Origin of the sequence: Collinsella sp. 1033st1_E11_1033SCRN_220408 (assembly GCF_039062465.1) — a bacterium.
In the GTDB taxonomy this organism is placed as follows: Bacteria; Actinomycetota; Coriobacteriia; order Coriobacteriales; family Atopobiaceae; genus Parolsenella.
On record NZ_JBCLNF010000001.1, the window covers coordinates 383460 to 441130 of the forward strand.

Here is a 57671-nt window from a genome sequence, read left to right on the forward strand (position 1 = left end):
CTAAGATCACCATCGACTGCGCAACCCTGATGAACAAGGGGCTCGAGGTCATCGAGGCGCATCATCTCTTCGATGTTCCCATTGACGACATCAATGTTCTCGTTCACAGGCAGAGTAAGGTACATTCCGCCGTCGAGTTCTCGGACGGCTCGGTTAAGGCGCAGCTTGGCCCCTCAGACATGAGAGTCGCCATTCAATATGCTTTGAGCTATCCAGAGCGCTGGGAAAGCCCGGCCACCCACGTGGATTGGCGCTCCAGCGAGCCCCTCACCTTTGCCGCGCCTGATGTCGAGTCGTTCCGCTGTCTTTCCCTCGCGCTTGAGGCGGGCCGTACGGGGGGCACGCTTCCCTGCGCGATGAACGCAGCCAATGAGGTGGCAAACGAGGCCTTTAGAAACGCCGCCTGTGGATTCTGCGACATCGATCGCGTTGTCGAGCGCGTGATGGAGATGACGGAGGTCGAGCCGCTCTCCTCATTCGAACAGATAGCCGAGGTTGACGCTCTTTCGCGCAGTCGCGCTCGTGCTCTTGTCTCGGAGCTTGTATGAGCTGGCTCTCATCTTTTGCCTCGGCAGCCATTTGGGGGATATTCCTTCTCTCGATACTCGTGTTCCTTCATGAGGGAGGGCATTTTCTTGCCGCCAGGGCTTTCGACATGCGCGTAACAGAATTCTTTCTCGGCATGCCTTGTCGCTACAAGCTTTCGTACAAGAGTAGGACGCGCGGTACGGAGATTGGCATTACTCCCATTCTCCTTGGGGGATACAACCGCATTTGCGGCATGAATGGCCCTGCAGGCACACGTGCTGCCGAGGTTCTTTCCGCCGTCGCGCGTGTCGGCCGCATCAAAATCTCTCAACTCTCCGAAGAGCTTGCCATGGATACGAATGAGCTCGTCGACGTTCTTTCCGTGCTGGTTGATTGGGCGTCTATAGAGCCGTACTACGATGAGAGCCTTGGAGAAAACCCAAGCCAAAAGACATGGCCAGAGCAAGTTCAGACCGTAGAGCGCGATGCGAACCTGCTGACTGCGTTCGATCGAGGCCACGACTTCTCGCTCCCCGGTTCTACGAAGGCGGGGGAGAGTCATGCCCTTCCTGATGGTGGAGCCGACGCGTTCCTTGCGCAGGAGCGGTCACGGACGTATCAGGGCAAAGGGTTCTTTGCTCGCGTGTTGACCCTGGTGGCAGGCCCCGCGGTCAATGTCGTTCTTGGCATTGCTCTAGTCGTTGGTTGCCTTTCGATCGGCGGAGTCCAAGTCGTTGAAAACGTGCCGGAAATCGGGTCCGTCGAGGTGGGTTCGCTTGCCGAGCGATGCGGTCTGACCGAAGGCGATCGAATCTCCTCCGTCAATGGGACGTCGGTCTCCACCTGGGTGGAGCTTTGCGACCAGCTCAACGAGTGCCTAGCGTCTGGCCAGACTTTCACCGTGGAATTCAATCGCGATGGCCAGCAACTCGAAGGTGCCGTTGACCCAGCTAACAACCCGCTTGAGTCGGGAAAGTTTGGCATCACGGCCGTCGTTACGACGTTGCACCCAAGTGTTGTCGACTCTATTAAGGCCGCCCTCAACTATGTGACGGCAACGGTGTCCTATATTGCTCAGCTGTTCCAACCCGCCCACACTGCTGAGGTTGTCTCGCAGTCTTCGTCCGTCGTTGGCATTTCCGTTATGGCGTCTCAGGCGGCCGCGTCGGGTGCGAGAGACTTTCTGTTCCTCTTGGCGGCGATTTCGCTTTCGCTCGGATTCATGAACCTCATTCCCATTCCTCCGCTTGACGGTGGAAAGTTTCTCATCGAGGTCATACAGCTGCTTATTCGCAGGGATGTCTCGATTCGCGTTCAGAATGCCCTGTCTTACCTGGGCATTATTCTCGCAATGATCTTGTTCTTCTTCGTCTTGAAGCAGGACATCGTTCGAATTGTCTTTGGAGGTTAGCATGCTCGACCTTCGACTCCCGTCCCAACAGGCCGCCCCGCTTCCTAGGGAGCTCACTCATCAGGTGCACGTGGGCAACGTTCCTGTTGGCGGGGGAGCTCCCGTGTCGGTCCAATCCATGTGCACCACCGCCACGACCGATCCCGTAGCGACGCTAGCGCAGATCCATGACCTCGTTGACCTCGGCTGTGAAATCGTTCGCGTTGCGATTCCGCACGCTGATGCTCTCGACGGCTTTGCCGAGACGTGCGCCGAGTCGCCTATCCCCGTCGTTGCTGACGTGCACTTCGACCACCGCTTTGCTATCGAGGCGGCGCGTCGTGGTGCCGCCGGCATTCGCATCAATCCCGGAAACATCGGCTCTTTCGATCGTGTGGATGCCGTCATCGACGCGGCAGGGGAGGCTGGAATCCCCATTCGCATCGGAGTGAACGCTGGCTCTCTCGACAAGGAGATCGATGCGCGCGAAGACCTGACGCAACCCGAGAAGCTTGTCCAGAGCGCCGTCTCCTTCGTGCGGCATTTCGAGGAGCGCGGCTTCAGAGACATCGTTCTCTCCGCCAAGGTCCACGACGTTCCCGCGACGATTCTCACCAATCGCGAGCTTTCCCGAGTCCTGCCTCATGTGCCACTCCATCTTGGTGTTACGGAGGCGGGCACCATTCGCCAGGGCACGGTTAAGAACGTCTCGGCGCTCTCCGTGCTGCTCTCTGAGGGTATTGGCGACACCATGCGCCTTTCCCTCACCGCTCCGCCCACCGAGGAGGTTCCCGTTGCCTGGGAGCTTCTGCAGTCCCTCGGTATGCGGCGTCGCACTCCGGAGCTCGTAAGCTGTCCCACCTGCGGCAGGTGCCAGGTCAACCTTATCGAGATCGCCAACGAGGTCGAGGAGAGACTCCAGAAGATCTCGGCCCCCATTTCCGTTGCCGTCATGGGGTGTGTCGTCAACGGCCCGGGCGAGGCGCGCGGCGCCGACATCGGCGTTGCGTGCGGACTTGGCACCGGGCTAATCATCGCTGGGGGAGAAACCCTGCGAAAAGTCCCCGAGGATCGCATCGTCGATGAGCTTTTCGCCGAAATTCACGCGCGTTTCGAATAAACAGCGGACCGCTCGCAAGCTTGGGCCTTTTGTCCGGTTCGCGTTAGAATGACTAGGCCAATTAACGAGCGCCAATAGCGCCGATTAAAGGATACAGCTATGAACCCAATGAAGATGAGCCGTCTTTACGCCCCCACCCTCAAAGAGGATCCCACCGAGGCCGAGCTCGCGAGCCATCGCCTGCTTCTTCGCGCGGGCATGATTCGTAAGGAGGCTGCTGGCCTCTACACGTATCTGCCACTGGCTTGGCGCTCCATCCGCAAGATCGAGAACATCGTTCGCGACGAGATGGACACGCATGACGCCCAGGAGCTCATGATGCCTATCATGGTCGACGCGGACCTGTGGCGCCAGAGCGGCCGCATCGATGCCTATGGCAAGGAGCTCGTCCGCTTCAACGATCGTCACGAGCGCGAGTTCGTCCTTGGCCCGACTCACGAGGAGACTATCACCGCCCTCGTTCGCAACGAGCTCAGGAGCTATAAACAGCTGCCCGTCAACCTCTACCACATCCAGGACAAGTTCCGCGACGAGTTCCGCCCTCGCTACGGCCTCATGCGCGGGCGCGAGTTCATCATGAAGGATGCCTACTCCTTCTCTGCCACTCAGGAGAGCCTGCAGGAGGAGTACGACAAGATGAAGGAGGCGTACGCAAACATTTGCGTACGCTGTGGCCTGAAGGCCCTTCCCGTCGTCGCCGATAGCGGAGAGATCGGCGGCGATACTTCCGTCGAGTTTATGGCTCTCGCGGATGCCGGCGAGGCAAGCCTCGTTTACTGCGATGATTGTGGATTCGCTGCGGACGATGAAGCGGCGAGCACGATGGTTGCCGTCAGCGAGGGTCCGGGCGACGGCACCCTCACCAAGGTAGAGACCCCGGGTCTCGGCACCATCGCCGACGTCGCCAAGTTCTTCGGCTTCCCCGAGAACGGCACGCGCAAGGCCCTCGCCATCATCGACGCCGAGGGTAACCCCGTCGTGGCCATCGTCCCCGGCGACCACGAGCTCAACGACTGCAAGGCGGAGCACGTCTTCGGTAAGGGCTATCGCCTCATGACCGACGAGGAGCTCGAGGAGCATGGCCTGTTCAAGGGCTTTATCGGCCCCGTGAACCTCCCCGAGGGCATTCGCCTCGTCTGCGACAAGAGCCTTGAGGGTTCCAAGAGCTGGACGTGCGGCGCCAACGAGGTCGACTACCACTTCACTGGCGCCTGCCCGGGTCGCGACTTCACCCCTGATGAGTGGGCTGACCTTGTGACCGTCGTCGCCGGCGATCCCTGTCCCCACTGCGGCCGTCCGCTTGCCTCTGCCCGCGGCATCGAGGTCTCCCAGGTCTTCCAACTCGGCACCAAGTATTCCGAGGCCATGGGCGCCTACTTCATGGATGAGGACGGCAAGGAGAAGCCTCTGATCATGGGCTGTTATGGTGTTGGCGTCTCTCGTACGCTCGCTGCCATCGTCGAGCAGCACAACGACGAGAACGGCATCATCTGGCCTGTCTCCGTCGCCCCGTACGAGGTTTCGATCATCCCGCTCGACGTTAACGACGATCTCGTCTGGCCCGTCGCGGAGAAGGTCAGCGCAGCTCTTGCCGAGATGGGCATCGAAGTCATTGTCGACGACCGCAAGGAGCGCCCTGGCGTCAAGTTTGCCGATAACGACCTCATGGGCTTCCCGTACCAGATCGTGTGCGGCAAGAAGGCCGTTAAGAACGGCAACGTCGAACTCAAGGACCGTGCCACCGGCGAGCGCTCCGAGGTCGCCATCGATGAGGTCGCCGAGAAGGTTGCTCAGCTCGTTCTCGCTGCCAGGGCTTAGTTCTTATGCCTGCTTGCCAGACTAATACTGACCTTGCCCGTCTCGCGACAAGTGGAATCCGCCGTTTCACCGCGCTCGCGAACCAGACTCCGGGTTGTGTCAAGCTCACTCTTGGTGAGCCCGAGTTTGACACTCCGGAGCCAATTCGCGAGGCGGTTGCGGAGTCGCTGTCGCGCGGTCTAACGCACTATCCTCCCAACAACGGACGCCTCGAGCTGCTTGCCGCCTTAAGCGCCTACATGTCTTGTCACGGGCTTTCATACGACGTGGATGAGCTCATCGTTACTTGTGGAGCCACGGAGGCGCTCTCGGCGTCAATCATGGCTCTGCTAAACCCCGGCGACGAGGTCATTGTGCCGGTTCCGGCGTTTGGCCTCTATGAGACGATCGTGCGTGCCGCTCACGGGACATACGTTCCGTTCGACACAAGCGAGCATGGATTCCAGATTTGCGAGGAAGAGCTCGAATCCGTCGTAACGTCACATACGCGAGCGATAATCATTACGTCTCCTAACAACCCAACTGGTTGCATCTACACCCCAGAGACGCTAGATGCCGTCGCCAACTGTGCCGCCCGCCATGGCTTCTGCGTCATCTGCGACGACGTCTACAACAGGCTTGTTTATGACGCCGGGTACGAGCGCTTTGCCGTTCGGCATTCAGAGCTTCGCGAGCAGACCATCGTCGTGGACTCGTTTTCCAAACCCTGGGCGATGACGGGATGGCGTCTTGGCTGGCTCGCGGCGGCGCCCTCTCTTAAGTCCCAAGTCGAGAAGATGCACCAATATCTCGTTTCAAGCGTTCCGGCGTTTCTGCAGGACGCAGCTGTCGTTGCGCTTGGGCTTGGGATTGACGAAATGGTTGCCACCTATAAAACCCGACGCGATCTCGTTTGCTCGCGACTCGATGCTATGAGTCTTTCGTTTAATTCTCCCGGTGGAGCGTTCTACGCATTCCCTCGAATTGATTCGTTTGGCATGAGTTCGGAGGAATTCTGCGAGCGAGCGATTAGGGAAGCTGGAGTTGCGCTCGTTCCAGGCTCTTGTTTTGGGGTCGAGGGATTCGCGCGCCTTTCGTATTGCGTAAGCGATAGCGACCTAGAGACAGGCCTAGAGAGGCTAGGGAAGTTCATTAGCTCTCTCGGAGGGGTTTCTTTCTAGTGCGAGTAAGTTCTTAGTGGTCTGCGTGTTCTTGCTCGAGCTAGAAAGAAATTCTAAATTCTGACTTGCGCGACTTCTAAGGTTTGGTAATATCTCTTTCGCACCAATTCGGGGAATTAGCTCAGTTGGGAGAGCGCATGACTGGCAGTCATGAGGTCAGGGGTTCGAACCCCCTATTCTCCACCATAAATGAGGGGGCGGCGGCTTAGGTCGTCGCCCTTTTTGTTAACGGGCCTATGGCGCAACGGTTAGCGCGAGGGACTCATAATCCCCAGGTTGCAGGTTCGAATCCTGCTGGGCCCACCAGAGTTAGTCGCGGGCCGTAGGGCGTATGTGCTCTGCGGCCCGCTTTCGTTAACAAGAGTCCGATGCCGCGTCCCTGGTTGAAGTCCTGGATCCAGGCGAGGATGGAGAACGGCGGGTTGTCGACCACGACGCAGCCCTCCGGGTACTCGAACGACTCGAAGTCGCGCCCGGCCAGAATGACCTCACGATGTCAGACTCCTCGAAGCCCCGGCGCCCACGCACGTAGTCGAGCACGCCGGCGTACACCTCCGGCAGCCTGTCCGAGGGACTCGCGATGCGCAGCCCATTCAGTCTGGCTATACTTGACAAACAGACGGAAGCGACACGGGAGGATTGGTAATGGGAGAGACGGATTCTAGGGGCAGAATGTCCCTGATCAGACCGCTTTCCTGCGCCTATCTTGTATGGCTGGCCATCTCTCTGCTGTGTGTCGCCGTAATTCTTGGTTATACGACTCTGGCCTATGCCGGATTAGTCTCGACCGCATCTGAGTTATATCCAACTACCCAGGTTCTGGGATTTCATATTTCGGTATGGGTGCTCCTCGTGGCTTCTTGGGTCATCTTCACCGCAGTCGCGTTTGTTGGCTCGCTTTTCGGAATACGGGCCTTTAAATTGCCGAGTAATCCGGGTATTCGCGATAGCGCAACTAAATACGGGCGCATCGTCTTTTCCCTCAGCTTCTTAGACCTCCTGTTCTCGGTATTCCAGCAGAACGCAACGAGCTCCATCTCCTCGATCGTATCCGTAGGCCTTTCTGGCTTTCTGCTGCTCGAAGTCGCGCGTTTCGCGCCTAATACCGAGGAAGTAGCCACCTCGTCATCCAAGCGCAGCGTATCTGCGATTGAGGCCATTGGCCTTGAACAGGAACTTGAGAAGTCTCTTTCTAAGGATGCGAAGGAGCTATACCGCCTCCTGAGGGGATACTCCACGATCATGCTCGTCTGGGGCCTGCTTCGTCTTCTCAGCGGCGTTTCCCAGGTTTTTGGCAGGGGCTATGTCACCGGCGACGCAGAAAGTCTCCGCAACGTTATTGCCGGCGCGGACGTCTGCCTCGTCGGTATTTATCTCCTTGTTACCGGCCGCTATGGCAAGCTCGCCCTTGCGGGTGGCCGTAACCTAAAGACTTTTTCAATTCTTAGCGGAGTCGGTCTCGTGATATCTGCCCTCACGCTCATTCCGGTCTTTCTCTGGTGGTGGCAGGGAAGGGCGCTCGCTGCGGGCGACGTCTTCTGCGTAGTTGTTGACCTCGCGCTTTATGCAGCGGGTGTGTTCTACGCTCGCAGCCTCGATCGTCTGCATGCGCTCTAGTTCGCACTTCTTATTGCGCCTTGCAAACTAGCCATGTCCACGCTTTGGCGTGTTTGTCTCACTGTCTGTTTGGCACCAATTGATACGACATTCATTTTTTCGCTTGCATACTCTCGAGTGCTTGTGATAGACTCCTTTCCGCTGCGACGGCAGCCGAAGTGGGCGATTGGCTCAGGGGTAGAGCACATCCTTCACACGGATGGGGTCGCTGGTTCGAATCCAGCATCGCCCACCACTTCGGGGAATTAGCTCAGTTGGGAGAGCGCATGACTGGCAGTCATGAGGTCAGGGGTTCGAACCCCCTATTCTCCACCATAAACGACGAGGCCGGGGCTTTTGCTCCGGCCTTTTTGTTATGCGATGATGCTGCAAGTGAGTTGAAAGCCACTTCAGCATCGTGAGATTTAGGCCTTGCGCCGGAGAGAAGGTTCGTATGTCCGAGGACACCAGCAATCCCGTCGAGGCCTTTGGTCTTCGTGTGGCTCACGTTGGAATCAACGCCGCAAGTCCTGAAGAGGCGATGGAGATTGCGTCCATCTTCGAGGCTCTCATGGGACTCGCTCCGGTCAAGACTCCCGTCTCCGTGTTCGCGGACACGCTCGTTGAGGTTATGAGTGGCTGCGGTCGCGGCAAGAAGGGGCATATCGGCTTTGGCGTCAATGACATTCCCGTTGCCGAGAAGTGGTTTGCCGCTCGCGGCTTTGAAATCAACGAGGATTCCCGCGCTCTCAACCCTGATGGCACAACGAAGCTCGTCTACTTCAAGCGCGAGATCGCCGGATTCGCCATTCATCTCTGCCAGAACTAGCCACAGATTCAAGCTCAGGAGAGTGCCTTGATTCTTCTTGCCGATAAGGTTTCCAAATCGTTTGGTGGTCGCACCCTATACGAAGGTGCGACGCTACAGCTCAATGCGGGTCAGCGCTGGGCCCTCGTTGGCCCTAACGGCGCCGGCAAGACGACGCTTCTCAAGATCGTCATGGGAACCGAGACGCCGGACGAAGGCACCGTTAGCTTTCAAAAGGGGACTACCGTCGGCTACCTCGAGCAGGAGGCTAAGCTCGCCGGGCACGACACCGCCCTCGAGGAGGTCATGGCGTCTGCGACGGAGATTCGCTCGCTCGGCGCTCGCATCTCGGAGCTCGAAGCGCAAATTGCCAACGCTGGCGATGGCGATGGCCTCGAGTCGCTCCTGGATGAATATGGCCATGCTCAGGACAGGTTCGAGAGGCTGGGCGGCTATGAGCTCGAGAGTCGGGCCCGAGCCATCCTTTGCGGTCTCGGCTTCCCCGTAGAGGACCTCGACAAGCCCGCTGAGGATTTTTCGGGCGGATGGCAGATGCGCATCTCCCTCTCCAAGCTCCTTCTCCGTCATCCAGATCTGCTGCTCCTTGACGAGCCCACGAACCACCTCGACCTCGAGAGCGTAAAGTGGCTCGAGCAGTTCCTCGCCGGCTATGACGGCGCCGTCCTTCTCGTGAGCCACGACCGCGCGTTCATGGATGCCTGCGTGTCCCACGTGGCAGCACTCGAGAACCGTCGCCTCACAACGTATACGGGCAACTACTCCAGCTACCTTCGTCAGCGCGAGGACAATCTCGAGCAGCTGCGAGCCAAGCGCGCTGCTCAGGAGCGCGAGATCGCTCACATGCAGGTCTTCGTTGATAAGTTCCGTTACAAGCCCACGAAGGCGGCTCAGGCTCAGGAGCGCATGAAGAAGATCGAGCAAATCAAGAGCGAGCTCGTCGTGCTCCCCGAGCAATCCAAGCACGTTCACTTCAGTTTCCCGGAGCCTCCCCGCACGGGAGATATGGTCATATCCATCGAGCATGTTCGCAAGGCGTTTGACGATAACCTCGTTTACGGCGACGCCAACGTGACGTTCTATCGCGGCGACCACGTCGCGCTTGTGGGCCCCAACGGCGCCGGCAAGTCGACCCTGATGAAGCTCGCCCTCGGTTTTGAGACTCCAGATGCAGGTAAGATCGAGCTCGGCCAGAACGTGACAAGCGCCTACTACGCCCAGCACCAGCTCGAGACTCTCAACGAAGGCAACACCGTCATGCGTGAGATGGACGAGGCGGCCCCCGGCTGGACGAGCTCGGAGGAGCGTCGCCTCCTTGGTGCCTTCCTCTTCCACGGCGACGACGTCGAGAAGCATGTGGGCGTTCTCTCCGGTGGCGAGCGCGCTCGTCTCGCCCTCGCGAAGATGCTCGTGGCGCCCGACCCACTCCTTTGCCTCGACGAGCCCACCAACCACCTCGACATCGACTCTGTCGACGTGCTGGAGCAGGCCCTGGTGGACTTCAAGGGAACCATTCTCCTGATCAGCCACGATGAGCATCTCGTTCGTGCCGTGGCCAACAAGGTCGTCGAGGTCCGCGATGGTCGCGTCACCGTTTACGACGGCGACTATGACTACTACCTCTTCAAGCGCGCAGAGCTTGAGGCTGCAGAGGCGGAGGACGCTAAGCCTGCTACCACCAAGGCTTCAAAGGCGGTCGAGGCAAAGGCAGCCGATGCGCCCGCTCAGACCAGCGGCAGGAACGTAAAGACCAAGGAGCAGCGTCGCGCCGAAGCCGAGGCGAGAAACGCGGCGTCCAAGGCCATGCGTTCCACCAAGAAGCGCCTTAAGGAGGTTGAGGCCGCCCTCGAGCCCGCTCACAAGCGCTACGACGAGCTTATGGAGCTCATGGCCTCTGAGGAGCTCTACGCCGACGCAAAGAAGTTTGACGAGGCGATGGCGGAGTATAACGCTCTCAAGAAGAAGATTCCGGCGCTCGAAGAGGAGTGGCTCGAGCTTTCGACCGCCCTCGAGGAAGCCCAGAGCGGAATCGGAGCATGATGTCCCCGAGCCGGCTATTTACCATCGCGATTACGGTCGTTCTGCTCATGCTGTCTGCCGTCGTGCACGAAGTCGCACACGGATGGGTGGCTCATCTCTGTGGGGACGACACGGCGAAGGAGGCAGGCAGGCTGACGCTAAACCCAGCTCGCCATCTGGACGGGTTTGGTTCGTTTGTTCTGCCGATCCTCATGGAGCTTCTGGGCGGGTTCGTTTTCGCTTACGCAAAGCCCGTTCCCTACAACCCGAATCGCCTCAAAAACCCAAGGCGCGATGAGGTTCTCGTGGCCTTCGCCGGACCCGCATCCAACATCCTCCAGGCTTGTATTGGCACGGGCCTCTTTAACCTCGTGTGGGGCGCCATCGAGCGCAATCCCGGCTTGTTTTCCGCAGGGCCCGTGGTCTTCGGCTATACCCCCATGGCTCTCATTCTGTCCCTCTTCTCTACCTACGTGTGGATCAATCTCACCCTAGCCTTTTTTAATCTAATTCCCTTTCCGCCCCTGGATGGGTCAAAGGTGCTCTGTTACTTCCTAAAGGGCGAGACGCTCAGGCGCTACTATCAAATCCAGAACTACGCCATGCCCATCCTCCTCGTATTGCTCTATGCCCTTCCCAAGCTTGGCCTTGATCCCGTTGGGGCGTATCTCGAGTTCACAGCCGGTGGTCTATACAACCTGCTCATGGGGGTGTGACGTGAGCTATCGCATTCAGACCCAAGCCTATTCAGGTCCTTTTGACCTACTCCTTCAGCTTGTGAGCAGGCAGCGCGTGGACATCGGAGCTATTTCCATCTCTGAGGTGGCGGACCAGTACCTAGCCGAGGTCGAGAGGATGGGGGAGCTCGACCTCGACGTCGCAAGCGATTTCGTCCTTGTCGCCTCCACGCTCCTGGACATAAAGGCCGCATCGCTCGTTCCCGACGACACGCCCGTTCACAAGACGGAGGACGACGAGAATGACGACCTCGAGGGCCTCACCGCAGACGAAGCGAGAGAGGTCCTCGTCGCCAGGCTTATCGCATACAAGCAGTTTAGGAATGCCGCGGCAGCTCTTGGAAGCCGCATGGAGTCTGAGGCGCGCATGCATCCGCGTGTCGCTGGCCCCGACCCAGGCTTTCTCCATGTCGTTCCCGATTACCTCGAAGGCATCACGTTAAGAGGGCTCGCTGTCATCTGCGCAGACCTAGACAGTAGGCGAGAGGGCTTCCTCCTCGAGGCGGAACACATCGCGCCAAAGAGGTTGCCAGTCGCGCTTACTGTGGCTTCCGTCGATCGCGTGACGCGCTCACGCGGACATCTTACGTTTAACGAGCTCCTCGACGGAGAACGAACGCCCGAGCAGGTTGTTGTTACGTTTCTCGCGATCCTTCAGCTCTACAAGCTTGGCTCCGTCACGCTCTCGCAGGCTGAGACCTTCGGAGAAATCGAGATCGACCGCATCGAGGGCGCGCCCGCCTACGAAATTGACGCGACGGCGCTAGCCGAGCTGGAAGGGGAGTACTAATGCAGGAGTTGGATAAGCTCGACGCCAATTCGATTCGTGGCGCGCTTGAGGCGATGCTTCTCGTGTCAAGCGACCCCGTCAGCGCGACTGACCTTGCGGCGGTGCTCGGCATTACTCCAGGCGAAGCCTCTGAGGCCCTTGCCGACTTGGCAGCTGAGTACTCAGACGCAAACCGCGGCTTCCAGCTTCGTGAGGTCGCCGGGGGCTGGAGGCTCTTCACCCATCCTGCCTTCCACGACCAGGTCGAGGCACTTGTCATGAGCTGGGACACCAGGAAGCTCTCCCAGGCGGCACTAGAGACCCTTGCAGTCATCGCGTACCACCAGCCCGTCACCCGCGAGGGCGTCAAGGCGATCCGCGGTGTCAATTCCGACGGCGTCATCGCGTCCCTCGTCGACAAGGGCCTCGTCCGAGAGGCGGGCAGGGATCCTCAGCGCGCTCAAGCCATTCGCTATGCAACGACGCAGGCGTTTCTCGAGCGCTTCGGCCTCAAGAGCCTCCGCGAGCTGCCGGATCTCGAGCAGTTCGCCCCTGACGAGGAGTCGAAGAAGTTCATCCGCGAGCGTCTGAGCGGCCGCGTCATCGAGTCGACCCTCGAAGAAGCGGAGGCTGACTTCGAGGAAGAGCGCGAGCTCCTTTCGGATGACATGACCGGTGATGCCGCGAATGAGTAAACAAGCCGACCAGGAGGAGCGCATCGTTCCGATGCGTCTCCAGAAGTTTCTTGCTCGAGCGGGCGCCGCCAGCCGCAGGGGATCCGAGAACCTTATGACGGCTGGTCGCGTTCGCGTCAACGGCGTCGTCGTGACGGAGCTCGGCAGCAAGGTCGATCCCACCGTTGACGTCGTCACCGTTGACGGCCGAGAGGTGCGTCTTGCTGATGAGGCCGTGTACATCATCCTCAATAAGCCTGCAGGTTATGTGACCACCATGAGCGACCCAGCCGGGAGGCCGTGCGTGGCGTCCCTGGTTCCCAAGGACCAGTATCCGGGGCTCTTTCCCGTGGGGAGGCTCGACCGCGACACCACGGGAATCCTCCTCTTCACAACGGATGGCGAAGCGGCGCAGAGACTTCTCCACCCCTCGTTCGAGAAGGACAAGCATTACGTCGCACTTGTCGAGGGCAGCCTTTCTCGTGCAGCGATCGACAGGCTCGAGCGTGGCATTACGTTGGATGACGGCCCCTGCGCGCCAGCGAAGGTAGGGCGCATCGAAGCTGACTCGCCTCTTGCGAGCGCCGTTTGCCCAAGAGACATTCCCAAGGGCTGCTCACTCGTTGGCCTCACCATTCATGAAGGTCGAAAGCACCAGGTCAAGCGCATGCTCTCGGAAGTGGGGCACGAAGTGATTGCACTTCACAGGGACACGTTTGGCCCGCTCGTGCTAAAGGATGTCAAACCTGGCAAATGGCGTCAGCTTACGGCCGATGAGCGCAAGAGGCTCCTCGCGCAGACGAAGGGGGAGTAGGGTATGAAGGAATATGGTCGCATCATCCTCATGAGGCACCCTCAGACTGAGTACAACATCGAGGCACGCCTTTCCGGCAGGATCGACGTCAAGCTTTCCGAGCTGGGCATCGAGCAGGCGAAGCGCGCCGCGCGCGCCATCGTTGCCTGGAAGCCCGACCGCATCATTACGTCGCCTCTATCGAGAGCCCATGCCATTGCCGACGTTGCCGCGAAGCAGCTTGGCCTTGAGGCAATCGAGGACGACCGCGTGATCGAAATGGACTTTGGCTCTATGGAGGGCAAGCGCGTCGCAGACCTGCCGGCGCTTGGGTACCCGTTCCCCTGGCGTGTGGTCGACGGCAAGTCCCTTCCGGCTCCGGGGGCGGAAAGCTACGAGGACCTGATCGAGCGCGCCCGCACCTTTGTTGAATATGCGAAGGGTCTCGAGGGTAAGACCGTCGTCGTCACGCATGGTGGTTTCACGAGGGCCTTCATGGCCGCCGTCTACGGCATTCCTGTGGAACTGTTCTGGGATCGTGTCGTGGCGAATGTTTCGTCACACGTATTTGTCTCAAATGGTGAGCGTCTCTCCCTGCAAACCTCGGGCCTTGCCCCAAGCGAGCTCGAGCGGCGCGCAAAGACGGGTTTCGTGCTTGGCAAGTCTCCCCTTGCCGACATTGAGACGGACGACCTGATTGCAAAGATGAGCTAGCATGGGCTGAAAGCCCTTAAAAGGAGGAAGACATGATCGTTGCCATTGACGGGCCGGCCGGGTCCGGCAAGTCCACGGTCGCGAGGGCCATGGCCTCTCGCGAAGGCCTTACGTACCTCGACACCGGTGCCATGTACCGCGCCGTTACCGACGCCGCCCTCACCCGCGGCATCGACGTGACCGATTCCGCCGCAGTCGCAGATCTCGCCAACCGCATCGAGATCTCTCTTGAGAACGGCCCCGAGGGTCCCGTCGTCATCGTCGACGGAGTCGATCGAACGAAGGCCATCAGAACGCCCGAAGTCGACGAGAACGTGTCTGCCGTCGCAGCAGTCCCCGAGGTCAGGGCAGCCATGGTTGAGCTTCAGCGCGCCTCTTCCAAGAACGCAGACGTTGTCGCCGAAGGAAGGGACATCGGAACGGTCGTCTTTCCCGAGGCCGAGGTCAAGATTTTCCTGACGGCAGATCCCTCTGCACGTGCGCGCCGTCGAGCCGTCCAGCGCCACGGCGGAGACACTGCCAAGGATTCAAGCGCCGTAGCGGACTCTGCAGAGGCCGCCGCCATCGAAGCCGAGCTCATCGCCCGTGACAAGGCGGACTCCACTCGCAAGACCGCTCCGCTCAAGCCCGCAGAGGACGCCGTGCACATCGACTCTACCGGCCTGACCGTTGACGAGGTTTGCGACCAGATTTCCGCCCTCATCTCTAAGGCGCGCGCATGAGCGACACCCAGACGAAAGTCAAGGCAAAGAGCACGAAGCGCAAAGGGTTCGACTACCTACGAAACAGCATCGTGAACTTCCCTGCGGGCGCGCGGGCGCTCTATGCGTTCGTTTTCTCCGTTCTTCACGCCTTCTCATCCATCGTCTATCCCACGACTTTTCGTGGAGAGGAGAACCTGACGGCCAGCGAGGACGGCAAGGGCGCGGTGCTCGTCATGAACCACGTCTCGATGGTCGAGCCCGTTGTCTTCATTGTTGGCCTCTGGCGCCGCGGAATTCGAATCAGGCCTCTCTATAAGATCGATTTCGACAAGATTGCCCCCGCTCGGTGGCTCTTCCGACGCGTCGGCGGAATCCCGGTCGATCGTGGATCCGCCGACCTCAAGGCCCTCAAGGCGTGCCGCGACGCTTTGAAGCGTGGCGAGTACGTGCTCGTCTATCCCGAGGGCACCCGCGTCAAGAATGACGAGCAGCAAGTCGAGCTTCACGGTGGCTTTGCGATGATTGCGCAGATGGCAGGAGCCAACGTTATTCCCTGCGCCGTCGTGGGCGCCGCGGACCCGTATAGGACCCGAAAGACGCGCCGTCGCATGCCCAAGATCGCCATCGGGAAGCCCATTTCCTTTGACGAGCTCGAGGCCACCGACCGTAAAGGCAGGGTCTCCGAGATGGAACGCATCGCCATGAAAGACGTCTATGCGCTCAGAGACGAGCTTCGAAACGATTACCCCGGTCTTTGGTAACCACTCACTCCTTGGAGGACCCCATGCCTGTGACCATCACCGTTGCCGAGTACGCGGGAGCGTGCTACGGAGTTCAAAGGGCGCTTGATCTCGTTCATAAGTTGGCGAGCGAGAGCGCGGGACCCGTCCGCACGCTTGGTCCACTCATCCATAACCCCCAGGTAGTTGCTGGACTTGAGGCCTCGGGAGTGACCGTTGCCAACGAGGTGCCCGATGATGCTGGCTCCACCCTCGTTCTTAGGACGCATGGGGTAGTTCCCGAAATTGAGCGCCGGGCTCGAGAGAACGGTCTTAACGTCGTCGATGCTACATGTCCATACGTCAAGCGAGTGCATCATGCGGCAGAACGTCTCCAGCGTGAGGGGTATCAGGTCCTCGTGGTAGGGGAGTCCGGTCATCCCGAAGTTGAGGCCATCCTCGGGCATGCCCCCGGAGCATTGGCCGTAGCTGACGTCGACGCTCTCGATCAGGTTGACCTATCAAAGAAGGTCGGCGTAGTGGTCCAGACTACGCAGGCAAAGGCAACGCTCGACGCGGTCGTCTGCGAGCTCATGGGGCGCGTGCAGGAGGTGTGCGTCGTGAACACCATCTGCGAGGCTACGAGCGAACGCCAAGGCGCGGCGGCTCGCCTCGCGTCCACTTCGGACGTTATGGTCGTCATCGGCGGCAGAAACTCCGCGAACACGACGCGCCTTGCAGAGATCTGCACGAGCGCCTGCCCGCGAACCCATCACATCGAATCCCCGGATGAGCTCGAGGCCAGCTGGTTCGACGGAGCCTCGTCGATCGGCGTAACCGCCGGCGCCTCAACGCCCACCGCCCATATCGAAACCCTGGTCAAGGCAATCGAGGCTCTTTGCTAAAAGCGTGGCAGACCGCTTTTCTTCAGGATGCCGGAATGGGGCATGTTAGACTTTTACACCTGAACATTCGAGCAAGGAGCACTCATGGCCAAGCCCATCGTCGCCATCGTCGGACGCCCCAACGTCGGCAAGTCCACGCTGGTTAACCGTATTGCACAGAAGAAGGAAGCCATCGTCCACGAAAGCCGTGGCGTCACCCGAGATCGCAGCTACCACGAGGCAGACTGGTGTGGTCGCGAGTTCACTCTCGTTGACACCGGTGGCATCGAGACTGGCCGCTCGGATGACGCCTTTGCCGGCCGCATCCGCGAGCAGGCAGAGGCTGCCTGCCAGGAGGCGGACGTCATCATCTTCGTTGTCGACGCCACCACTGGCGTGACCGAAGAGGACGAGACGGTTGCGCGCATCCTGCGTCGAGCCGGCAAGCCCGTCTTCCTCGTAGCTAACAAGCTTGACAATCCCGCGGACGACAAGACCATGTGGGATTTCTATGCCCTCGGCCTTGGTGAGCCCAGGCCCATTTCCGCCGTCCACGGTCATGGTACGGGAGACCTTCTCGACGAGGTCGTCGCTGCCCTTCCTGAGCCCGCAGAAGAGCCTGAGTATCCGGAGGACGCCCTCCGTGTTGCCATTATTGGCCGTCCGAACGTCGGCAAGTCCTCGATCACCAACCGCTTTGCCGGCAAGAATCGTTCCATCGTGAGTGACGTCGCCGGCACGACGCGCGACGCCCTCGACGTCATCGTCGAGCGTGGCGACAAGCGCTATCGTCTCGTTGACACCGCTGGCATGCGCAAGCGCAACCTTGTTCACGAAGACGTCGAGTACTACAGCCTCGTCAGGGGCCTTCGCGCCATCGACGAGGCGGAGGTCTGCTTGCTTGTCGTCGACGCCTCCGAGGGCGTTACCGAGCAGGATCAGAAGATTGCCGGCCTCGCCATCGAACGTGGATGCGCCCTCATCATCCTGCTCAACAAGTGGGATCTTGTGACCGACGACCACGCACGTGAGGAGGTCATGCAGTCCGTCGCCCGTCGAATGACGTTTGCTCCCTGGGCTCCCGTCATCCGCGTATCCGCGCTCACGGGACGTTCACTTGAGAAGGTCTGGGCCGTTGTTGACCGCGTGGGCGCCGCTCACTCCGGCCAGGTGTCCACGAGCGCACTCAACAACCTCCTCGCTCAGATGCGCGAGAGTGGTCACACCATCGTCAAGGGGCCGAAGCGCCTTCGCATTCAGTATGCGAACCAAACCGGCAATTGCCCGCCCGCCCTTACGTTCTTCTGTAACTTCCCCGAGCTCATCGATGATAACTTCAAGCGTTATCTCGAAAATCGCCTTCGCGAGCAGTTCAATCTCGAAGGCACTCCTCTCCGTCTGAGGTTCCGAAAGAAACAATCCGCCTAAGGCAAGCCCGAGGGCTCTCGAAGGGACGTTTGGCTCATGTCGATTAACTACCCCGTTCTCGTTGCCTATCTCGTTATCACGTTTCTAGTCTGCGGCATACCGTTTGGTAAGATCATCGCGAGGGCGAGGGGCGTTGACATTCAGAAGGTAGGCTCCGGCAACATCGGAACCACGAACGTCGCTCGCGAGATTGGCAAGGGCGCAGCCGCCCTCACGTTGCTTCTTGACGCCGGAAAAGGCGCGCTTGCCACTGGTCTCGCCCTTTGGTTCTTCCCTGCATTCATCACCGGGGGTGCCTCTGTAGCGCCTCATGGTGATGTGGCATGGCTCGAGGGGCTGGTTACCCTTGCTGCCATATGCGGCCACATCTTCTCGCCCTTCCTCCACTTCCATGGCGGCAAGGGCATCGCCGTGGGCGTGGGCACCCTCCTCGGCTTTGCTTGGCCCGTGGGCCTCATGGAGCTCGCCATCTTCCTCGTTATTGCTGTCGCGTCGAAGAGGGTATCAGCGGGCTCTGTAACCGTGGCCGCTATTCTGGGCCCGGTCTTTGCGCTCATATATGGTCCAAACCTCGGGCTCGACCTTCTTCTCGAGCTTGCGGGCCTCGTCGTTGTGTGGGCCCATCGGTCCAATATCAAGAAGCTCATCAACGGGCAAGAGAAGGAGTTCTCCTTCCACAAGCGTGGCGACAAGCCCGCGCCTGACGACGACACCATAGGAGAATCCAAATGAACGCACGCGCCGCGGTCATAGGTGCCGGTTCATGGGGGACCGCCTTCGCCGGCCTCGTAGCCCAGAACGTTGATGAAGTGCGACTCTGGTGTCACAGCGCCAAAAGTGCGGACGCAATCAACGGGACGCACCATAACCCCCGGTATATCGCAGACTATGAGCTACCGGCAAACGTTGTCGCCACCAGCTCGCTAGGAGAGGCGCTTCGTGATGCAAGCGTTGTTGTGCTCGCGCTGCCCTCCGTCCATCTTCGTCGAGTGTCTGGCGAGCTAGCGGAGTTCCTGACGCGCGACGTTCCCGTGATCACCCTCACAAAGGGTATCGAGGCCAAAACCGGAATGCTCATGACCGAGGTGGCTGCAGACGAGCTCGGTTCTCCCGAGCGCTTCTGTGCCCTTTCTGGTCCAAACCATGCCGAGGAGGTTCACCTTGGCATGTACTCCGCTGCCGTACTCGCTGGTGTTGACTCCAGCCTGACGCGTTCGCTTCTCGACATTGTGGCAACGCCGAAATTCCGCGTCTATGTATCTCCCGACGTTAGGGGGGTGGAGACCTGCGGAGCGGTTAAGAACGTCATCGCCATCGCCTGCGGCATGGCCGCTGGCAGCGGTCTCGGAGACAACACGCTCGCGGTCATCATGACGCGTGGCATCGCCGAGATTGGCCGCGTCGTTAACGCACTGGGCGGAGACCCTATGACGTGCATGGGCCTTGCCGGCATGGGGGACCTTGTTGCCACTTGCACTTCAGAACACTCTCGCAACCGTCGTTTTGGCGAGGCATTTTCTCGTGGGATGTCGCTCCAGGACTTCGAGCGCGAGAGCCATATGGTCGTCGAAGGTGCAAACGCGGTGATTTCCGTTCGTGAGCTGGCTCACAAGATGGGAGTCGACGTTCCCATCACAGAGGCAGTCTGGGGCCTCGTTCACGGTGGAGTCGCCCTTGATGACGTTGTCGAGAAGCTCGTTGGAAGGCCTCTGACTCACGAGTTTTACGGCATGGGCAAATACAACTAGAATTAGGCGCCGTGAATCACAACACATGGCATCACGAAAGGATATAGCATGCTCAACGACGTAATGATCGCCCCTTCCATCCTCTCGGCCGACATCGCGAATCTCGCGAACGACCTCGAGGCCATCGCCACTGCTGACTATGTCCACGTCGATGTCATGGACGGCCACTTCGTTCCCAACCTCACGTTTGGAACCAATGTCGTGAAGGCCGTCAAGGCCTGCACCGATGTTCCCGCTGACGTCCACCTCATGATTTCTAACCCGGACGAAATGGCCGTTGAGTATGCGAAGGCAGGCGCTGACCTCGTGTCTTTCCACGTCGAGGCCGCCACGCACGCCCACCGCATTGTCTCCGCGATTCATGATGCTGGAGCAAAGGCCGGCATGGTCATCAATCCAGCTACGCCCGTGAGCTCTCTCGAGGCCATCATCGAAGACCTCGATCTCGTCCTCGTTATGTCCGTCAACCCCGGCTTCGGTGGACAGAAGTTCATTCCTGGCTCCCTGCGCAAGGTTGCCCAGGTCGCGGCTCTCGCTGCCGAGCGCGGCGTGAATCCGATCATCGAGGTTGACGGTGGCTGCAGCGCGGCCAATGCTGCCGATCTCGTTACCGCCGGTGCCACCATGCTCGTTGCTGGCAGCGCCGTTTATGGCAAGGAGGATCGTGCCGCAGCTATCGCCGAAATTCGCGCTGCTGGTCGCGAGGGTCTCACGAAGAGGGCTTAATTCCATATGAGCAAGCGCTACACCTATCTAGACTATGCCGCCTCGGCCCCACTTCGACCGGAGGCCCGAGATGCTTGGCTTGCCTACCACGAGAAACCCGGCTCGGAGGCTAACCCCAACTCGCTCCATTCGCTCGGCCGTGAGGCAGCGCGCGAGCTTGAGGTTGCCAGAAGAACGATAGCCACCTCTATCGGCTGCGGGTTCCGCCCCGGCGAGGTCGTGATCACATCCGGTGGTACGGAGTCCAACAACCTTGCCGTGCTTGGCATGGCGGAGGGCGCTCGGCGCAAGAGCTCAAATAAGAGGAAGAGGGTCATTCTCTCCGCCATCGAGCATGACTCCGTTCTTGATGTGGCATCGCTGCTGAGGTCCCGTGGGTTCGAAGTCGAGCTTGTGGGTCCAGACCGCAATGGCGTCGTCCAACCCGACGAGCTCACTCGCGTCATGGGGGAGAACTGTGCCCTCGTGAGCGTCATGGCAGCCAACAACGAGACGGGCGTCATACAGCCCACGGCGAAGCTCGTCGAGGTTGCCCACGCCGGTGGCGCGGTCATTCACGTTGACGCCGTCCAGGCTTTCGGTCGCATTCCCCTTGACGCCGCCAAGGCCGACGCTATCTCCGTCGCAGCCCACAAGATCGGTGGTCCGCTCGGCGTCGGCGCGCTCGCGATTCGCACAAGGTGCCCCTTCGAGGCGCAAAGCCTCGGTGGCGGCCAGGAAGGCGGTAAGCGCCCCGGAACCCAGGACGTCGCCGGCACCGTCGCGTTCGCTGCGGCCTGCCGCGTCGTCATGCGCGACCTGACCACCGTAAGGCCCAAGGTCGCCGCGATGGCGAACAAGGCCTACTCGCGCCTCTGCGCCGAGGGAACCGGCATCCTACCGACAACCCAGGCCTTCGTGGATGACACGCGCATGCCCGGCATGATCAGCGTCATGGTCCCTGGGATGGAATCTGAGACCCTCATTCTCAAACTTGATGACCTTGGATTCGAGGTTTCCGCGGGCTCAGCCTGCTCTTCAGACTCTCTCGATCCGAGCCACGTCCTCTCCGCTATGGGCGTTCCGAGAGATCAGGCCCTTGGCGCGCTTCGCATCAGCTTCGATGAGCGCGTGAGCGAGCAAGACCTCGATGCGTTCTGTGACGCCCTGCTAAAGATCGTTCGCAAGGGGTAAGTCGATACCCGACGGGGCCCGTGCGGCCCCGTCTTTGTATCTACGAGGAGGTAACATGCTCGTCGGCGATATCGTCAATCTGCTTTTCGCACAGTACGACGAGGCCCTGGCTGAGCCGTGGGACAAGCCTGGCCTATCCGTTGGCTCCCCAAACGCCAGGGTTGAGGCAATCGCGTGCGCGCTCGACCCCACTCCCACCAACATCAGGCTCGCGAAGGAGTCTGGCGCGAACGTCCTCGTCACCCACCACCCGGCGTTTCTCGATCCTCCTTTTCCCATTACGCCAGACGCTAGCACGAGTTCTATTGGTGGGGCTTCGGTCTATGAGGCGGCAAGACTCGGCGTGTCACTTATTGCCATGCACACCAACCTTGACCGATCCGAAGACGCGCTCGACCTCATCGCCGACAAGCTGTCGCTAGGGCGCATCGGTCGCTTGCAAGAGCCCGACGGCTTTGGAGCCCTGCTCGACGCCTCATCCCTTACGCTATCCGAGCTTGCCGATCGCGCCGGCACGGCATTCGCTTGCACGCCCGTCGTCTGGGGAGACCCCAAGGCGGCTCAAGATAAAGCCGCTTTCTGCTCCGGATCACTCGGGTCACTCGGCCACGATGCCATTCAGAAGGGGCTGAGTTGCGTGATTGCCGGGGAGGCCGGATATCATCGCCTCCTTGAGCTTTCCGAAGCGGGAGTTGCCGTTATACTTTTAGGCCATGACGCTTCCGAGCTTCCCTTTGCAGGTCTTCTTGCAAAGACACTGTCTCTCGGGGCGCCTGACACGCGAATAATCACCTTAGACGAGAGCCTGCGCTGGCATGCGTGGGGCACGGGAGAGTGAGAACTATGTCAGAGGCAACCGCGCTGCTGAGGCTCCAGGAGATTGACCTCGAGCTCATGAGGTCGAAGAAGGTAGCTCAGGATCTTCCCCAGAGGGCAAAGGTCGAGGCCGCAAGAGCCGCGGTCAAGAAGGTCATGGGCGAGCTCACGAAGATCATCGGTCAGCGCAAGGACATCGAGATCGAGCTTCAGGATCTCGAGGAGGACAAGGTCTATTACGCGGACAAGGTTACCGAGATTCAGGAGAGCGTTTCCAACGGCACCTATCGCGATGCGCAGAATTTCGAAGCCGCCCTCGCGACCCTCGCAAAGCGCATCGAAAAGGCTGAGTTCGACTCCAATGCCCTTGTTGGCCAGCTCGAAACCGTCGAGCGCGCGGAGAAGAACGCTCGCGACCTTGTTGCCAAGCTCGAGGCCGAGGAGAAGACCCAGACGGATTCGTTTAAGGCAGACGTTGAGTCCATTCGAGCCCACGTTTCCGAGCTCGCTAAGGAGCGCGAGAGCGTTGTCGCCCAGATCAGCGCCCAAAATCTCGCCGCTTATGACGCGGCCTGCAAGCGTTTTGGCGGAATCGCCGTCGAGACCCTCGTTGGCAATCGCCCCTCGGTCTGTCGCGTTGCGCTCCAGCCGAGCTCTTATACGGATATCCGTCGTTCGAACGCCGAGGTTACGACGTGCCCCTATTGCAAGCGCATGCTTGTCATTTCCAAGGAGGAGTAACCATGATTGAGGGAGAGAGCTCTTGCTCTCGTAAGGTCGCCCTATTCGTGACCGGAGGCATCGCCTCATATAAAGCCTGCGAAATTCTTCGTGGGCTGCAGAAGAACGGTTGCGACGTTCGCGTCGCAATGACCGAGGCGGCTACGGAACTCGTCGGCCCCAAGACTTTCGAAGCCCTCACTGGTCACGAGGTTTATCTCGACGTATTCGAAAGCTCCTCTCCCATTCCGCACATCGAGCTGGCTGAGTGGGCGGATATCGCCCTCGTCGCCCCGGCAACCGCAAACGTTATGGCGAAGATGGCCTATGGCATTGCAGACGACATGGTTTCGACTGCGCTCCTGGCTTGCTCCTGTCCGATAATCGTGGCTCCCGCTATGAATGTCCACATGTGGGAGAACCCCGCCACCCAGCAGAACGCCGAGACCCTCGAGTCCCGCGGCGTCTTCCTGGTTGGGCCCGCGACTGGCAGGCTTGCTTGCGGCGACACCGGCACCGGCAAACTCGCCGAGGTCGACCAGATCGTCTCCGCAACGCTCGCTAGGCTTCGCGCCTCGTCTGATCTTGCGGGAAAGCACGTCGTCATCACCGCTGGCCCCACGCATGAGGCAATCGACCCGGTTCGCTACCTCTCGAACGCCTCGTCCGGCAAGATGGGCTATGCGGTCGCCGAGGCAGCGGCCGCTCATGGTGCACGCGTCACGCTCATCTCCGGTCCCGTCGCGCTTCCAGCGCCCACTGGAGTTGCGGTGGTTCACGTCACGAGTGCGCAAGAGATGCTCGATGCCACCGTCGACGCGTTCGCCACGGCTGACGCTGCAATCCTTGCCGCGGCAGTAGCAGACTATCGTCCTGCAGTCCAGGCCGATCACAAGCTCAAGAAGGGCAAGGAAGACCTCAGCTCGATCGAACTCGTCGAGAACCCCGACATCCTCGCCACCATATCGAAGGACAGGGGCGATCGCATCGTCATTGGCTTTGCCGCCGAGACGAACGACGTCATCGACAATGCCAAGAAGAAGCTCGCGCGCAAGGGCTGCGACCTTATCGTCGCGAATGACGTTACGAGAGCGGACTCCACCTTTGGTTCTGACACTGACAGCGTGACACTCGTCGGCGTTCACTCGGAAACCGAGTATCCTTGCATGCCCAAGGCCGAAGTCGCCAACGTCATCGTGAGTGAGCTCGCCCACATGCTTGAGCCTGAGGTTCCTGTCACTGACGCCACAATAGTTCTCCCCGTTGGCGACAACAACGCGCGCGAGGAAGAGCAGGACAGCACGTGTTAACGCTCGGTTGTCATCTCTCCACCTCGGGCGGGTTTGAAGCCATGGCAAAGCGCGCCGTCTCGATTGGCGCCACCACCTTTGCCTACTTCACGAGAAACCCTCGCGGCGGCTCTTCGAAAGAGCCGGATCCGGAAGATCTCCGGAGGTTCTCGGTCATCGCTCGAGAATCCGGCATCGGCACCCTCGTCGCGCACGCACCTTATACCTTAAATCTTTGTTCCGCCAAACCGGACGTAAGGGAATTTGCCCGCACGGCTATGCGACAGGATCTCGAGCGGATGGAATTGCTTCCGGGCAATTTCTACAACTTCCACCCCGGATCGCACGTTGGCCAAGGAGCCGAGGAGGGCATTGCTCTCATCGCAGAGGGGCTTAACTCTTCCCTCGTGCCCGGACAACGCACGATCGTCCTTCTTGAGACCATGGCTGGCAAAGGGACCGAGGTCGGCAAGACCTTCGAGGAACTGGCGCGAATCATAGATCGCATCGACCATGACGAGCTTATCGGTGTGTGCCTCGACACGTGTCACGTGAACGATGGTGGCTATGACGTCTCCGGCGATTTTGATGGCGTCTTGGACGAGTTCGATCGCGTGCTGGGAATCGACAGGCTTCGCGCGCTCCACCTCAATGACTCTAAGAATCCTCTCGGCTCTCATAAGGATAGGCATGAGCGCCTCGGCCTGGGACACCTTGGGCTCGAGTGCTTCACCGGCATCGTTACCAATCCGAGGACTCGTTGTCTTCCCATGATTCTCGAAACCCCCAACGAGCTCGATGGCTACGCTGCGGAGATTCATGCGCTGAGAAGGCTAGCGGACGGAGCCGACACGCAGATGGTCATGGACGAGCTTTCGTCTGAAAGAGACTGCTAAGAAAGGCAAGACCCACGTGGGAATTCTCATAGGCTGTGAACACGTCGAGCACGAGTGGCCCGGCAAGCGCGTCCTCAACGATGTCACAATCGGCGTGAACGAGGGAGACCGCATCGGGATCGTCGGCAAAAACGGCGACGGAAAGTCGACGCTCCTGCAGCTGATAGGCCACGTGTTTGAGCCGGAGGACGGTAACGTCACCTGGCGCGGAGGCATTACTGTCGGCATGCTCGGCCAATCTGACAACCTCAACGACGACATGCCCGTCTCTCACGAGGTGGTAGGCGACGTTCCGGAGTACGAGTGGGCCTCTAACGCCGAGACTAGGCGCATCATTGCGGAGCTTATCGGTGACGTCGACTGGAACGCCAAGGTTGGGACACTCTCCGGCGGTCAGAGAAGGCGCGTAGATCTCACGAGGCTCCTAATCGGCTCCTTTGACGTCCTTCTTCTCGACGAGCCTACAAACCATCTCGACATGGGAGCCATCACCTGGCTCGCTAGCCACTTGCGTCACCGTTGGCAAAGCGGTGTGGGAGCGCTTCTCGTAATCACCCATGACAGGTGGTTCCTCGATGAGGTGTGCGAGAGCATGTGGGAGGTCCACGACGGCGTGGTCGAGCCTTTCGAGGGCGGATACTCAGCCTATATCCAACAACGAGCGGAGCGCGCACGTCAGGCGGCTGCAACCGAAGAGCGAAGGCAGAATATCCTCCGCAAGGAACTTGCCTGGCTATCTCGTGGCGCCCAGGCTCGCTCGAGCAAACCAAAGTTCAGGATCGAGGCGGCGCGAGCGCTCATCGCAGACGAGCCGCCCCTCAGAAACCCCCTCGAACTCAAGCGCCTCGCCGTAAGCAGACTCGGCAAGCAGGTATTCGAGCTCAAGCAGGCATGCGTAGACTATGAGGGCAGGCGAGTCATTGATCACGTCGACTGGCTCATCGGCCCCGGAGACCGCTATGGAATCCTCGGCGAGAACGGAGCCGGCAAGACCACGCTCCTGCGCCTGCTTGACGGCAAGATTTCACCCACGAGCGGTCGCGCCAAGATGGGCAAGTCCGTCAAACTTGGTATTCTCTCCCAGCACATTGACATGCTCGCCGACAAGCTCGATTGGCGCGTGCGAGAGCTTCTCGGCACGTATAAGCGCACGTATGTGATTGGCGGCAAGGAGCACACGCCCACCAAGCTCCTTGAGAGCCTCGGATTCGACAGGCGTGAGCTAGACACACCCATTGCGGACCTCTCTGGTGGCCAAGCGCGCAGGCTGGCGCTCATGTGCGTGCTGCTCGATGAGCCCAACGTTCTCATTCTCGACGAGCCGGGTAACGACCTCGACACTGACATGCTTGCTGTCATGGAGGACCTGCTCGACACGTGGCCAGGAACGCTCTTGCTTGTCACCCACGATCGCTACCTCATGGAACGCGTGACCGACGATCAGTTTGCCCTCATAAATGGGAAGCTGAGGCATTGTCCAGGCGGGGTTGACGAGTATCTCTCGCTGATCGGGGAGCGCCATGGCTCCGGAGATGTTTCCGGTCACGGTCCTGCGCCCAAGGCCCCCATATCCACGTCTGAGGGCAGTAATAGCTCAGCGTCCGCCCCTGCAAAATCGACAAGTGGCCTTTCGAGCTCAGAAGAGTGGAAGCTTAAGAAGCAGCTTTCGAGCGTCGAACGCAAGATGCAAACGCAACGCGCGCGAATCGAGGATCTCGAGCACGCGATGGGGGAGGTTGACCCGACGGATTACCTCGCTCTCGAGAAGGCTCAATCGAATGTCGGCGACGCTCGCGAGACCCTCGATGCACTCGAAATGGAATGGCTTGAGCTGAGCGAAGTTCTTGAGGGGTAACCTGGGCTTTTATGCGTAACAAAGAGATACACGCAAACAAATTTCAATTTTCTCGAAATTAGTCCTTGCGCGTTATCCGCTCGGATGTTAATCTCTTTTCTGCTGCGGTTGAGCAGCAACGGGTGGTGGCGCAGTTTGGTAGCGCACTTGACTGGGGGTCAAGGGGTCGCTGGTTCGAATCCAGTCCACCCGACCAGAAAAGCCGAGGTCGGCGGGGTTTCCCGTCGGCCTTTTTCTTTTGGGCATCAGCTCGATTTACGATATCTCCACACTGGGCATCAACCCGTGAAAAGCGATGTGCGCACTGCATTTATCCAAAAGCGTGACCTATACACTCAATGATGTACGGATCCAGCTTGCTACTCTGGGCAGAGCGAGAGGCCTTGGCTAACAATTCCGTCACGTTTCGGAAAGAGAAGACTGGTCCTGATATGACAGTAAAGCGATGGGGTATCATCGACTAAGCTTGCGCCGTATCCCGTGGCGCTTGTATCGGGGGAGTAAGATTTGAAGTTCAAAGATTGGCTCGAATACAAGGTTAGTCGTGGGTTTGAAACTGATATAGAAGCTCCGGTGGGCAGCTCGGATAACCCTTCAAACAAGATTCTTACCGTTGCTAACGGCGTAACCCTATCGCGCATGGTTCTGACGATTGTATTTCTCGTCATGTTCAGCCTGAGAATCAATCGCGTTGCTTCAATCATCATCTACATCGTTGCGGCTTGCACCGATTGGATGGATGGACAAATTGCCCGCCGTACGCAGACCGTAAGCTGGTTTGGCAAGCTACTTGACCCAGTTTGCGACAGATTGCTGCTCTTTACCGGGGTCCTCGGCCTTGTCATTACCGGCGAGCTTCCCGCTTGGGTTGCAGTTCTCATTATCGGTAGGGATGTTTACCTTGCCGTAGGATCGCGCATCGTTGCCAGGTTTCACGAGCGCCCGATTGATGTTGTGTACGTAGGCAAGATCGCAACCGCGCTCCTTATGACGGGATTCTCATTCCTTCTCCTCGGAGTTCCCGTTATCGAAGGACTCAACCTCGTGTCTGCTTCCTGGCTTCCCGGTCTAAATGACGTTGGCGGCTCAATTGGCCTCCTCTTCGTATATGGTGGATGCATCTTCTCCTTGCTTACGGCGTATGTCTATACGGCAGAAGGCGTAGCAATCGTCCGCGAATCGAAGAGGCGTAAAAAGTGTGGTCTTTAACGGTTAAGCGCTCTAGAAAGCTCGCCATTTGTGGCGCCATTCTCGTTGCGGCGCTGACGCTTTGCTATGCCCCGATCAGCGCTATGGCAGTTGAGTCTGAGCCCAATTTAACTGAGGCTCAGTCAGCCATGGTGATTGACGCCCAAGGCAATGTCCTTTACGAGAAGAACCCTGACGAGGAAATCAATATGGCCAGCGTCACGAAAGTGATGACCGCCGTCGTCGCCCTCGAAAGCGGCGTTTCCCTCGATACCGTATGTAACCTATCCGCCCCAGCGCTCGACGAGAACGCAATGGTTGCTGGATATCAGTCTGGGGATACCTCTACGCTTCGCGACCTTCTCCGAGCCGCACTAGTCTACTCGGCAAACGATGGTGCCTACGAGGTCGCCGTCGCCGTTGCTGGTTCAGAGGACGATTTCGTCCAGATGATGAACGACAAGGCGGCAGAGCTCGGGATGAACAATACCCATTTCGAGAACTCCCACGGCCTCGATGCGGAAGGTCACCACTCGACCGTACACGACCTCACCATCCTCGCGCGCTATGCCATGACAAAGCATCCCTTTATCGCAGACACGGTACGCCAGACTGAGGTTACGGTCCCAATTGGCGGAAACAACGTTACGCTGCCAACGGTTGACACCCTACTCTATAGTTATCCTGGCCTCCTTGGCATTAAGACGGGTACCGGAAACCACGTCACCGCATTCCTTGGCTGCGCCAGAAGAAATGGGGTGACGCTTTACACGAGCGTTCTAGGCTGTCAGACGAAGGAAGGCCGCTTCACTGATACCGCCTCGCTTCTTGACTGGGCATTTGGCACGTATGACGCGCATTCTTACGCCAGCCCCCGTCTCCGTGAGGGGTGTCGCACGTTTGCCTATAACTTCGCCTTCTCTTGCGTCGTTTCTCCTGATTCGTATGCCACTGGGCTCTCCTGGCCTGACGGGGGAGACATCTCTTGCAAACGCATCATTCCACGTGACCGTCTCTTTGTCCCTGGAGATACAGTCGAGGTGCGTCAATGGACACAAGGCGAGCATATCGTGTCGACGTGCTCATACTCTGCGCGCAACCAGCTTTGCCACACCGTAAGCGGATTTGGACTTAATGACACGGTTTTCCCCTGGCTATCCGTTACTCAAGCTGCCTAGGAGGTCCTCATGTACTCGATTACGTGCGATTCCGCCCCGAGGACGCAAGGTCCCTTCTCTCAAGGCACAAGCGCGGCAAGATACGTCTTTGTGTCTTCGCAGCTACCCGTCGACAAGGATGGCATATGCCACACCGACGATGCCGTCGAGCGTCAGACGGAACGCTGCATCGATAATGTTGCCGCCGTCCTAGCTCAGCTCGGCCTTACTTTGTCCGAAGTATCAAAAGTCACTATTCATCTCGCGAGCATCGAAGACCTTGACGCGGTCTACACCGTTTGCGAGAAGCGCTTCGAAAGGCCCAGGCCTGCATGCTCAGTCTTTCAGGTTGCGGCGCTGCCCCTTGACGCAAAGGTCTCGATTGAGGCCATCGCCTGCCGGTAGGGGTACAATGAATAGACAACGACGCGAGGGAGACACCATGCAGAACAACATTGATAAGCCTGAGTCTGACGCTACTGCCATCTTCTGCATGCCGTCCTCAGATGCCACTGTCCCGGATCTCATGGGTGGAGTGCGTCCTAGCAACCCGACGCTCACCATCCTCAAGGGCCCTCAGACCGGCCAGACCTTCGAGCTAGCCACCCCGGAGATTTCCATTGGCCGCGATCCGTCGAGTGACGTCTTTTTGAATGACATGACCGTCTCTCGACACCATGCAAAGATTTCAATCACAGGCAATGTTGCTACCGTCGTAGATCTTGGCTCCCTTAACGGCACATGGGTCGATGGCGCTATTGTTAACAGCTCCGCGCTTGCTGACGGTTCAACCATCCAGGTTGGCACCTTCCGCATGGTGTATCACACCGTGCGCGCCCCGAAGATCGCTACGGGCGAGTAGCCAGATGGCCGACGCCGGCTATCTCACCATAGGAAAGGTCGTCTCCAAGCTTCAGGAGCAATACCCCGATCTTTCCGTTTCAAAAGTTCGCTATCTCGAGGACGAGGGACTTCTGACGCCATCAAGAACGCCAGGGGGATATCGTCTCTATTCCGCGCGTGACATCCAGCGCCTCGAGACAATCCTCTATCTTCAGAAGAGCCGCTTTTTGCCCCTTAGCGTTATCAAGGATGAGCTTGACGGCAAAAAGGGGAATACGGACTCCACGCCTGAAGAAGGTACCGAGGCCACTTCAGACCCCATAGACCCCACGCTGTCCGTAAGCCCAGAGGCAGAGCGCGAGATGCACCCCATCGATAGGATTCCGGAAGTTGCAGGCGTTCCCATCTCTCTCGTTCGCAAGCTTGCGGATTGTTCAATTATCAAGCTCGTAAAATCGCCTGCCGGTAGAGATCTCGTTCGGGGGAGCGACCTTCGCCTCATTCGAGCTTGCAACGAACTCGCACGCTTTGGCATTGAGCCGAAGAATCTCCGCCAGTACCTCGCAGCCGCGAATCGCGAGATACCCATGTTTGAGCAGGCACTAGCTTCACTCTCTCGCCATCAGGGCGAAACTCCGGACGAGCGAAGGCTTCGACGAGAGGTTGCTCTTGACCGAATGCTTACGCTAACAGGTGTCGTACGAGGTTCAATCATGCGCAGAGAGTTGATTGACGATTAGCTGGTTGCCGGGCATTATGGCCCGCTGTATTATTCACAAATTTACACAAGGAGACATCGTGAGCGAAGATTACGAGGCACGCTTCCCGTACGAGAATCTCATCGTCGACATTCCTGACTATCCGGAGCCTGGGGTCATCTTCAAGGACGTAACCCCTCTCATCTCTAACGCACAGGGCCTTGCGGCCTGTGTTGATGCAATCTCCGATCACTTCCTTGGCAGGGGGATTACCAAGGTCATTGGATCTGAAGCGCGCGGTTTTCTCATTGGCGCACCGGTTGCTTATCGCCTTGGTGCCGGTTTCGTCCCTGCACGCAAGCCAGGCAAGCTTCCTCGCGAGGTTTATACGGAGAGCTACGCCCTTGAATACGGAACTGACGAGCTGCAGATTCATACCGACTCCATGACCTCCGACGACAAGGTCCTCGTGATTGACGACCTTATTGCAACCGCGGGCACCGCCCTTGCCACGGCACGCCTCGCCGAACAGACAGGCGCTACGGTCATTGGCTTTGCGTTCATCCTAGAGCTTGCGTTCCTCAATCCGCGCGAAGCCCTTGCCAAGGAATACGATCGAGAGATCTTCTCACTCGTTAAGGTTAAGTAGGAGCATCACATTCGTGGCTAGTGAAACCAAAGACCCCATTCGCAGGCGTTTGTCAAAGCGATTCCAAGTCAGCCTCGTATGGGAAGGCGCTCTCGTTGGCCTTCTCGGAGGGTCGATCATTACTCTCTATCGACTTTCGCTCACCTGGGCTGAAAAGACGATGAGATTTCTCACTAGCCAAATCTCCTCTAATATCCTTTTCATTATCGGGTGGTTTGCCGCTCTTGCGATTATGGCTTTCGTTGTAGCCGCGCTTGTTCGTTTCGAGCCGGCTACCTCGGGTTCTGGTATTCCTCAAGTTGATGCCGAGGTAATGGGCAAGTTGAGCGCGCCTTGGCATCGCGTCATTGTTGCGAAGTTCCTCGAGGGAACCGTGGGGGCTTTTGCCGGCTTGTCTCTTGGTAGAGAAGGCCCCTCAGTGCAACTGGGTGGCATGGCGGGCAAAGCCGTATCCAGAGCCTTCAAGCGTGGAAGGGGAGAGGAGCGCCTGCTCGTCACATGCGGGGCAGGTGCGGGTATGGCCGCGGCGTTCCATGCGCCCCTTACCGGCGTCATGTTCGCCCTCGAGGAGATTCACAAGACGTTCAATGCACCGCTCATCATCTCGGTCATGATGAGCGCAGTCATGAGCGACTACGTCGTCTCTCAGGTGCTTGGTCTATCTCCAGTCATAAGCTTCACGCTTATCGAGAACATTCCCCATGAGGCATATGCGCTTCTCATCGTCTTCGGAATCATAATTGGAGCAATCGGAGCACTGCATAACCTAGGCATGTTCGCCATTCAGAATGCTATGGCTCGCATCAAGCTGCCGAATCCGCTTCGCTACATTATTCCGTTCATGCTTGCTGGCATTGTTGCCATCGCAGCCCCAGACCTCATGTGCGGAGGAGACGCGATCCTCGAGCTACTTATGCGTCCCCAGGGGCTAACGCTTGCAGCTCTCTTGCTGATCTTGCTCGGGAAGTACCTCTTTACCGGTGTTTGCTTTGGAGCTGGAACGCCTGGTGGCACGCTGTTCCCGTTGGTGGTTATGGGCGCTCTTGTCGGCACAATCTTCGGCGATGTGGCGACCGGCCTATTTGGGATGCATCAAAACCTCGTCATGAACTTCATGGTTCTTGGAATTGCCGGCCTTTTTGCTGGTGTCGTGAGGGCTCCCGTCACCGGAGTCGTCCTCGCATTCGAGCTAACCGGAAGTCTCGACGCGCTCCTTTCGCTGTCCATCGTGAGCGTCTTTGCTTACGTAACCGCCAATCTGCTCCAGGTTGATCCCTACTACGAGCATCTCCTTGCCAGGTTCCTCGGGATCAGCACCAACGAAACTCACGAGCACTGGGGTGGACACGGTAGGCAAATTCACAGTTACGTTGTTGAAGCGAGCTGCAATGCAGCCAATAAGGCAATCTCTGAGATACCCTGGCCTGAACACGCGCTTGTCGTATCCGTTCGCCGTCATGGCCGTGAGATATTGCCTAACGGCGCTCTAGTTCTTGAGGAAGGGGACCGGATTCTTGTCCTTATGGACGAGAAAGAGGGTGACGAATCAGAATCGACGGTTCGGATGCTTTGCCATGGGACATTTGTGCCAGAGGAAAGAGCCTAAGACCGAAAAAGGTATCGAATCTAAATCAGTAGTCATGAAACGGGGTCGCGAGCAGTATCGCGGCCCCGTTTCGGTTGGGATGCCTAGCTCTCTTGGCATCATTCATGCATGCAAATGCTATTAGCAGCTACTTTACATAAGATATATTATCGTTATTTAATAACACATTGAGGAAAGGGGAGTCGGGAGCCAATTCATGTTTCTTCAAGTAGCTAACTAATTAGGGCAACGCACGTAATCGTAACGAAGATTGAAGCAGCGACGGCGAATGGATTCGACACGATAAACGCGCGTAAACTGTTAGCCGCAACCAAAAGTCGTTAATAAGACACGGGCAACGTCGTGCTTATCAACCCGTGAGTGCACACGGGTTGATATTAGATGCTATCCAAATAGCGCATTGCAGATTGAGCAGCGACGGCACCATCAGACACCGCAGTTACCACCTGCCTGAGCGGCTTTTCGCGAACATCGCCTGCGCAGAACAATCCCGGCGTCTTCGTAGCCATGGAATCATCCGTTATGATCGAACCATCAGTGGCAAGATCAACGAGGCCAGCAACCAATGCAGTATCTGCATCATGGCCAACCGCAACAAAGATGCCAAATGAGCCGGGATCACATTCTATGGTCTCAACTTCATCATTCACTAAGCTCCTGAGCGTAATCTTGCTAGGAAGCATTTCTCCTTCGATCGACTCAATTTTAGTTTGGTACCTAACTGAAATTGAGTTCGTACTCGAAATCTTGTCTTGCAGGCTCTGAACGGCACGCATCCGGTCCTTGCGAACGACCATCGTGACCTGTTTACCTATCTTGGAAAGGTAAAGGGCCTCTTCGCATGCCGTGTTGCCTCCACCGACAACATAGATATCCTTGTCACGATAAAACATACCATCACATGTGGCGCAATAGGAAACGCCTCTCCCACGGAACGAATCCTCACCGGCAAACCCAGCCATGCGTGGTTGAGCACCTGCGGTATAAACGACAGCCTTTGCCTTAAGGATCACACCGTAGCATTCCAGCTCAAATCCATCTGCTGTTTTCGAAAGGCTTGTAACCTCATCCTGAAGAATCGAAGCCCCGAGCGATTTTGCGTGTTCATAAAGCTGTTCGCCTAGGTCACGACCAGTTATTTGAGGCAATCCAGGATAGTTATCGACTTCAGGCGTGGTGGAAATCTGACCGCCAAATGCACCCCTCTCGACCGTTATGGCGTCAATGCCATAACGCGTGGCATAAAGAGCACAGGCGAGGCCGGCTGGGCCTCCGCCGACTATGACAAGGTCATGGCTTTCAGTGGCGATCATGGACAGTCATCTCCTCAAAGACGGCAGAAATCGTGTTCAAACTACGCAACACCGCTTGAACCGAAGCCGCCAGTCCCCCTGTCGGTCTCATCAAGCTCTTCGACCTCGGACAGAGTGACCGCCGGGACTTTTTGGATAACCAGCTGAGCGATTCTTTCGCCCCGTTCGATATGAATCGTCTTCTCGGGATCAAGGTTAATGGCGCAGACCTTAAGCTCTCCACGGTAATGCGAATCAATAAGACCAGGTGTGTTAGCCATAGAAAGGCCCTCGCGCAAGGCAAGCCCACTCCTAGGCTGAACAAAGCCGGCATAACCTTCCGGAATCGCAATCGCGAGACCCGTAGAAACGAGCCTACGCTCGAACGGCGCAAGGCTCACGTCTTCAGAAGAGCGAAGATCGAGTCCCGCATCACCTTGATAGGCATAGGCGGGAAGTTGCACCGACTTATCAAGCCTTTTGATTGGAAGAACGATCTCGTCATTGTTCATTAGACAGTCTCCTCAGCTCGGCGGAAAACTCGTCGATATCTTTGAAGTCGCGATATACGGATGCGAAGCGAACATACGCAACCTTATCTATGTCGGCAAGGCGCTTCAAAACCATCTCACCAAGAGCGCTAGAGTCCACCTCGGTAATACCGTGGTCACGGAGATCGGACTCGATATCAACAATGATGGAGTCCAAAACATCGACAGGAATATCGCGCTTAACCGTCGCCCTAACAAGGCCGCGCATGATCTTCTCACGATCAAAAGGTTCTTTGGTACCAGAGTGCTTTAAAACAACGAGCGGCAGTTCCTCGCGGCGCTCGTACGTCGTAAACCTGAATCCGCATTGCGTGCACTCGCGACGACGCCGAATCGAATCGTTACTCTCCGCAGGACGGGAATCGACAACCTTTGACTCTTCGCAGCCACACTTTGGACAGCGCATGGTACTCCCCTCGATAATACATTCTCAAGGAAAGATACCATAAGCAGCCATTATCTGAGCTAGAAGACGCCTCGAGTATACGTCCAGAAGGCGAGAACGATGATAGAGGTAACGATGAATGCGAGCATCCCGCCGAGCTCTTCGCGAGCACCGAGGGCCGGAGCATTCAGAGAGGCGACGTTGGGCCTCAAATTCTCTGAAGCAGGCAAAGCAGTAAATTTGCCGCCACCAATGACGGTGAAGTTAGCAGCAGCCTGCGGCTTAAGGGCAGATGTGCCGGACACGAAATACATATCGTTCGTCATAATCTTAAGTCCTCCCCAATAAGCAACTTTTACAGCATCTATCTAACTTCATCTTGCGGACATTAATCTATGCCTGAACATTTGTTCTATAAGTAGAATACTCGTACGCTTGTTCGTGTCAAGTAGAAATAAGAACATTTGTTTGAATGCAAAAGCGAACGGGTGTATGATTGCTCAAAACAAAGGAGGAGACATGCCCAAAGAGAAAATCACCAAACGTCAGCAGCAGGCGTTCGAATTCATTTGTGCATTTACGGCGGAACATGGCTATCCCCCTTCAGTTCGAGAGATAGGCTCAGCTATCGGCCTCTCCTCGCCCTCGACCGTCCACTCCCATCTCCACAAGCTCGAAGAAGCCGGCTACATAAAAAGAGATCCGAATAAGCCGCGTACGATTGAAATCTGCGAAGATGCCAAAACGCGAGCCAAACAAAGCCCAAAGCTTGTTGAGGTAAAGCAGGACGTCAACACAAATACGGTGACTCTACCGCTCGTTGGTCGCGTAGCCGCAGGCTTGCCTATTCTCGCCGAACAAAACGTTGAGGAAGTCATGACCCTGCCCACGAACGTTGTGGGCGACTCGAGTTCCTTCATCCTTCGCGTCCGCGGCGAATCGATGATTAATGCTGGCATTTTTGACGGCGACTACATCGTTGTCAGAGAACAACATGACGCCCATAACGGAGAGATTGTCGTCGCCCTCATTGAAGACTCCGCAACCGTTAAAACCTTCTACAGGGAAAAGGATCGCATTCGCCTTCAGCCCGAGAATGACACGATGGAACCCATCTATGCAATTAACCCAACGATCCTCGGTCGCGTCACCGGTCTTTTCCGATCTATGTAGGTCAGCAATGGGTTCAAGCCAAAGAGTACGCGGCTATGATGTCCTGCGAGGTTTTTCCGTCGTGTCGATGGTCGCGTTTCATGCCTGCTATGACATCGTCTATCTCTGGGATGTTCGTTTGGGCTGGTTTAGAAGCCCACTGCAGGACGTTTGGCGAGCTTCCATCTCGTGGTGCTTCCTGCTCATCGCGGGAATCATGTGTAGCTACTCGAGAAACAACCTGAAGCGGGCCCTAAAATACCTATTCGTCGCAGCCATCATCTGGATTGCGACGACGTTGATTGCCGTAGACACACCTATTAGCTACGGGATCATTTACTGCATGAGCTTCAGCTCGCTTCTGGCCTGGGCACTTAATGAGCCCTTGCGCAAAAAACGAGATGCATGCGAAATCGAACATGACGGTCTTGTCTCGCACCAGTCAAATGATTTGAAACCAGTCAAACTCGCAATTGCAGCGGCTACGCTATTCTTGGCATTTTTGCTAACCCTAGAAGTGCCGCAAGGCAGACTTGGGTTAGGCAGCTTTGGCGGGCCTTACGTTACGTTGCCGAAGGGCCTCTACACGACAGAGGCGCTGAACTGGCTGGGGTTTCCAGGGCCATCATTTGCTTCGGGTGATTACTATCCGCCAATCCCCTATTCGCTTCTGTTCCTCGTGGGGTCAGCACTCGGCCTAAATATGAAGCTCCATGGAGTACCCAGTATCTTAAATAAGATGAGATGCGCTCCTCTAGAGTGGATTGGCAGACACGCCCTGGAAATCTACGTGGTTCATCAGCCAATCGTTCTAGCGCTTCTCACCTTGGTCTTAGGCTAGACCTTCGCGCTGCTAAATGGATTCAGAATCCCCCACCTGATAAGGTACGAGTGTCGCAGCCATACGAGCGGAGACTCTAGCCGTGACGAGCAAGCCCCCGCCTTGATACTGCTCGCGGATAACCTGGCAGCGCTCGTGAACCATCTTCATGAGAATGCCCTTTTCATAAGGAATTAACGCCGTAAGGGTCGTATCTCCAGCGCTCGCCTCCTCCGCGATCCTGTGAAGGAGCGCTGCCAAACCCGTTTCCTCTTCAGCAGATACGAATACAGCATCAGAGTGATAGGTGCGAAGGCTCGAAAGACCATCAGCATCGAGCAAATCGCACTTGTTGAACACGAGCACTCGACGAATGTCCTTCGCCCCTATCTGATCGAGAATCTCGTTGACGGCGTCACGCTTCTTCTCCCAATTGGAATCACTAGCGTCAACGACCTCAAGGACAAGATCGGCCGCCTTCACCTCGGCAAGAGTGGACTTAAAGCTCTCGATAAGGCTCGTGCGTAGCTTTTGAATAAAACCGACCGTATCGGTAAGAGTTATCTTGCGTCCTTCAGCCAAATCGATAGAACGAGTCGTGGGGTCAAGCGTCGCAAATAGCTCATCCTTTGCATAGACGCCAGAATCGGTCAGTGCATTAAGCAAGGTTGACTTGCCGGCATTCGTATAGCCCGCCAACGCAACGCGCCAAACACCTGAATCCCAACGCGCCTTGCTCTGCGTCTCACGTCTGGTCTCGAGTTTTACAAGTTCGCGCTTCAGCGCGGAGATTCTATCCCTGACCAGCCTGCGATCAACCTCTAGCTGGCTCTCTCCCTGGCCAAACCTGCTACCAATACCTCCACGAGTCTGCTCGCCCATGAGATGGCTCCACATGCCACGAAGGCGCGGAAGCAGATACTGCAGCTGAGCGAGTTGGACCTGGAGCCGGCCCTCTCTGGTCTTGGCATGCCTGCCAAAGATATCGAGAATGAGGGCCGTTCGATCAATGACCTTAACAGGCTCACCAAAGGTTCGCTCAAGATTTGACTGCTGAGACGGCGAGAGCTCATCGTCAAACACAACTACATCGACATCGAGTCTGCGAACCGCAGCGGCGATCTCCTCGGCCTTACCGGAGCCAACGAACGTCTTCGGAGAAGGGGCGTCGAGTTTTTGAGTCTCCCGTCCAACGACCACACCATCTGCAGTAGCAACGAGTCTCTCGAGCTCATCGAGGGAGTCAGCCATGGGCCAATCGCCCTTACCAGTATCCACTCCCACTACGAGAGCTCTTTCTGGAACCGGAGCCGTCTCAATATACTTGAATCTCGGCATGACCGACCACCTCTAAGAAACGAAAGACTTGCTAGCTTCGATAGCGAGAGCGGACATCGGATACGATAAGATCAACCGCCTCATCAGGGGAAACGGCATCGAAATCGATCCAGTTCGCCCGCCCGTCTCTACGGAGCCACGAAAGCTGTCGCTTTGCATAGCGGCGCGTTCGCCGCTTAATCAATTCGACAGCCTCATCCAGGCTAATCTCGCCATCAAGATATTCCAGGATCTCTTTATATCCAATAGCCTGACGGGCCGTTAGGTCAACACCAAAACCCCTGGAGACAAGCCCCTCAACCTCAGATATGAGGCCTTGCTCGACCATCATGTCAACGCGCTGGTTGATACGAGCGTAAAGCCTATCCCTGTCCATGGTGAGAGCCCATATCCTAGCGTCATAGCGAGGCCTTCGGACACGGAGATTCTCAAGCTGAGCGGAATACTTGACTCCTTGGTCAAGCATTTCAAGAGCGCGGACCACTCGCTTGGAATTATTAGGGTGAATTGCCTCCGCTCCGAGAGGGTCACGTTCGTAGAGGAGGTTCCAAATCGCTTGTGAACCCTTGTCCTCTAGCATTTGCTCATAGCGACCACGAGTGACGCCATGAGTTTCCCCGGTCGGGAATTTCATCTCGTCAATGACGGCGTCAAGATAGAGGCCCGTTCCACCACAAAGAACTGGGGTAACTCCGGTGGCCAGACGCTCATCTATGAGCTTTCTGCAATCCTCTTGGAACCTCGCAACGGAATAGTCCTCGTCGATACCTACGACATCGACCATCTGCAGCGGAACACGCCTCTCTTGAAGTGGCGTCTTAGCAGTACCGATATCCATGCCGCGATAAACTTGCATGGAATCAACCGAGATGACGTCACTCCCAAGCTCAAGCGCGACGAGTTCAGAAAGTGAGCTCTTACCGGAGGCAGTAGGCCCAACAATGCAGACAACGGGACCTCTCAGCCCCTCACTCACCTGGGCTCCCCTACCATTGGTCCGCGTAGATACCAAGTGCGTGCTTCCTCGACCTTCACTTCAACAAGCTTGCCGATGAGGGAATCGGGTTCGACGCCTTCCGGAGCACGGAAGTGAACGGTCTTATTCTTCGGGCTATGACCGACGAGGACATCGCCATCGCGCTTCGAAACACCCTCCACAAGCGCCTCGACAGTGCGACTAAACTCGACCTGATTGGCATCGAACGCCTGCTGGGCGACAAGCTCAGCCAAGCGATCGAAACGCTCCTGAATTACCTCGCGGGGAGTCGGGTCATCTATTTCCGCAGCTGGGGTACCGGGACGCTTCGAATAGATGAAGGTGAACGCAGACTCAAAGCCGACCTCTTTCACGAGAGAGAGGGTCTGCTCAAAGTCTTCCTCGGTCTCACCGGGAAAACCAACGATGATGTCCGTCGAGAGCGCGATTCCTGGCATTGCGGACTTAATCTGGTCAGTGAGGGCAAGGTAATCCTCACGCGAATAGTGACGGTTCATGGCCTTAAGAACGCGCGTGGAGCCACTCTGAACCGCAAGATGGAGCTGCGGCATGACAGCAGGAGTCTCGGCCATCGCAAGAATTGTCTCGGGCGAGAGATCCTTAGGGTGAGAACTCGTGAATCGAATGCGTTCGATGCCGGTCTCCCCCACCGCACGCAGAAGCTCGGCAAAACGGGGTGAGCCATAGCGCTGGCGACCGAAAGAGTTGACGTTCTGGCCAAGAAGGCAGACTTCGCGAACACCATCTTCACGAAGGCGACTCACTTCGTCGACAATATCCTCGAAAACGCGATCCCTTTCCCTGCCACGGACATACGGCACGATGCAGTAGCTGCAGAAGTTGTTGCAACCCGTCATGATGGGAACCCAAGCATGCCAAGGAGTCTCACGCCTACTTGGGAGGTCGCTGGAAAAGCCGGGATCGTCCTCGCTCACGTCCGCCTGAACAGACTTGCCGTTGCCCTCAAGCGCACCGACGAGCAGCTCGGGAAGGCTGGAGATGGCCCGAGTACCAAAGACCACATCGACGTTCTTCATGTGTTTACGAATGTTTTCGCCATCCCTCTGGGCAATACATCCTCCGATGGCGACAAGCCTACGCCCACTCGGCGGCACCGGAGCGCTCACCATGGCAGAAACCTGGCCGTACAGATGGGTATCCGCCTTCTCGCGAACACAACAAGTCATAAAGACGACGATATCCGCCTCATCGGGCGAGGCAACTTCGATACAGCCGCACGACCCAAGCACGCCAGAAACGCGCTCAGAGTCATGAAGGTTCATCTGACATCCGAAGGTCTTAACGTGATACGTAAGACCAGCAAGAGAACGAGAAGCTTCCACTACGCAACCACCGATCCAGCGCCCTGCTCGATGCAAGTGGCATCCGCAGGAGTAAGCCTATGAACATAAATTGCAATACGAATTGCCGTGCGACTCTGGCCGTCAATGTCGATATCTGAGAAAGTCGGGGCGCAGGAGATGTCATAACCAGTAGGAATCAAGAATCCACGCGCAATTGCGACGGCCTTGATAGCCTGGTTAACAGCGCCGGCACCCACAGACTGGATATTGACCGGCACGCCATCCTTCACCATACCTGCAATGGCACCCGCAACAGAGGCGGGAGACGATTTGCTCGAGACCTTTAGGTAGTCCATGGGTAAAGCTCCTGTCGTGTACTGGAATAATTCGAGTGCTGTTGTGCTGTGATAGTTAGTGATGGAACTGCGATGAAACGCGCAGGATTTGCCGCGTCAGTCTTCTTTTTCAAGGTCAAACGTTACGACCACCTTATCATGCGAGACGCTAATCCTCGGATCACCAGCAAGGGCGAGGTAATAGCGCTCAGACAATAACGAGAAGTCACGCTCCATAATACGCGCGAATTCCTCGGTGTCGTCTTTAGAAATACGAAGGCCCCTACGATCGCGCGTAAGATCGATTTCCTTTGGACCAGGGGTGCCACCCTGATGAGTAAGCCTATTTGCGACCGATCTGAGAGGCTTAATTTGACCGGCTAGTATGCGGTGGGCAGTCCGCTCCGAAATGTAGAGCCCAAGTGATTCGGCGATAGAAGCGAGCTCATGGGCATCCCCAGCAACAGCAGGACGATCAATCACTCTAACCTCATCGATATCATCTACGAATAGAAGGCGAGAGCGATCCGGCGATTCATTGGTAAGCGCGCGCATAGTGGCAAGTACCTCTGCCGCAGATCCGAGATACACTTCGCACACGCCACGCTCTTCCAACGCAAATTCGCAGCTCGTTCGTATTATGTTTTTGGGACCACGAAGTCGAGGTTCGCCTTCGTCTCCGCGGCCGATAGTCGGCCACGTACTTTGATCCTTGCGCTCGGTCAAAGCCGTCGTGTCCGATACAACACGAATGGAAGAGCCGAGTCCCACGCCAGAAGCCATGACATCGGAGCTCTTAGAATTCTCACGAATGGAGAACAGGGCCATGCCTCTTCCATGCACGCCCCATCTGTCCATATGCACAGAATCGAGCTTGGATGTAACGCGCGCATCGAAAATCTTCTTGCGCATGGAATCAGGAAGACCAGAGCCATCGTCAATCATGACGATGCTACGCTCGTCACCTTCGCGATTTGTAGCTACGAATATGGTGTGGGCACCGGCGTCACGAGAGTTGCGAAGCATCTCAATGACAACGTCCTCGGCACAGCGAATGTCATGCTTCGCCTGCCTTCGCTCCGCCTCGCCGACACGAAGCCTGACGAAGCCGTTGCCCAAGGACTCTTCAACCCTAATGGCGGAATCCCCTGAGACGCTTGCAACGAAATCAGCGAGCGAGGGAGTCCCCTTCGAGGCCCCCTCGCTCACGAAATCTGTTCTATCTTCAGCCATTCGATGGTAAATGACGTCTACTTGGCAACGTCGACAGCGCGAGATTCGCGAATGACAACGACGCGGACCTGACCGGGATACTCCATCTCGTCCTCGATCTGCTTGGCGATGTCATGGGCAAGCACCGTGGCCTCAGCGTCAGAGATCTTCTCGGGCTGCACCATGACATGAAGCTCACGACCGGCCTGCATGGCATAGGTACGCTCAACGCCCTCATGGGCGTTCGAAATCTCCTCGAGCTTCTGGAGACGCTTGATGTAGGTCTCAGCGCTCTCGCGGCGAGCACCGGGACGAGCGGCGGAAACGGCGTCAGCGGCCATCACGAGCTGATCAAGGATGGTGTTAGGCTCAACGTCTGCGTGGTGAGCCTCGATAGCGTGTACGACCTCAGGGCGCTCGCCATAACGACGGGCAAGATCCGCGCCGATAACGGCGTGCGGTCCCTCAACCTCGTGGTCGATCGCCTTACCGATGTCGTGGAGAAGTCCGGCGCGCTTGGGAAGCGTCGGGTCGAGACCGAGCTCAGAAGCCATGATGCCGCAAAGCTCAGAAACCTGCTTAGAGTGCGAGAGGACATTCTGTCCAAAGGAAGTGCGATAGCGGAGAGCACCGAGCGTCTTTACGATCTCGGGGTGAAGATCATGGATCCCAGCGTCGAAAGCTGCCTGCTCACCAGCCTCCTGAACCCTCTGCTGCACGAGAGTCTCCGCCTTCTTATACATCTCCTCGATGCGGGCGGGGTGGATACGGCCATCTGCGATAAGGTTCTCGAGAGCAACGCGAGCCGTCTCGCGGCGAACGGGCTCAAAGCTGGAGAGAAGCACCGTCTCAGGCGTATCGTCAATCACGAGAGAAACACCGGAGACCTGCTCGAAAGTGCGAATGTTTCGACCCTCGCGACCGATGATGCGGCCCTTGAGGTCATCGGAAGGAATGTGAACCGTGGTTACCGTGACCTCACCGGCCTGATCGGCAGCACAACGCTGAATGGCAGTGGTGACGATCTCGCGAGCGGTCTTGTCCGCCTGGGCGCGGGCACGCTGCTCACTCTCGCGAAGAATCTGCGCCTCCTCGCGAACAGTATCCTTGCGGACGCGATCGAGAAGCTCCTTGTGCGCCTCGTCAGTGGAAAGGGCTGCAATACGCTCGAGCTCGGTGGTCTGCTGCTTCATGAGCTCGTCAAGGTCAGACTGGCGGCGGTCAAGCTGGCCGGCCTGGCTAGAGAGCTGGTGCTCACGACGGTCAAGAGCGTCATTGCGGCGATCAAGAGACTCTTCGCGCTGCATGATGCGGCTCTCCATGGAACGAAGCTCGCTCTTACGCTGCTTCTCCTCAGCCTCGGCGGCCTGGCGCTGCTTGAGGATGTCTTCCTTAGCGGCGAGAACAGCCTCCTTCTTCGTGGTCTCAGCCTGACGCTCTGCATCGTGGGTAATCTGCTTGGCCTTCTCCTCGGCCTCAGAAACCTGACGATTTGCATCCTGTACTCGAGCGGAATTCTGGCCGTTGACGACGAAGTGCGAAATTGCAAAACCAATTGCGAGCGCAACAAGCGCTGCGATAACGACGATCTCGATGCCCATAGTGACTCCTAGGAAAACGTTTGGTGAGGGTGTTCAGGAAACCGTCCCACAATGAGACAGAGCCCACCATCCGAGCGAATCCCGGCGTCTATGCTTATGCGAACATCGCAGGTACATGAACAAAGAGTACGTCTGCCGCGATTATGCCGGCGGACGGGATAAACCCAAATGGTTGTTCTATTTTATGGTTAACCGAATAATCAGTCAACGTTATGTAACGTCCCCCATCAAGTGCGAACAAGTGCGAAAGCGGATGGCCGCAGCTCGCCGCAAATGCTGTGCATGACACCCGCAGCTCGTGGCAAATGCCATGAATGGCGCCCTCTGTCTTAAGTGGAATTAAAACGCGCCATCTTCTCGAGCTCTGGACAAATAATCTGAAACGACAGACGTGCAAACGGAAATTGGATACCCCTTAGAGCAGAGGAACCTCACGAGCTTCTGGTATGGATTCTTCTCAGGGATACGCTTTCGCTCGAGGAGTTCGAGAGCGCGGTCCTCAGGGTTCTCGTCATCAAGAAACTCCTCAGGCCAGCCAGCGACGTCAGACAACGTTACGCCACGATGCGCAAGCTCGCGCTCGATACGAACTGGCCCCCAGCCAGCAGATAGCTTCATGCGAATAAAGGAGCCTGCAAACCTCTCATCATTGATAATCCTGAGAGTGATTGCCTTTTCGATAGCACGACGCGCACAGTCACGCGTAAAGCCATCTCTAACGAGCTTGTCCTCGGCCTCCTTGGACGAATATTCCCTGCGAGAAACCATGTCGACCAAGCGCTCCCAGGCACAGGTAATCCCAAGCTCGCGAATCTTATACATGAGCTCGGCATGGCTCTGCGGCTCTTGGGAATCCGCTGATTCAAGCTTCCTGGCTACGGGCACGGGAATATATAGGTCATCGAAACCCTCTGAGGATACTATCACCTTGGGCTTACGCTGGCCCAGGGCAGCTGCTCTGTCTGGATAGGTCGCAGACCAACAAAAGCCGGAGGACGCATGATGCTCATGCGGCTCCCCCGGCTTGATGGCCTTGCGAACACGACTACTCGGCACTGTCAGCCTCGGTCGAGGCGTCCTCAGGAGAATCCTCCTCTGGGGCGTCAATAAGGCCCACGGCAACCCTCACGCGGTTCTCGATCTCTTCACGCAGATCCGGGTGGCTGCGGAGCATCTCCTTGGCGGCCTCTCGTCCCTGCCCAAGGCGCTCGCCTTCGTAGGTATACCAGGCGCCAGACTTATTAATGACGTTCTTCTCGACGCCAAGGTCAAGAATCGAGCCCTCCTTCGAGATGCCCGTGCCATACATGATGTCAAACTCGGCAACCTTAAACGGAGATGCGACCTTGTTCTTGACGACCTTCACGCGAACGCGGTTGCCGATGATATCGCCGCCCTGCTTGATGGAGTCAACACGACGGATATCCATACGAACGGATGAGAAGAACTTGAGGGCGCGGCCACCCGGCGTTGTCTCGGGGTTGCCGAACATGACGCCAATCTTCTCACGAAGCTGGTTGATGAAAATACAGGTCGTGTTCGATTTGGAGAGAGAACCGGCAAGCTTACGGAGAGCTTGGCTCATAAGTCGAGCCTGAAGGCCAACCGTGGTATCACCAATCTCGCCCTCGATCTCAGCCCTGGGAACAAGGGCGGCGACGGAGTCGACAACTACGACATCGATCGCACCAGACCTGACAAGCATGTCGCAAATCTCAAGCGCCTGCTCACCGGTATCCGGTTGGGAGATCAGGACCTCGTCGATATCAACGCCAATACGGGCGGCATAGCCAGGATCAAGAGCATGCTCCGCGTCGATAAAGGCAACGACGCCGCCCATGGCTTGAGCCTCCGCAAGGATCTCAAGGGAAAGGGTGGTCTTACCAGAGGACTCAGGACCATAAATCTCAATGATGCGACCACGCGGAACGCCGCCGATGCCAAGCGCGGTGTCAAGGGCAATGGAGCCAGTGGGAATGGCATCAACGTGGAGGTCTGGGCCGCCATCACCGAACTTCATGATTGCGCCTTTGCCAAACTTCTTCTCGATCTCCGCAGTTGTGGATTCGATCATCTCCTCGCGAGCCTTGCCCGTGGTGGGCGCATGAATCTCGCGAGACGTACCGCTGGACTTTGCCATTTCCTCGTTCCCTTCCATTGTCGTCCTCCATATAGTACGCGAACGTTCGTTCGTGGTCAACAGAACGGGGAAAGCGTATAACGAGGAAACCCGACACTACCTTGCAACCCTCAGACAGAAACCTGACACCCCAGCTCAGGGTCATCATGAAGACAGAAAGACACCGCCCGCAAATCTACGAACGGTGCCTTATTAAGCCCAAATGGCAAACCTTACAAACCAAAGAATTAAGGTTGACCAGAGTGCGATTAGGAGACACGGCCTTCAAAGCGAACTATAGAGCCTCAGAGACGAGCTCGAGCGCACGCATGACGGACTGAAGCCTAACCTGGTCTCGATTCCCCTCGAAGACCTCACTAACCGCACGCACCTCGTCACCGAACGAGAGGCCAAACCAAACTAGACCCACGGGCTTACCGGGAACAGCGCCTCCCGGGCCAGCAATGCCGGTCACGCTAACCGCCACATCGCAATCAAGCGCGCGTCGCGCTCCAGCAGCCATCTCAGACGCGCACTCAGAAGAAACAGCACCCACGCGCTCGAGGGTCTCATGCGAAACGCCGAGCAGCGCCTCCTTGACCGAGCAAGCATAGCTTCCCACGGCACCCATGACGACATCAGACGAACCAGGGATAGCTGTGAGGGCACCCTCGACAAGACCTCCAGTGCAACTCTCGGCAGTGCCAATAGTGAGGCCCTTTGCACGAGCGGCCTCAAGAACGCCCTCAGCCTTCTTGGTGACGTCATCCCAAGTCAGAGGTGAAGATTCAGCACCCACCTCATCAGCAGGCTCCTCATCGACAAGAGAACCCCACGCCTTCATGAAATAGTCCACGCCACTCCAGATCGTGAGAATCACCGCGACAAACAGGGCTGCATAGGCAAGATAGATAAGCACGGTATGCAGAATCGTGTCCACAGGCAGTGCAAGCGCCAGAAGATTGGTGCAAATGGCTCCCATGGTGGTGGCAGTCTTCCACTTGCCAAGATTGCTTGCGGCGATAACAACTCCCTTGGAAGCCACGACCATGCGAAGGCCGCTAACGAGGAACTCGCGCGACACGATTACGAGCAGTGGCCACGTAACGGGCTCACCGCGTTCAAGCAGATAGCAGAGAGAAACGATGACGACGAGCTTATCGGCAATCGGATCGAGGAACTTACCGAAGGTGGTCACCTCGTTGCGACTCCTCGCGAGGTATCCGTCGAGTTTGTCGGTAAGGGAAAGGAGGCAGAACGCGACAAATACCGCAAACATGCCCCAGGAAATACCCTCGGTGGGCACCTTACCGCCAAGAAGTTCGGCCATGAGAAGCCAAACGGGAACGAAGACGACTCGAATGCAGGTGACGATGTTAGCGGGAGTCCAGATGGAATGGCCTTTCTTGACGTCAGCCATTTAGGCCTCCTCGTCAGAAGGCACGATTTCGCCCTCGAGTTCGTAACAGAAAGCCTCGGTCAGCAGCACACGAACAACGTCTCCGACGGAAGCCTCCCCTTCCGGAATGTGAACCGCGCCGTCGCAATCGGGAGCCTGGAACCAAGCGTGACCAATGAGCTCGGGCTCGTCTCCGTCCGTGTCAACGCCGTCGATGATGACGTCGACAACCTCGCCGACGTGGCTCGCCGTCGCGGAGAAACCAAGCTCCTCCGCGATGTCAATCAGGCGCTGGGTACGCTCGAGCTTCGTCTCCTCGTCAACTTGGCCGTCCATCTCGGCACCGCGCGTGCCCTCTTCGGGCGAATAAGCAAAAACGCTGGTGTAATCGAACTCCTCCTTGGAGATGAATTCGACAAGCTCCTCAAACTCGTCATCGGTCTCTCCGGGGAATCCAGCCATACCGGTCGTGCGCAAAACCATACCGGGAATCTCGCGGCGAAGACGCGCGAACAGCTCGGAGTATTCCTCGGCGCTGCCGGAACGGTTCATGCTCTTGAGCACACGAGAGTTGCAGTGCTGGATAGGCATGTCAATATACGGGAGAACCTCGGGCGTATCCCGAATCGCAGCAATGAGCTCGTCGGTCATTCCCTCTGGCTGGAGATACAGGACGCGCAGCCATGCGCCGTACGGCCTTACGACCTCTGCAAGGCGCACAAGAAGGCTCGCAAGGGTGTCGTCCTCGCCAAGGTCCTTGCCCCAAATGCCCGTATCCTGACCGATGAGAACGAATTCCCTAACACCCTGCTCCGCAAGGGCCTTGACCTCGGCGACGATCTCGTTATAAGGCCTCGAGGCATAGCGCCCACGAATATAGGGGATTGCGCAGAAGGAGCAGAAACGGTCGCATCCATCAGAGATCTTGATGTACGCGCTTGCGCCCTCAACAGTACGGAGCGGCTCGGCAAGCGGGCCGGCAGCGGAACCCTCGGCAGCCGGGACGAGGGATTCTCTGCCCAGGACGCCATCAATGACCCCAACGATCCCGTCCTCGGCATCCGCTCGAACGAAAGCCGCGACCTCGGGGAGCTCGGCAGGAAGATCGTCTCCGTATCTCGAGGGGACGCATCCGCACATGACGATGGGACGCTCGCGAACGCCCTCGCGGGCAGCCTCGGCAAGCTCAAGCGTACGCTCGATGCTCTCAGAGGCAGCACTTGCGAGGAAGGAGCAGGTGTTAACGATGACCGCATCCGCATCGGCCACGTCATCGGCCTCTCCATAACCGGCTCGCAGCAGGAGGCTGCGCATACGGTCAGTGTCGACCTCGTTCTTCGCACACCCGAGCGTTACGAAAAGAATCAGGGGGGCGTCAGCCTCATTGACATTGCTCATCGTCATACGATGCCTTTCTTGCAAAAGACTCCCGACGGCCTGCGTCGCATAAAAGGAGTCAGCAGTCGTTTCTCGTCTCTACGTCCAACTGACAGAACGCCCCGGATAAATGTCCGGGACGCGAGCTCATTCTAGCGATAGTTGTTGAACTGAAGGGGAATGCCGTAGTCCTGGTCGCGAAGGAAGGCGATAACCTCCTGAAGCGCGTCTCTGGAAGCGCTCGTAACACGAAGCTTATCGTCCTCGACGGTAGCCTTCACCTTGAGCTTAAGATCGCGAATATCCTTCGAAATCTTCTTCGCACACTCCTTGTCAATGCCCTGGACGATATGGCCAACGACGCGAACGCTACCACCCGAGGCGGCCTGGGGCTTATCCCAGCTCAAGCTCTTGAGATCGACCTGTCGCTTGACGAGGCGGCCGTTGAAAACGTCGATGACCTGCTTTGCAACAAAATCGGCCGGGGCGTTGACGGTCACGATGGCATCGGCCTTCGAAAGCTCGATGGAAGCACCGGAACCCTTCAGGTCATAACGCTGCGTTAGCTCGCGAGCGGTCTGCTGATAGGCGTTGTCGACCTCCTGCATGTCAACGGTGGAGACAACGTCGAAACTTGAATCCTTAGCCATATGGCATCCCTTCGGGGCGACTGCCCAGGTAGTGAATACGAACTGAATAGACGCTATTCCTCGGAAGAATCCGAGTCATCGTCAGAGGAACCAGCAGAAGCCGTTGTTGACGCAGTCGTGGCCGCGGAGGGATCCGTCCCCTGAATCGTGACGGAGGACACGCCCGCGCTCTTGCTGCCGAAGATCTGGCGCTCGCCATTCTTTGTCACGGTGACGACGCTTGGGTCGCTCACGCGAATCTCGATGTTCTTCGTGACCGTATACTCCTCAGACCAAGCCCCCGTGATGGACTCTGCCACCTTCTGCTCACCGTCACAGGTGATTTCAACCCATGTCGTCGCACCTTCATCCACTGAAACCGCGACCTTGGTCTCCTGAGAGGCGGCGGCCGCGCTCGACGCAGCCTTCCTCTCCGCAGCGTCAGAGAGAACTTGCTGCTCGAGCGTCGAAGCGGTGGTCGCAGCCTGAGCAGTGTCAGAGGTGACAGCAGTTACCACATCGACCTTGCCGTTATCGTTCTTCGAGGAAGCACACGAGCGAACCGAAGAAGAAATGATAATGATCAGAACGACAGCCAGAGCAATCGCGATGAGCGCGACGACACGCCTCGGATCCGAGGTGAAGGCCTGGATGAAGCCGGCGAAGCCGCTAGCCTGCGGCTGATTGTTGCGCGAGCGAAGATCGCGAGAGCGATTGGGCTGAGGGCGCCTCTTGACATTGGGGCGCTCGGGCGTGGGCACATTGCGAGAGCCCTCACGGCCCGCACGCGTGGAAGAAGGACGATATGGACGCGCCTCGGAGTCAAAGCGAAGGTCATCGCGATACTGGCCAGCATTCACACGACGCGTGGTCACGTCTCCACCAGGAAGCTCGCGACCACGAGAGCTCCCACCCCGACCGGCGTATCTAGAAGACCCATACGATGAACCGTAGGACTCCCCGTCTCCACGGGAGCGCCTTGCATAGCCGGCCTCGCGAGCTCGACGATTGCGATCAGGCTCGTTGGGATCGCGCCGCGTATAGCGACGATCCTGTTCTTGCGAACCACGATACCCAGCGTATACGGATTGCCCGTAACGAGATGTCCCGGGCTGAGTACGAGAGACGTACGAATTACCACGAGAGGAATACTCGGAACGATAGTCATAGCGAGCACGCGGCATACCGGCAGAATCATCTTGTCCAGACGGAAGCGAAGGCGGAGTCATCGAGACGGGCTTGATGATGTTCGTGGCCGAAGCCGCGCCCTTATAAGAGGGCTCATCCGAAAGGCTTGCAAGGCCGGAAGGGGCACGACCGGTAACGCCGGCGACATACTCGGCGTGCTCGCGCTCATAGAGCTCACTGATCTCGCGAGAGTCAAGGCCAAGGTATCTCGCATAGCTAGAAACCATGCCCTGGGCATAGCCTAGAGCAGGAAGATGATCGAAGTCGCCGGCCTCGAACGCCTCAAGTACGCTTTCGCGCATGCGAAGCACCTTGGCCGCCTGCGGGATCGAGAGGCGCAGCTGCCTGCGACGATTGTAAAGAATCTCGGCATAACGATAACGAGCCACTGGCCTATCTACACCTCCCTATAGGCCGCCTCGGCAGCCCTAAGTTCTTCGAGTCCATCGGCATCAAGGAGGACCTCACGGGGCTTTGAGCCGTCCGGAGGACCAACGATACCCTTCTGCTCGAGGTTATCCATAATTCTTCCGGCCCTAGCGTACCCCACCTTAAGCCGTCTCTGAAGGCCACTTGTGGAACCTAGCTGAGAGTCCACAACAACTTGGGCAGCTTCCCACACGAGGGGATCGTCGTCCTCCATGCCTTCCGCGGTAGCGGCTCCACCCGCGGCAGCAGGCGCAACCGCAGATAGAATCTCGGCGTGATACTCAGGCTCACGCTGGTCACGAATGAAGGAGACGACGTTTTCAATCTCATCGTCACTGGCGTAGGCGCCAAGGACACGACGAAGGACGCCCCCACTCTTGCGGAAGAGCATGTCTCCCCTACCCATAAGCCTCTCCGCACCGGTCTGATCGAGAATGACGCGAGAGTCAATAGAAGACGAGACCTTAAGGGCAACGCGAGTGTCAACGTTCGACTTGATAAGGCCCGTGACGACGTCTGCCGAGGGACGCTGCGTGGCCAGCACAAGGTGGATGCCCGCCGCGCGAGCCAGCTGCGCGATGCGGACGATCGAGGCCTCGACGTCCTTGCCGGCAACCATCATGAGGTCACTCAGCTCGTCGATAACGATGACGAGGTACGGCATCGGCTTGGGCGGATTCTCCATGTCGGCGAACTTGCCGTCCTCGACCATCTTGTTGTAGACCTTCACATCGCGAGCACCGGCCCTCTCGAAGACCTTGAGGCGACGATCCATCTCGGTGACGGCCCACTGCAGAGCGCTTGCAGCCTGCCTGGGCTCAGTCACAACCGGCACATACAGGTGCGGAAGGCCCGCATAGCAGGAGAACTCGACGCGCTTGGGGTCGACGAGAATCAGACGCACCTGCTCGGGCGTGGTGCGCATGATAAGCGACATGATGATCGCGTTGATCAGCACCGACTTACCAGAGCCCGTGGTACCGGCGACAAGCATGTGCGGCATGCGCGCAAGGTCCGCGACGACCGGCGCGCCCTCTGAGTCTCTTCCGATCGCAAACTCGAGGGGCCCACCCTGCGCATACGGGAGAACGTCACCAAGGCAGACGTTCTGACGCTTCTTGTTGGGAATCTCGATGCCCACAAGCGACGTACCCGGGATGGGCGCAAAGATGCGGACGGACTCAGACGCAAGCGAAAGCTGGATATCATCCTGCAGATTCGTGATCTTGTTGACGCGCTCGCCCTCGCCCATCTCGATCTTGAAGGTCGTGACAAGAGGACCAGCCGTCCAACCAGAGACACGGCTCGTGAGGCCAAACTCCTCAAGCGTCGACTGCAGGCGCCTCGCCGTACGCTCAAGCTCGGCGTCCGTGCTTGCGGAGCTGGCAGAATTCGGGTTACTCGAAAGGAGCGAAAGCGGTGGCAACGTGAAATCGTCCGACGCGTCGCCCGGACGCGACGGCGTATCAGGGGCCACAGCGACACGCTTGCGAGAACCCCTGCCGGGCTTTGGCTTTGCTGGAGAAGCGGCCTCCTTGGTCTTCCTGTACGCGTCCACGTCGGCGCCGGCCTTGGCGGCCGTATCAATGAGAAACGACGGGACGGCGGTCGCGGAGCCCGCATTCGCAGGAGACTTGGATTCATCCTCGTCAAAGGGGACGTCCCAGATGGTCGGCTCGGCAGAGGAAGGTTCGACGTCACCGGAAGCAGCGGCGGTCTCAGCGGGAGCAAGCTCCTCCTTAACGCAGGCAACGGGCATAACGCCGCCAGCGGGACGCTCGCCCTCGATATCTAGCTTGGGGTGGCGTTTACGCCGAAGCACCGAGGTCTTGGGCTCAGGCTCGGAAGCGACACCCAGGGGCATCGTTGCCGTGGCGTGATCGACGTGATCAGGGGAGGATGAGCCGCGACGCAGGACGGACGTCTTGCGAGAACCGATGAACGATGTCGCAGGCTCTTCCGCAGGCGGCATCTCGGGCTCAAGAGAATCATCCCACGTTTCGTCCTCAACCCAGGATGCCTGGGCCTGATTCGCGCGCTCGGTGCGACGACGAGTCGCTCCCCTCTCTCGAGCAGCGACGAACTTATCGGCAGCAACTCCCATGGAGCGCTGGATACGAAGAGCGAGCTTCGAGATGGAGAAGCCGCACACTACGAGTCCGCAGATGGCGAGTCCCACGAGGAGGACCATGCCGACGACCTGCCCCATGAACGTAAGCAGGACCCAAGCGACACCCGACCCGACATATCCGCCATAAGCGATGGCGACGTCAGCGGAAAGGACCGCATCCGCACTCGCGGCGGCACCGGGAGAGAGGATGGACAGCATCGAAAGAACCGAAAGCACGACCATTGCCAGGCCAGCAGCCACGCGCGCGACGATTGAGGAATCCGTAGGGAGGAACATCGTCACGGCAAAGAGGATCAGCGCGATCGGCACGAGAAGCGCACCCTCGCCAAAGCCAAGGCGCAGGCCCTCCGCCACGGCTCGAGTGAGAATCGCATCACTCGTGGAAACGAGCGCGGCGATCATCGCAACCGCGACGACAATGATGATGACGCCGACGAGGTCGTTTGCCATACCGGAAGAGGCGCCCGCCGAAGCGGGCCCCCTCTGCGAGCTTCTGTTCTGTTGTGCGTTTGAGCTGCGTTTCGCGGGCATGCGGGGCTAGACCTCCATGACGACCGGAATGATCATCGGGCGGGTGTGGGTCTTGGACCAGAGGTAGTTCGTGAGCGAGTTGCGGACAGCCTTGCGAAGGACGTCGACAGAAGGGCTGCCCTGGTTATTCTTATCAACCGTGGAGCGAACAAGGTCCTCGATGCCGGCAAGGAGCTCGTCATCGCTCGAGAACGAGACGCCGCGGCTGGAGACATCGACGTCAGCGACCTTGAGGGAGCGGCTCTTGAGCATGACGACGCAGGTGACGATTCCGTCCTGGGCGAGCTTCTGACGGTCGCGAAGAACGACGGGGTCAGTATCACCGATACGAAGGCCGTCAACGTAGATAATGCCAGAATCGACGCTGGGGCCAAGCGTGACCTTGCCGTCGCGCATCTGGAGAGAGTCGCCGTTGTCGAGCAACCAGATGTTCTCGCGGGGAACGCCTACGGATTCCGCGAGCTTCGCGTGAGCGCGAAGGTGAACGGCCTCGCCGTGGACCGGCATGAAGTTGCGCGGATGCACCATCGCGAGCATGAGCTTGAGCTCCTCCTGGCGACCGTGGCCAGAAACGTGCACGACGGCGTTTGACTTATCGAAGACCTCGCAGCCGATCTTGGACAGCGAGTTGATAATGCCCTGAACGCTCTTCTCGTTACCGGGAACGGGCGTGGCGGAGATGATGACGGTGTCGCCTTCGCAAATGGAAAGGCTCTTGTGCTCGCCATTCGCCATGCGAGCGAGCGCAGAGAGGGGCTCGCCCTGGCTACCGGTGCAGAGAACGACGATCTTGTCTTCGGGGATATCACGAAGCTCGAACGCATCCAGGATGTCCTCGTCCGCAATCTTGAGATAGCCGAGCTGGCGGGCGATCTTGGTGTTAGTCACCATGGAACGACCGGTCACGACGACCTTGCGGCCTACCGCAGTGGCGGCATCGCAGACCTGCTGGAGACGGTGGATGTGGCTGGAGAAGCTCGCGACGAAAACGCGACCGGGGGCGTTCTTGATAATGTGCCTGAGCGCGGCGCCCACCGTGGCCTCGCTTGGGGTGAAGCCAGGGATGTTGGCGTTCGTGGAATCAGAAAGCAGCAGGTCGACACCCTGCTTGGCAAACTTGTTGATGGCGTTGTAGTTGGGCGTGACGCCATCGATGGGAGTCTGGTCGAGCTTGAAGTCGCCCGTGTGCATGACGGTGCCGGCAGGCGTCTTGATATAGAGGCCGAGCGCGCCGGGGATCGAGTGCGTCATCGCGAAGAACTGGAGCGTAAAGCAGCCGAGACTGATGCTGGAGCCATCAGTGACCTCACGGAACTTCGGGCTCTTGATGTTGTGCTCGGCGAGCTTGCCATCAATCATGCCAAGCGTGAGCTTGCTCGAGAAGATGGGCACCTTGCGCGTGAGGTCCATAAGGAGGTACGGGAGCGCACCCGTATGGTCCTCGTGACCGTGAGTGATCACGATGCCGCGGAGCTTCTCCTCGTTCTCGAGGACATAGGTGTAGTCAGGAAGGACGAGGTCGATTCCAGGCTGATCATCATCGGGGAACATAAGGCCAGCGTCGACGAGGACCATGTCATCGCCGCACTCGAACGCCGTCATGTTCTTTCCGATGCCATCAAGGCCGCCAAGCGGGATGATCTTGAGCGTCGGGGTCTTTGACATATGTGAGGAATTCCTCCTTGGTCTAGGGACTAAAAGGTAAAGCGGCGAAGCCGCGTCTTCATGAGTGTGGGAAGAAGGCGTCGAACGCGCCTCCTGCAACTAATTGATTATAACAGCGAAGGGAGGGTCCCAGAAGAGGACCCTCCCTTCACATGCGGTGTCAACCAGGAATTAACCTGTCTAACGTCCGCAAATCATACGATTAGCCCTCGTGATGACGACGCGGGGCACGGCCGGCGTTACCGTTGTCGCCGGGGTGACGGCGCGGCTTGCGCTCGCCCCTCTCCTCGCGCTTGCCCTCGTGGTGGGAAGCGGGCTTGGAACCAGCGGGAGCCTCGGGCTTGTCGATGCGATCAAGGCTGATCTTGCCCTTCTCGTCGACCTCGAGGACGCGGACCTTGACCTCGTCGCCGACGGAGAGAACGTCCTCGACCTTGTCAACGCGACCCTGGGCAACGCGAGAGATGTGAAGCAGGCCGTCCTTGCCGGGAAGTAGCTCGACGAAGGCGCCGAAGGGCTGGATGCCGACGACGCGGCCCACGTACTCCTCGCCCACCTCGGGGACCTTGACGATGGCCTTGATGCGGGCGGCGGCATCCTCGGCAGCACCATCAGTGCCAGCGATGAAGACGTTGCCGTCCTCCTGGATGTCGATCGTGGCGCCCGTGTCGTCCTGGATACCGCGGATGACCTTGCCACCAGAGCCGATGACGTCACGGATCTTGTCGGTCGGGATCTGGATGGTGATGATCTGCGGAGCGGTGTCCTTCGGGGTCTCGCGAGGAGCGGGGATCTCGTCGAGCATGGCCTTCAGGATGAAGGCGCGGCCCTCGTGAGCCTGGTGCAGGGCCTGGGTCAGGATCTCAGGCGTGAGGCCGGTGGCCTTGTTGTCCATCTGCATGGCGGTGATACCGCGCTCGGTGCCGGTCACCTTGAAGTCCATGTCGCCGAGGAAGTCCTCGAGGCCCTGGATGTCAGACAGGACGACGGTCTTGCCCTCCTCCTGGATGAGGCCCATGGCGATGCCGGAAACGGGGCGCTTCAGGGGCACGCCGGCGTCCATGAGGGCGAGCGTGGAGCCGCAGGTAGAAGCCATCGAGGAAGAGCCGTTGGACTCCATGACCTCGGAGACGACGCGAATGGTGTAGGGGAACTCCTCCTCGGAGGGGATCACCGGGAGAAGCGCGCGCTCGGCGAGGTTGCCGTGGCCGATCTCGCGACGCTTCGGACTGCCCATGCGGCCGGTCTCACCAGTGCAGTAAGGCGGGAAGTTGTAGTGGTGGATGTAACGCTTGCCGTCGACCGGCTCGATGGTGTCAAGGCGCTGCCACTCGTTGAGCATGCCGAGGGTGCAGACGGAGAGGACCTGGGTCTGACCGCGCTGGAAGAGGCCGGAGCCGTGAACCAGCGGCAGGTAGTCGGGCTTCACCATGAGCGGACGAATCTCGTCTGCGGCACGGCCGTCGACGCGCTCGCCGGTCTCGACGACCATGATGCGCATGGCGTGCTTCTCGAGGCTCTTGAGCTCGACGGGGATCTCGCGGCTGTACTCGGCCTGCTCCTCGGGCGTGAACTCGTCCTTGATGGCGGCCTTGAGCTGCTCGACCTTACCAATGCGGGAGAGCTTGTCGGCGTCCTTGAGGGCGGCGCTCATCTCGTCATAGTGGGCAAAGACCTTGTCGTGGACGTAGGCGACGGGCTCGTCATAGACGTACTCGCGCTTGACGATCGGGCCGTTGGCCTCCTCGTACTTGGCGAAGAACTTCTCCTGCTCCTCGCAGAAGGCGGCAATGGCCTCCTGGCCGAAGGCCATGGCGGCGAGCATATCGTCCTCGGAGATCTCGTCGGCGGAAGCCTCGAGCATGGAGATGTAGGTGGTGGAACCAGCGAGCTCGAGGTCGAGGTCGGAGGCGTCGCGCTCCTCGTAGGTCGGGTTCACGATGAACTCGCCCGTCTCGGGGTTACGGCCGATG

The 57671-nt window shown here is 58.1% G+C and carries 54 protein-coding genes and 5 tRNA genes (2 of these 59 cut by a window edge); 40 read left to right on the plus strand and 19 right to left on the minus strand.

What is annotated here, in order from left to right; all coding sequences use genetic code 11:
• The 38 genes from dxr to ABCN07_RS01820 form a co-directional block, all read left to right on the plus strand.
• Window positions 1-548, plus strand: the 3' portion of a protein-coding gene (gene dxr, locus ABCN07_RS01635; protein ID WP_343005105.1) for a 1-deoxy-D-xylulose-5-phosphate reductoisomerase. The gene continues 649 nt to the left of window position 1, outside the view; the window shows 548 of its 1197 coding nt (coding positions 650-1197); its start codon lies beyond the left edge, outside the window; the stop codon is at window positions 546-548.
• Entirely contained in the window at window positions 545-1939 is a 1395-nt protein-coding gene (locus tag ABCN07_RS01640; protein WP_343005106.1) for a site-2 protease family protein, read from the plus strand. The genes dxr and ABCN07_RS01640 overlap by 4 nt, the downstream gene beginning before the upstream one ends.
• Window position 1940: 1 nt before the next feature.
• On the plus strand, window positions 1941-3038 hold the full coding sequence (gene ispG / locus ABCN07_RS01645) for a flavodoxin-dependent (E)-4-hydroxy-3-methylbut-2-enyl-diphosphate synthase (RefSeq protein WP_343005107.1): 1098 nt from the start codon (window positions 1941-1943) through the stop codon (window positions 3036-3038).
• A 108-nt stretch (window positions 3039-3146) separates the two neighbouring features.
• Entirely contained in the window at window positions 3147-4856 is a 1710-nt protein-coding gene (locus tag ABCN07_RS01650) for a proline--tRNA ligase (protein WP_343005171.1), read from the plus strand.
• Between the two features lie 5 nt (window positions 4857-4861).
• Window positions 4862-6016 carry an aminotransferase class I/II-fold pyridoxal phosphate-dependent enzyme gene (locus ABCN07_RS01655; protein WP_343005108.1) on the plus strand — a complete coding sequence of 385 codons (1155 nt, stop codon included), beginning with the start codon at window positions 4862-4864 and terminating at the stop codon, window positions 6014-6016.
• Between the two features lie 110 nt (window positions 6017-6126).
• Window positions 6127-6202: transfer RNA gene (locus tag ABCN07_RS01660), tRNA-Ala, on the plus strand.
• A 44-nt stretch (window positions 6203-6246) separates the two neighbouring features.
• Window positions 6247-6322, plus strand: a tRNA-Ile gene (locus ABCN07_RS01665).
• Between the two features lie 339 nt (window positions 6323-6661).
• Window positions 6662-7633 carry a hypothetical protein gene (locus tag ABCN07_RS01670; protein WP_343005109.1) on the plus strand — a complete coding sequence of 324 codons (972 nt, stop codon included), beginning with the start codon at window positions 6662-6664 and terminating at the stop codon, window positions 7631-7633.
• Between the two features lie 160 nt (window positions 7634-7793).
• Window positions 7794-7868, plus strand: a tRNA-Val gene (locus tag ABCN07_RS01675).
• Window positions 7869-7872: 4 nt separating this feature from the next.
• Window positions 7873-7948 (plus strand) — tRNA-Ala (locus tag ABCN07_RS01680).
• Window positions 7949-8066: 118 nt separating this feature from the next.
• Entirely contained in the window at window positions 8067-8441 is a 375-nt protein-coding gene (locus ABCN07_RS01685) for a VOC family protein (protein ID WP_343005110.1), read from the plus strand.
• Between the two features lie 27 nt (window positions 8442-8468).
• Window positions 8469-10478: an ABC-F family ATP-binding cassette domain-containing protein gene (locus tag ABCN07_RS01690; RefSeq protein ID WP_343005111.1), complete on the plus strand. Its 2010-nt coding sequence runs from the start codon at window positions 8469-8471 to the stop codon at window positions 10476-10478.
• Window positions 10475-11173: a site-2 protease family protein gene (locus ABCN07_RS01695; protein WP_343005112.1), complete on the plus strand. Its 699-nt coding sequence runs from the start codon at window positions 10475-10477 to the stop codon at window positions 11171-11173. Before ABCN07_RS01690 ends, ABCN07_RS01695 begins: the two co-directional genes overlap by 4 nt.
• Window position 11174: 1 nt before the next feature.
• Window positions 11175-11984, plus strand: coding sequence for a ScpA family protein (locus ABCN07_RS01700; protein ID WP_343005113.1), 810 nt, complete (start codon window positions 11175-11177; stop codon window positions 11982-11984).
• Window positions 11984-12658: an SMC-Scp complex subunit ScpB gene (scpB, locus tag ABCN07_RS01705; protein ID WP_343005114.1), complete on the plus strand. Its 675-nt coding sequence runs from the start codon at window positions 11984-11986 to the stop codon at window positions 12656-12658. Before ABCN07_RS01700 ends, scpB begins: the two co-directional genes overlap by 1 nt.
• Complete coding sequence (locus tag ABCN07_RS01710; RefSeq protein WP_343005115.1) at window positions 12651-13451, plus strand: pseudouridine synthase; 801 nt, start codon at window positions 12651-12653, stop codon at window positions 13449-13451. Before scpB ends, ABCN07_RS01710 begins: the two co-directional genes overlap by 8 nt.
• Window positions 13452-13454: 3 nt before the next feature.
• Window positions 13455-14144: a histidine phosphatase family protein gene (locus ABCN07_RS01715; protein WP_343005116.1), complete on the plus strand. Its 690-nt coding sequence runs from the start codon at window positions 13455-13457 to the stop codon at window positions 14142-14144.
• Between the two features lie 32 nt (window positions 14145-14176).
• Window positions 14177-14866, plus strand: coding sequence for a (d)CMP kinase (gene cmk, locus ABCN07_RS01720; RefSeq protein ID WP_343005117.1), 690 nt, complete (start codon window positions 14177-14179; stop codon window positions 14864-14866).
• Window positions 14863-15609, plus strand: coding sequence for a lysophospholipid acyltransferase family protein (locus ABCN07_RS01725; RefSeq protein ID WP_343005118.1), 747 nt, complete (start codon window positions 14863-14865; stop codon window positions 15607-15609). The genes cmk and ABCN07_RS01725 overlap by 4 nt, the downstream gene beginning before the upstream one ends.
• Before the next feature lie 23 nt (window positions 15610-15632).
• On the plus strand, window positions 15633-16472 hold the full coding sequence (gene ispH / locus ABCN07_RS01730; protein WP_343005119.1) for a 4-hydroxy-3-methylbut-2-enyl diphosphate reductase: 840 nt from the start codon (window positions 15633-15635) through the stop codon (window positions 16470-16472).
• 84 nt (window positions 16473-16556) lie between these two features.
• Window positions 16557-17879 carry a ribosome biogenesis GTPase Der gene (gene der / locus ABCN07_RS01735; RefSeq protein ID WP_343005120.1) on the plus strand — a complete coding sequence of 441 codons (1323 nt, stop codon included), beginning with the start codon at window positions 16557-16559 and terminating at the stop codon, window positions 17877-17879.
• A gap of 36 nt (window positions 17880-17915) precedes the next feature.
• On the plus strand, window positions 17916-18611 hold the full coding sequence (locus tag ABCN07_RS01740; protein ID WP_343005121.1) for a glycerol-3-phosphate acyltransferase: 696 nt from the start codon (window positions 17916-17918) through the stop codon (window positions 18609-18611).
• Window positions 18608-19627, plus strand: coding sequence for an NAD(P)H-dependent glycerol-3-phosphate dehydrogenase (locus ABCN07_RS01745; RefSeq protein WP_343005122.1), 1020 nt, complete (start codon window positions 18608-18610; stop codon window positions 19625-19627). The genes ABCN07_RS01740 and ABCN07_RS01745 overlap by 4 nt, the downstream gene beginning before the upstream one ends.
• Before the next feature lie 48 nt (window positions 19628-19675).
• Window positions 19676-20353, plus strand: coding sequence for a ribulose-phosphate 3-epimerase (gene rpe, locus ABCN07_RS01750; RefSeq protein ID WP_343005123.1), 678 nt, complete (start codon window positions 19676-19678; stop codon window positions 20351-20353).
• 6 nt (window positions 20354-20359) lie between these two features.
• Window positions 20360-21526 (plus strand): cysteine desulfurase family protein, encoded by a 1167-nt coding sequence (locus ABCN07_RS01755; protein WP_343005124.1) that lies wholly within the window; start codon window positions 20360-20362, stop codon window positions 21524-21526.
• A 55-nt stretch (window positions 21527-21581) separates the two neighbouring features.
• Complete coding sequence (locus tag ABCN07_RS01760) at window positions 21582-22364, plus strand: Nif3-like dinuclear metal center hexameric protein (protein ID WP_343005125.1); 783 nt, start codon at window positions 21582-21584, stop codon at window positions 22362-22364.
• A gap of 5 nt (window positions 22365-22369) precedes the next feature.
• Window positions 22370-23083, plus strand: a complete 714-nt coding sequence (locus ABCN07_RS01765; protein ID WP_343005126.1) for a C4-type zinc ribbon domain-containing protein — start codon at window positions 22370-22372, stop codon at window positions 23081-23083.
• 2 nt (window positions 23084-23085) lie between these two features.
• Window positions 23086-24372 (plus strand): bifunctional phosphopantothenoylcysteine decarboxylase/phosphopantothenate--cysteine ligase CoaBC, encoded by a 1287-nt coding sequence (gene coaBC / locus ABCN07_RS01770; RefSeq protein WP_343005127.1) that lies wholly within the window; start codon window positions 23086-23088, stop codon window positions 24370-24372.
• Entirely contained in the window at window positions 24366-25247 is an 882-nt protein-coding gene (locus tag ABCN07_RS01775; protein WP_343005128.1) for a deoxyribonuclease IV, read from the plus strand. Before coaBC ends, ABCN07_RS01775 begins: the two co-directional genes overlap by 7 nt.
• A gap of 16 nt (window positions 25248-25263) precedes the next feature.
• Window positions 25264-27102, plus strand: coding sequence for an ABC-F family ATP-binding cassette domain-containing protein (locus ABCN07_RS01780; RefSeq protein ID WP_343005129.1), 1839 nt, complete (start codon window positions 25264-25266; stop codon window positions 27100-27102).
• A gap of 119 nt (window positions 27103-27221) precedes the next feature.
• Window positions 27222-27298: transfer RNA gene (locus ABCN07_RS01785), tRNA-Pro, on the plus strand.
• A gap of 311 nt (window positions 27299-27609) precedes the next feature.
• The gene (locus ABCN07_RS01790; protein ID WP_343005130.1) at window positions 27610-28311 is read left to right on the plus strand and encodes a CDP-alcohol phosphatidyltransferase family protein; all 702 of its coding nucleotides are present in this window, start codon (window positions 27610-27612) and stop codon (window positions 28309-28311) included.
• Between the two features lie 83 nt (window positions 28312-28394).
• The gene (locus tag ABCN07_RS01795) at window positions 28395-29468 is read left to right on the plus strand and encodes a D-alanyl-D-alanine carboxypeptidase family protein (protein WP_343005131.1); all 1074 of its coding nucleotides are present in this window, start codon (window positions 28395-28397) and stop codon (window positions 29466-29468) included.
• Window positions 29469-29477: 9 nt separating this feature from the next.
• The gene (locus ABCN07_RS01800; RefSeq protein ID WP_343005132.1) at window positions 29478-29852 is read left to right on the plus strand and encodes a Rid family hydrolase; all 375 of its coding nucleotides are present in this window, start codon (window positions 29478-29480) and stop codon (window positions 29850-29852) included.
• 37 nt (window positions 29853-29889) lie between these two features.
• Window positions 29890-30309: an FHA domain-containing protein gene (locus ABCN07_RS01805; RefSeq protein WP_320679011.1), complete on the plus strand. Its 420-nt coding sequence runs from the start codon at window positions 29890-29892 to the stop codon at window positions 30307-30309.
• 4 nt (window positions 30310-30313) lie between these two features.
• Complete coding sequence (locus ABCN07_RS01810) at window positions 30314-31030, plus strand: MerR family transcriptional regulator (RefSeq protein ID WP_343005133.1); 717 nt, start codon at window positions 30314-30316, stop codon at window positions 31028-31030.
• A gap of 58 nt (window positions 31031-31088) precedes the next feature.
• Complete coding sequence (locus ABCN07_RS01815) at window positions 31089-31637, plus strand: adenine phosphoribosyltransferase (RefSeq protein ID WP_320679014.1); 549 nt, start codon at window positions 31089-31091, stop codon at window positions 31635-31637.
• Window positions 31638-31650: 13 nt separating this feature from the next.
• Window positions 31651-33243 (plus strand): ClC family H(+)/Cl(-) exchange transporter, encoded by a 1593-nt coding sequence (locus tag ABCN07_RS01820; protein WP_343005134.1) that lies wholly within the window; start codon window positions 31651-31653, stop codon window positions 33241-33243.
• A gap of 377 nt (window positions 33244-33620) precedes the next feature.
• Here the strand turns inward: ABCN07_RS01820 and ABCN07_RS01825 are convergent, their stop codons facing one another.
• Genes ABCN07_RS01825 through ABCN07_RS01840 form a run of 4 tightly spaced genes read right to left on the minus strand, consistent with a single transcriptional unit; the run spans window position 33621 to window position 35797 of the window.
• Window positions 33621-34556, minus strand: coding sequence for an FAD-dependent oxidoreductase (locus ABCN07_RS01825; protein ID WP_343005135.1), 936 nt, complete (start codon window positions 34554-34556; stop codon window positions 33621-33623).
• A gap of 41 nt (window positions 34557-34597) precedes the next feature.
• A complete protein-coding gene (gene dut, locus ABCN07_RS01830) occupies window positions 34598-35047 on the minus strand; it encodes a dUTP diphosphatase (RefSeq protein WP_343005136.1) in 450 nt (149 codons plus the stop codon).
• Window positions 35037-35492 carry a transcriptional regulator NrdR gene (gene nrdR / locus ABCN07_RS01835; RefSeq protein ID WP_343005137.1) on the minus strand — a complete coding sequence of 152 codons (456 nt, stop codon included), beginning with the start codon at window positions 35490-35492 and terminating at the stop codon, window positions 35037-35039. Before nrdR ends, dut begins: the two co-directional genes overlap by 11 nt.
• A 59-nt stretch (window positions 35493-35551) precedes the next feature.
• Window positions 35552-35797: a hypothetical protein gene (locus tag ABCN07_RS01840; RefSeq protein WP_343005138.1), complete on the minus strand. Its 246-nt coding sequence runs from the start codon at window positions 35795-35797 to the stop codon at window positions 35552-35554.
• Between the two features lie 193 nt (window positions 35798-35990).
• Here ABCN07_RS01840 and lexA point away from each other — a divergent pair, with 193 nt between their 5' ends.
• Both lexA and ABCN07_RS01850 read left to right on the plus strand, forming a co-directional pair.
• Entirely contained in the window at window positions 35991-36644 is a 654-nt protein-coding gene (lexA, locus tag ABCN07_RS01845) for a transcriptional repressor LexA (RefSeq protein ID WP_320679020.1), read from the plus strand.
• Window positions 36645-36651: 7 nt separating this feature from the next.
• Entirely contained in the window at window positions 36652-37464 is an 813-nt protein-coding gene (locus ABCN07_RS01850; protein ID WP_343005139.1) for a heparan-alpha-glucosaminide N-acetyltransferase domain-containing protein, read from the plus strand.
• Window positions 37465-37476: 12 nt separating this feature from the next.
• Here ABCN07_RS01850 and hflX read toward each other — a convergent pair whose 3' ends face one another.
• The 15 genes from hflX to ABCN07_RS01925 all read right to left on the minus strand — a co-directional run.
• Window positions 37477-38781 carry a GTPase HflX gene (gene hflX, locus ABCN07_RS01855; protein ID WP_343005140.1) on the minus strand — a complete coding sequence of 435 codons (1305 nt, stop codon included), beginning with the start codon at window positions 38779-38781 and terminating at the stop codon, window positions 37477-37479.
• Window positions 38782-38812: 31 nt separating this feature from the next.
• Window positions 38813-39757, minus strand: coding sequence for a tRNA (adenosine(37)-N6)-dimethylallyltransferase MiaA (miaA, locus tag ABCN07_RS01860; RefSeq protein ID WP_343005141.1), 945 nt, complete (start codon window positions 39755-39757; stop codon window positions 38813-38815).
• The gene (gene miaB, locus ABCN07_RS01865) at window positions 39754-41061 is read right to left on the minus strand and encodes a tRNA (N6-isopentenyl adenosine(37)-C2)-methylthiotransferase MiaB (protein WP_343005172.1); all 1308 of its coding nucleotides are present in this window, start codon (window positions 41059-41061) and stop codon (window positions 39754-39756) included. Before miaB ends, miaA begins: the two co-directional genes overlap by 4 nt.
• A 59-nt stretch (window positions 41062-41120) precedes the next feature.
• Window positions 41121-41438, minus strand: a complete 318-nt coding sequence (locus ABCN07_RS01870) for a stage V sporulation protein S (protein ID WP_293814157.1) — start codon at window positions 41436-41438, stop codon at window positions 41121-41123.
• A gap of 96 nt (window positions 41439-41534) precedes the next feature.
• Window positions 41535-42536 (minus strand): ATP-binding protein, encoded by a 1002-nt coding sequence (locus ABCN07_RS01875; RefSeq protein ID WP_343005142.1) that lies wholly within the window; start codon window positions 42534-42536, stop codon window positions 41535-41537.
• Between the two features lie 131 nt (window positions 42537-42667).
• Entirely contained in the window at window positions 42668-44230 is a 1563-nt protein-coding gene (gene rny, locus ABCN07_RS01880; protein ID WP_343005143.1) for a ribonuclease Y, read from the minus strand.
• Window positions 44231-44569: 339 nt separating this feature from the next.
• A complete protein-coding gene (locus tag ABCN07_RS01885; RefSeq protein ID WP_343005144.1) occupies window positions 44570-45115 on the minus strand; it encodes a regulatory protein RecX in 546 nt (181 codons plus the stop codon).
• A 160-nt stretch (window positions 45116-45275) separates the two neighbouring features.
• Entirely contained in the window at window positions 45276-46370 is a 1095-nt protein-coding gene (gene recA, locus ABCN07_RS01890; protein WP_343005145.1) for a recombinase RecA, read from the minus strand.
• Between the two features lie 274 nt (window positions 46371-46644).
• A complete protein-coding gene (gene pgsA / locus ABCN07_RS01895; protein ID WP_343005146.1) occupies window positions 46645-47769 on the minus strand; it encodes a CDP-diacylglycerol--glycerol-3-phosphate 3-phosphatidyltransferase in 1125 nt (374 codons plus the stop codon).
• Window positions 47770-49152: a 30S ribosomal protein S12 methylthiotransferase RimO gene (gene rimO / locus ABCN07_RS01900; protein WP_343005147.1), complete on the minus strand. Its 1383-nt coding sequence runs from the start codon at window positions 49150-49152 to the stop codon at window positions 47770-47772.
• A 125-nt stretch (window positions 49153-49277) separates the two neighbouring features.
• Window positions 49278-49775, minus strand: coding sequence for a YajQ family cyclic di-GMP-binding protein (locus tag ABCN07_RS01905; protein ID WP_293814151.1), 498 nt, complete (start codon window positions 49773-49775; stop codon window positions 49278-49280).
• 53 nt (window positions 49776-49828) lie between these two features.
• On the minus strand, window positions 49829-51331 hold the full coding sequence (locus ABCN07_RS01910; RefSeq protein WP_343005148.1) for a helix-turn-helix transcriptional regulator: 1503 nt from the start codon (window positions 51329-51331) through the stop codon (window positions 49829-49831).
• Between the two features lie 8 nt (window positions 51332-51339).
• Window positions 51340-53952, minus strand: coding sequence for a DNA translocase FtsK (locus tag ABCN07_RS01915; protein WP_343005149.1), 2613 nt, complete (start codon window positions 53950-53952; stop codon window positions 51340-51342).
• Window positions 53953-54039: 87 nt separating this feature from the next.
• Entirely contained in the window at window positions 54040-55698 is a 1659-nt protein-coding gene (locus tag ABCN07_RS01920) for a ribonuclease J (RefSeq protein WP_343005150.1), read from the minus strand.
• 202 nt (window positions 55699-55900) lie between these two features.
• Window positions 55901-57671, minus strand: the 3' portion of a protein-coding gene (locus ABCN07_RS01925; protein WP_343005151.1) for a polyribonucleotide nucleotidyltransferase. Its footprint extends 452 nt past the window's final position; the window shows 1771 of its 2223 coding nt (coding positions 453-2223); its start codon lies off the right edge, out of view; its stop codon occupies window positions 55901-55903.

Excerpts from the sequence above, each read along its gene's own strand:
- ABCN07_RS01805 (WP_320679011.1), top strand. The coding sequence starts at position 29,890 with ATGCAGAACAACATTGATAAGCCTGAGTCTGACGCTACTGCCATCTTC.
- rpe (WP_343005123.1), top strand. The coding sequence starts at position 19,676 with ATGCTCAACGACGTAATGATCGCCCCTTCCATCCTCTCGGCCGACATC.
- coaBC (WP_343005127.1), top strand. The coding sequence starts at position 23,086 with ATGATTGAGGGAGAGAGCTCTTGCTCTCGTAAGGTCGCCCTATTCGTG.
- ABCN07_RS01655 (WP_343005108.1), top strand. The coding sequence starts at position 4,862 with ATGCCTGCTTGCCAGACTAATACTGACCTTGCCCGTCTCGCGACAAGT.
- scpB (WP_343005114.1), top strand. The coding sequence starts at position 11,984 with ATGCAGGAGTTGGATAAGCTCGACGCCAATTCGATTCGTGGCGCGCTT.
- ABCN07_RS01685 (WP_343005110.1), top strand. The coding sequence starts at position 8,067 with ATGTCCGAGGACACCAGCAATCCCGTCGAGGCCTTTGGTCTTCGTGTG.
- ispH (WP_343005119.1), top strand. The coding sequence starts at position 15,633 with ATGCCTGTGACCATCACCGTTGCCGAGTACGCGGGAGCGTGCTACGGA.
- ABCN07_RS01740 (WP_343005121.1), top strand. The coding sequence starts at position 17,916 with ATGTCGATTAACTACCCCGTTCTCGTTGCCTATCTCGTTATCACGTTT.
- pgsA (WP_343005146.1), bottom strand. The coding sequence starts at position 47,769 with ATGGCTGACGTCAAGAAAGGCCATTCCATCTGGACTCCCGCTAACATC.
- ABCN07_RS01810 (WP_343005133.1), top strand. The coding sequence starts at position 30,314 with ATGGCCGACGCCGGCTATCTCACCATAGGAAAGGTCGTCTCCAAGCTT.
- hflX (WP_343005140.1), bottom strand. The coding sequence starts at position 38,781 with ATGCCGAGATTCAAGTATATTGAGACGGCTCCGGTTCCAGAAAGAGCT.
- ABCN07_RS01905 (WP_293814151.1), bottom strand. The coding sequence starts at position 49,775 with ATGGCTAAGGATTCAAGTTTCGACGTTGTCTCCACCGTTGACATGCAG.
- ispG (WP_343005107.1), top strand. The coding sequence starts at position 1,941 with ATGCTCGACCTTCGACTCCCGTCCCAACAGGCCGCCCCGCTTCCTAGG.
- cmk (WP_343005117.1), top strand. The coding sequence starts at position 14,177 with ATGATCGTTGCCATTGACGGGCCGGCCGGGTCCGGCAAGTCCACGGTC.
- ABCN07_RS01695 (WP_343005112.1), top strand. The coding sequence starts at position 10,475 with ATGATGTCCCCGAGCCGGCTATTTACCATCGCGATTACGGTCGTTCTG.
- recA (WP_343005145.1), bottom strand. The coding sequence starts at position 46,370 with ATGGCAAAGTCCAGCGGTACGTCTCGCGAGATTCATGCGCCCACCACG.
- ABCN07_RS01765 (WP_343005126.1), top strand. The coding sequence starts at position 22,370 with ATGTCAGAGGCAACCGCGCTGCTGAGGCTCCAGGAGATTGACCTCGAG.
- rny (WP_343005143.1), bottom strand. The coding sequence starts at position 44,230 with ATGGGCATCGAGATCGTCGTTATCGCAGCGCTTGTTGCGCTCGCAATT.
- dut (WP_343005136.1), bottom strand. The coding sequence starts at position 35,047 with ATGAACAATGACGAGATCGTTCTTCCAATCAAAAGGCTTGATAAGTCG.
- ABCN07_RS01715 (WP_343005116.1), top strand. The coding sequence starts at position 13,455 with ATGAAGGAATATGGTCGCATCATCCTCATGAGGCACCCTCAGACTGAG.
- ABCN07_RS01650 (WP_343005171.1), top strand. The coding sequence starts at position 3,147 with ATGAAGATGAGCCGTCTTTACGCCCCCACCCTCAAAGAGGATCCCACC.
- rimO (WP_343005147.1), bottom strand. The coding sequence starts at position 49,152 with ATGACGATGAGCAATGTCAATGAGGCTGACGCCCCCCTGATTCTTTTC.
- ABCN07_RS01920 (WP_343005150.1), bottom strand. The coding sequence starts at position 55,698 with ATGTCAAAGACCCCGACGCTCAAGATCATCCCGCTTGGCGGCCTTGAT.
- ABCN07_RS01850 (WP_343005139.1), top strand. The coding sequence starts at position 36,652 with ATGGGTTCAAGCCAAAGAGTACGCGGCTATGATGTCCTGCGAGGTTTT.
- ABCN07_RS01840 (WP_343005138.1), bottom strand. The coding sequence starts at position 35,797 with ATGACGAACGATATGTATTTCGTGTCCGGCACATCTGCCCTTAAGCCG.
- ABCN07_RS01800 (WP_343005132.1), top strand. The coding sequence starts at position 29,478 with ATGTACTCGATTACGTGCGATTCCGCCCCGAGGACGCAAGGTCCCTTC.
- ABCN07_RS01760 (WP_343005125.1), top strand. The coding sequence starts at position 21,582 with ATGCTCGTCGGCGATATCGTCAATCTGCTTTTCGCACAGTACGACGAG.
- ABCN07_RS01725 (WP_343005118.1), top strand. The coding sequence starts at position 14,863 with ATGAGCGACACCCAGACGAAAGTCAAGGCAAAGAGCACGAAGCGCAAA.
- der (WP_343005120.1), top strand. The coding sequence starts at position 16,557 with ATGGCCAAGCCCATCGTCGCCATCGTCGGACGCCCCAACGTCGGCAAG.
- ABCN07_RS01825 (WP_343005135.1), bottom strand. The coding sequence starts at position 34,556 with ATGATCGCCACTGAAAGCCATGACCTTGTCATAGTCGGCGGAGGCCCA.
- ABCN07_RS01915 (WP_343005149.1), bottom strand. The coding sequence starts at position 53,952 with ATGGCAAACGACCTCGTCGGCGTCATCATCATTGTCGTCGCGGTTGCG.
- ABCN07_RS01670 (WP_343005109.1), top strand. The coding sequence starts at position 6,662 with ATGGGAGAGACGGATTCTAGGGGCAGAATGTCCCTGATCAGACCGCTT.
- ABCN07_RS01710 (WP_343005115.1), top strand. The coding sequence starts at position 12,651 with ATGAGTAAACAAGCCGACCAGGAGGAGCGCATCGTTCCGATGCGTCTC.
- ABCN07_RS01795 (WP_343005131.1), top strand. The coding sequence starts at position 28,395 with ATGGCAGTTGAGTCTGAGCCCAATTTAACTGAGGCTCAGTCAGCCATG.
- miaB (WP_343005172.1), bottom strand. The coding sequence starts at position 41,061 with ATGAACCTTCATGACTCTGAGCGCGTTTCTGGCGTGCTTGGGTCGTGC.
- ABCN07_RS01755 (WP_343005124.1), top strand. The coding sequence starts at position 20,360 with ATGAGCAAGCGCTACACCTATCTAGACTATGCCGCCTCGGCCCCACTT.
- lexA (WP_320679020.1), top strand. The coding sequence starts at position 35,991 with ATGCCCAAAGAGAAAATCACCAAACGTCAGCAGCAGGCGTTCGAATTC.
- ABCN07_RS01640 (WP_343005106.1), top strand. The coding sequence starts at position 545 with ATGAGCTGGCTCTCATCTTTTGCCTCGGCAGCCATTTGGGGGATATTC.
- ABCN07_RS01870 (WP_293814157.1), bottom strand. The coding sequence starts at position 41,438 with ATGGACTACCTAAAGGTCTCGAGCAAATCGTCTCCCGCCTCTGTTGCG.
- ABCN07_RS01745 (WP_343005122.1), top strand. The coding sequence starts at position 18,608 with ATGAACGCACGCGCCGCGGTCATAGGTGCCGGTTCATGGGGGACCGCC.
- nrdR (WP_343005137.1), bottom strand. The coding sequence starts at position 35,492 with ATGCGCTGTCCAAAGTGTGGCTGCGAAGAGTCAAAGGTTGTCGATTCC.